43 protein-coding genes (1 of these 43 running past the window's edge) are annotated in these 46,113 nt (G+C 67.3%); 24 read left to right on the forward strand and 19 right to left on the reverse strand.

Translation table 11 applies throughout. The features are described 5' to 3' along the window. A protein-coding gene (locus ACPCUW_RS29995; RefSeq protein WP_423428565.1) for an XdhC family protein crosses the window boundary here: on the forward strand, positions 1-164 show its final stretch. 964 nt of this gene lie to the left of the window's left edge; only the last 164 of its 1,128 coding nucleotides appear in the window; its start codon lies beyond the left edge, outside the window; the stop codon is at positions 162-164. Positions 165-185: 21 nt separating this feature from the next. On the opposite strand, the gene ACPCUW_RS30000 is transcribed toward ACPCUW_RS29995, so the two are convergent. From ACPCUW_RS30000 to ACPCUW_RS30020, 5 genes are read right to left on the reverse strand one after another with little or no spacing between them, the layout of a single operon-like run. After that, the gene (locus ACPCUW_RS30000) at positions 186-716 is read right to left on the reverse strand and encodes a nucleoside deaminase (protein ID WP_423428567.1); all 531 of its coding nucleotides are present in this window, start codon (positions 714-716) and stop codon (positions 186-188) included. Next, positions 686-1,765, reverse strand: a complete 1,080-nt coding sequence (locus ACPCUW_RS30005; RefSeq protein ID WP_063015755.1) for a hypothetical protein — start codon at positions 1,763-1,765, stop codon at positions 686-688. The genes ACPCUW_RS30000 and ACPCUW_RS30005 overlap by 31 nt, the downstream gene beginning before the upstream one ends. Before the next feature lie 35 nt (positions 1,766-1,800). Further along, the gene (locus ACPCUW_RS30010) at positions 1,801-2,769 is read right to left on the reverse strand and encodes an antibiotic biosynthesis monooxygenase (RefSeq protein ID WP_423428568.1); all 969 of its coding nucleotides are present in this window, start codon (positions 2,767-2,769) and stop codon (positions 1,801-1,803) included. A 14-nt stretch (positions 2,770-2,783) separates the two neighbouring features. Then, complete coding sequence (locus ACPCUW_RS30015; RefSeq protein WP_423428570.1) at positions 2,784-5,504, reverse strand: molybdopterin-dependent oxidoreductase; 2,721 nt, start codon at positions 5,502-5,504, stop codon at positions 2,784-2,786. After that, on the reverse strand, positions 5,501-6,322 hold the full coding sequence (locus ACPCUW_RS30020; RefSeq protein ID WP_423428571.1) for an FAD binding domain-containing protein: 822 nt from the start codon (positions 6,320-6,322) through the stop codon (positions 5,501-5,503). The genes ACPCUW_RS30015 and ACPCUW_RS30020 overlap by 4 nt, the downstream gene beginning before the upstream one ends. Before the next feature lie 357 nt (positions 6,323-6,679). On the opposite strand from ACPCUW_RS30020, the gene ACPCUW_RS30025 reads away from it, so the two are divergent. Next, positions 6,680-7,108, forward strand: coding sequence for a hypothetical protein (locus tag ACPCUW_RS30025; RefSeq protein WP_082940929.1), 429 nt, complete (start codon positions 6,680-6,682; stop codon positions 7,106-7,108). A gap of 76 nt (positions 7,109-7,184) precedes the next feature. Here the strand turns inward: ACPCUW_RS30025 and ACPCUW_RS30030 are convergent, their stop codons facing one another. Both ACPCUW_RS30030 and ACPCUW_RS30035 read right to left on the reverse strand, forming a co-directional pair. Further along, positions 7,185-7,850, reverse strand: coding sequence for a maleylpyruvate isomerase family mycothiol-dependent enzyme (locus ACPCUW_RS30030; protein WP_064908680.1), 666 nt, complete (start codon positions 7,848-7,850; stop codon positions 7,185-7,187). A gap of 164 nt (positions 7,851-8,014) precedes the next feature. Beyond that, a complete protein-coding gene (locus tag ACPCUW_RS30035) occupies positions 8,015-8,182 on the reverse strand; it encodes a hypothetical protein (protein WP_167356756.1) in 168 nt (55 codons plus the stop codon). 525 nt (positions 8,183-8,707) lie between these two features. Between ACPCUW_RS30035 and ACPCUW_RS30040 the strand changes: the two genes are divergently transcribed. The 5 genes from ACPCUW_RS30040 to ACPCUW_RS30060 all read left to right on the forward strand — a co-directional run bounded on the left by ACPCUW_RS30040 (position 8,708) and on the right by ACPCUW_RS30060 (position 12,292). Next, positions 8,708-9,427 carry a hypothetical protein gene (locus tag ACPCUW_RS30040; protein WP_423428574.1) on the forward strand — a complete coding sequence of 240 codons (720 nt, stop codon included), beginning with the start codon at positions 8,708-8,710 and terminating at the stop codon, positions 9,425-9,427. A 270-nt stretch (positions 9,428-9,697) separates the two neighbouring features. Further along, positions 9,698-10,618, forward strand: coding sequence for an NADP-dependent oxidoreductase (locus tag ACPCUW_RS30045; protein WP_063028296.1), 921 nt, complete (start codon positions 9,698-9,700; stop codon positions 10,616-10,618). A gap of 110 nt (positions 10,619-10,728) precedes the next feature. Next, positions 10,729-11,004, forward strand: a complete 276-nt coding sequence (locus tag ACPCUW_RS30050; protein WP_064906929.1) for a hypothetical protein — start codon at positions 10,729-10,731, stop codon at positions 11,002-11,004. Positions 11,005-11,231: 227 nt separating this feature from the next. Continuing rightward, complete coding sequence (locus tag ACPCUW_RS30055; protein ID WP_423428577.1) at positions 11,232-11,966, forward strand: SDR family oxidoreductase; 735 nt, start codon at positions 11,232-11,234, stop codon at positions 11,964-11,966. Positions 11,967-12,010: 44 nt separating this feature from the next. Further along, complete coding sequence (locus tag ACPCUW_RS30060; RefSeq protein ID WP_423428579.1) at positions 12,011-12,292, forward strand: methyltransferase domain-containing protein; 282 nt, start codon at positions 12,011-12,013, stop codon at positions 12,290-12,292. Here the strand turns inward: ACPCUW_RS30060 and ACPCUW_RS30065 are convergent. Continuing rightward, on the reverse strand, positions 12,271-13,371 hold the full coding sequence (locus ACPCUW_RS30065; protein ID WP_423428581.1) for a TIGR03857 family LLM class F420-dependent oxidoreductase: 1,101 nt from the start codon (positions 13,369-13,371) through the stop codon (positions 12,271-12,273). The genes ACPCUW_RS30060 and ACPCUW_RS30065 overlap by 22 nt on opposite strands. 406 nt (positions 13,372-13,777) lie before the next feature. On the opposite strand from ACPCUW_RS30065, the gene ACPCUW_RS30070 reads away from it, so the two are divergent. Genes ACPCUW_RS30070 through ACPCUW_RS30085 form a run of 4 tightly spaced genes read left to right on the forward strand, consistent with a single transcriptional unit; the run spans position 13,778 to position 17,200 of the window. Further along, positions 13,778-14,962, forward strand: a complete 1,185-nt coding sequence (locus tag ACPCUW_RS30070; RefSeq protein ID WP_423428582.1) for an acyl-CoA dehydrogenase family protein — start codon at positions 13,778-13,780, stop codon at positions 14,960-14,962. A 48-nt stretch (positions 14,963-15,010) separates the two neighbouring features. Further along, positions 15,011-15,916: a VOC family protein gene (locus ACPCUW_RS30075; RefSeq protein WP_064906961.1), complete on the forward strand. Its 906-nt coding sequence runs from the start codon at positions 15,011-15,013 to the stop codon at positions 15,914-15,916. A 13-nt stretch (positions 15,917-15,929) separates the two neighbouring features. Further along, the gene (locus ACPCUW_RS30080; RefSeq protein ID WP_423428583.1) at positions 15,930-17,066 is read left to right on the forward strand and encodes a Rieske 2Fe-2S domain-containing protein; all 1,137 of its coding nucleotides are present in this window, start codon (positions 15,930-15,932) and stop codon (positions 17,064-17,066) included. After that, the gene (locus ACPCUW_RS30085) at positions 17,063-17,200 is read left to right on the forward strand and encodes a hypothetical protein (protein ID WP_156511404.1); all 138 of its coding nucleotides are present in this window, start codon (positions 17,063-17,065) and stop codon (positions 17,198-17,200) included. The genes ACPCUW_RS30080 and ACPCUW_RS30085 overlap by 4 nt, the downstream gene beginning before the upstream one ends. Before the next feature lie 124 nt (positions 17,201-17,324). Here ACPCUW_RS30085 and ACPCUW_RS30090 read toward each other — a convergent pair whose 3' ends face one another. Next, positions 17,325-18,107: an IclR family transcriptional regulator gene (locus ACPCUW_RS30090; protein WP_423428585.1), complete on the reverse strand. Its 783-nt coding sequence runs from the start codon at positions 18,105-18,107 to the stop codon at positions 17,325-17,327. A 107-nt stretch (positions 18,108-18,214) separates the two neighbouring features. Between ACPCUW_RS30090 and ACPCUW_RS30095 the strand changes: the two genes are divergently transcribed. Beyond that, positions 18,215-18,850 carry a TetR/AcrR family transcriptional regulator gene (locus ACPCUW_RS30095; protein ID WP_064906925.1) on the forward strand — a complete coding sequence of 212 codons (636 nt, stop codon included), beginning with the start codon at positions 18,215-18,217 and terminating at the stop codon, positions 18,848-18,850. 40 nt (positions 18,851-18,890) lie between these two features. On the opposite strand, the gene ACPCUW_RS30100 is transcribed toward ACPCUW_RS30095, so the two are convergent. Beyond that, positions 18,891-19,757 (reverse strand): alpha/beta fold hydrolase, encoded by an 867-nt coding sequence (locus ACPCUW_RS30100; RefSeq protein WP_063015740.1) that lies wholly within the window; start codon positions 19,755-19,757, stop codon positions 18,891-18,893. Between the two features lie 154 nt (positions 19,758-19,911). On the opposite strand from ACPCUW_RS30100, the gene ACPCUW_RS30105 reads away from it, so the two are divergent. Genes ACPCUW_RS30105 through ACPCUW_RS30115 form a run of 3 tightly spaced genes read left to right on the forward strand, consistent with a single transcriptional unit; the run spans position 19,912 to position 23,557 of the window. After that, positions 19,912-20,772 (forward strand): alpha/beta fold hydrolase, encoded by an 861-nt coding sequence (locus ACPCUW_RS30105; RefSeq protein ID WP_423428616.1) that lies wholly within the window; start codon positions 19,912-19,914, stop codon positions 20,770-20,772. Continuing rightward, positions 20,769-21,797, forward strand: a complete 1,029-nt coding sequence (locus ACPCUW_RS30110) for a VOC family protein (RefSeq protein ID WP_423428588.1) — start codon at positions 20,769-20,771, stop codon at positions 21,795-21,797. Before ACPCUW_RS30105 ends, ACPCUW_RS30110 begins: the two co-directional genes overlap by 4 nt. Continuing rightward, complete coding sequence (locus ACPCUW_RS30115) at positions 21,794-23,557, forward strand: bifunctional 3-(3-hydroxy-phenyl)propionate/3-hydroxycinnamic acid hydroxylase (RefSeq protein WP_423428590.1); 1,764 nt, start codon at positions 21,794-21,796, stop codon at positions 23,555-23,557. Before ACPCUW_RS30110 ends, ACPCUW_RS30115 begins: the two co-directional genes overlap by 4 nt. Here ACPCUW_RS30115 and ACPCUW_RS30120 read toward each other — a convergent pair. Then, positions 23,537-24,208 carry a TetR/AcrR family transcriptional regulator gene (locus ACPCUW_RS30120; RefSeq protein ID WP_423428591.1) on the reverse strand — a complete coding sequence of 224 codons (672 nt, stop codon included), beginning with the start codon at positions 24,206-24,208 and terminating at the stop codon, positions 23,537-23,539. The genes ACPCUW_RS30115 and ACPCUW_RS30120 overlap by 21 nt on opposite strands. A 135-nt stretch (positions 24,209-24,343) precedes the next feature. Between ACPCUW_RS30120 and ACPCUW_RS30125 the strand changes: the two genes are divergently transcribed. The 4 genes from ACPCUW_RS30125 (at position 24,344) to ACPCUW_RS30140 (ending at position 29,922) form a co-directional block, all read left to right on the forward strand. Then, positions 24,344-25,477, forward strand: a complete 1,134-nt coding sequence (locus ACPCUW_RS30125) for a VOC family protein (RefSeq protein ID WP_423428617.1) — start codon at positions 24,344-24,346, stop codon at positions 25,475-25,477. Further along, positions 25,474-26,412, forward strand: coding sequence for a fumarylacetoacetate hydrolase family protein (locus tag ACPCUW_RS30130; RefSeq protein ID WP_423428593.1), 939 nt, complete (start codon positions 25,474-25,476; stop codon positions 26,410-26,412). The genes ACPCUW_RS30125 and ACPCUW_RS30130 overlap by 4 nt, the downstream gene beginning before the upstream one ends. Continuing rightward, positions 26,409-28,325: an acyl-CoA synthetase gene (locus tag ACPCUW_RS30135; protein WP_423428595.1), complete on the forward strand. Its 1,917-nt coding sequence runs from the start codon at positions 26,409-26,411 to the stop codon at positions 28,323-28,325. The genes ACPCUW_RS30130 and ACPCUW_RS30135 overlap by 4 nt, the downstream gene beginning before the upstream one ends. A gap of 73 nt (positions 28,326-28,398) precedes the next feature. After that, a complete protein-coding gene (locus tag ACPCUW_RS30140) occupies positions 28,399-29,922 on the forward strand; it encodes a bifunctional 3-(3-hydroxy-phenyl)propionate/3-hydroxycinnamic acid hydroxylase (protein ID WP_423428596.1) in 1,524 nt (507 codons plus the stop codon). Positions 29,923-29,946: 24 nt separating this feature from the next. On the opposite strand, the gene ACPCUW_RS30145 is transcribed toward ACPCUW_RS30140, so the two are convergent. After that, positions 29,947-30,585 carry a TetR/AcrR family transcriptional regulator gene (locus ACPCUW_RS30145; RefSeq protein WP_181064160.1) on the reverse strand — a complete coding sequence of 213 codons (639 nt, stop codon included), beginning with the start codon at positions 30,583-30,585 and terminating at the stop codon, positions 29,947-29,949. A 106-nt stretch (positions 30,586-30,691) separates the two neighbouring features. After that, entirely contained in the window at positions 30,692-31,687 is a 996-nt protein-coding gene (locus ACPCUW_RS30150; RefSeq protein WP_423428597.1) for an alpha/beta fold hydrolase, read from the reverse strand. A 338-nt stretch (positions 31,688-32,025) separates the two neighbouring features. On the opposite strand from ACPCUW_RS30150, the gene ACPCUW_RS30155 reads away from it, so the two are divergent. After that, entirely contained in the window at positions 32,026-33,267 is a 1,242-nt protein-coding gene (locus ACPCUW_RS30155) for a cytochrome P450 (protein WP_423428598.1), read from the forward strand. 160 nt (positions 33,268-33,427) lie between these two features. Here ACPCUW_RS30155 and ACPCUW_RS30160 read toward each other — a convergent pair whose 3' ends face one another. The 4 genes from ACPCUW_RS30160 to ACPCUW_RS30175 form a co-directional block, all read right to left on the reverse strand. Then, positions 33,428-34,714 carry a diguanylate cyclase domain-containing protein gene (locus tag ACPCUW_RS30160; RefSeq protein ID WP_423428600.1) on the reverse strand — a complete coding sequence of 429 codons (1,287 nt, stop codon included), beginning with the start codon at positions 34,712-34,714 and terminating at the stop codon, positions 33,428-33,430. 135 nt (positions 34,715-34,849) lie between these two features. Further along, positions 34,850-35,938: a terpene synthase family protein gene (locus ACPCUW_RS30165; RefSeq protein WP_423428602.1), complete on the reverse strand. Its 1,089-nt coding sequence runs from the start codon at positions 35,936-35,938 to the stop codon at positions 34,850-34,852. A 167-nt stretch (positions 35,939-36,105) separates the two neighbouring features. After that, positions 36,106-37,053: a DUF1214 domain-containing protein gene (locus ACPCUW_RS30170; RefSeq protein ID WP_423428603.1), complete on the reverse strand. Its 948-nt coding sequence runs from the start codon at positions 37,051-37,053 to the stop codon at positions 36,106-36,108. 213 nt (positions 37,054-37,266) lie between these two features. Next, positions 37,267-38,676: an amidase gene (locus tag ACPCUW_RS30175; RefSeq protein ID WP_423428605.1), complete on the reverse strand. Its 1,410-nt coding sequence runs from the start codon at positions 38,674-38,676 to the stop codon at positions 37,267-37,269. Between the two features lie 81 nt (positions 38,677-38,757). Here ACPCUW_RS30175 and ACPCUW_RS30180 point away from each other — a divergent pair, with 81 nt between their 5' ends. Both ACPCUW_RS30180 and ACPCUW_RS30185 read left to right on the forward strand, forming a co-directional pair. Continuing rightward, positions 38,758-39,438, forward strand: coding sequence for a TetR/AcrR family transcriptional regulator (locus tag ACPCUW_RS30180; RefSeq protein WP_423428606.1), 681 nt, complete (start codon positions 38,758-38,760; stop codon positions 39,436-39,438). Between the two features lie 514 nt (positions 39,439-39,952). Then, complete coding sequence (locus tag ACPCUW_RS30185) at positions 39,953-40,477, forward strand: hypothetical protein (RefSeq protein ID WP_423428608.1); 525 nt, start codon at positions 39,953-39,955, stop codon at positions 40,475-40,477. A gap of 397 nt (positions 40,478-40,874) precedes the next feature. Here ACPCUW_RS30185 and ACPCUW_RS30190 read toward each other — a convergent pair whose 3' ends face one another. After that, entirely contained in the window at positions 40,875-41,012 is a 138-nt protein-coding gene (locus tag ACPCUW_RS30190; RefSeq protein WP_423428609.1) for a hypothetical protein, read from the reverse strand. Positions 41,013-41,487: 475 nt separating this feature from the next. Between ACPCUW_RS30190 and ACPCUW_RS30195 the strand changes: the two genes are divergently transcribed. Together ACPCUW_RS30195 and ACPCUW_RS30200 are read left to right on the forward strand one after the other, a co-directional pair. Next, complete coding sequence (locus ACPCUW_RS30195; protein ID WP_423428611.1) at positions 41,488-42,108, forward strand: DUF6461 domain-containing protein; 621 nt, start codon at positions 41,488-41,490, stop codon at positions 42,106-42,108. 127 nt (positions 42,109-42,235) lie between these two features. Further along, positions 42,236-43,159, forward strand: coding sequence for an alpha/beta hydrolase family esterase (locus ACPCUW_RS30200; RefSeq protein WP_423428612.1), 924 nt, complete (start codon positions 42,236-42,238; stop codon positions 43,157-43,159). Between the two features lie 42 nt (positions 43,160-43,201). On the opposite strand, the gene ACPCUW_RS30205 is transcribed toward ACPCUW_RS30200, so the two are convergent. Next, positions 43,202-45,379, reverse strand: a complete 2,178-nt coding sequence (locus ACPCUW_RS30205) for an acyltransferase family protein (protein WP_423428619.1) — start codon at positions 45,377-45,379, stop codon at positions 43,202-43,204. Between the last annotated feature and the right edge of the window lie 734 nt (positions 45,380-46,113).

Raw genomic sequence — 46,113 nt, forward strand, 5'->3', positions numbered from 1 at the left:
AACTGCGCCGTCTCGCCGGTCCCCTCGGCCTCGACCTCGGCGCCCGCACCCCACAGGAAACGGCGGTGTCGATCGCCGCGGAGATCATCATGCGCACCCGCGGCGGCGCCGGTGACCCGCTGACCGAACTCGCAGGACGAATCCACCACGACCACACGCCCTGACGGGTTGCGAATACCGTTCTGTCACAACGTCTCACCGCCGTTGCGCTCCCCGAACATCCGATAGACATCCACGGCATCGGCGCGCGGCAGATAGCGCATCGGCAGCCGCCGCTCATCCCAGGGTTTGGCAAACTCGGCGTAGAAGGTGCCGGGCTCGAAATACGTCTCGTTCCCGCCCGCCAGGTACGGCGCGCAATCCTCGCGCGTGGCCAGGAAGACGACCTCATCGGGCGCACAGTGGTACAGCGCCGCCAGGCACATCGGGCACGGGTGGGCGATGGCGTAGACCGTGCAGCCGGTCAGATATTCGGTGCCCAACGTCCGGCACGCCGCGCGGATGGCGCGAATCTCGGCATGGTCGGTCGGATCATGAGTGGTGCGAACACAATTGCTGCCCTCGGCGAGGATCGCGCCGTCCTTGACGACGACGGTCCCGAACGGCAGTCCGCCCGCGGCGACACTGGCGCGGGCGATGTCGACGGCACGCTGTGCGAAATCCGCGGGACTCGTCGTCTCCGGCATCAGCCGACCGGCTCCGGCCGGACCGGGCATCCGACGTCCTCCAGCCGGGCCGGGCCGGTTCCCTTGGCGGGATCGGTCTTCCACGGCCAGTCGTCGGAACGGAACGGCGCCAGGGACGGCAGCACCGCTTCCCGTCCCCGCGCGGCCATTTCGCGTGCGATGGCCGCGCGCCCGCCGCCACCGAGCAGTTCGGCGTCCATGAGGTAGTAGTCGCGGAAGAACACCATGCCCAGCGAGCGGTCGGCGACGATACGGCCGAGTACGTCGAGCAACTTCTCGGGTGTGGTCTCGAATTCCGTCGTCTCGACCAGCAGCAACCGGTCACCCATGGTCTCGGTGCCCATGAACTGGACGAGAACGCTGTAGAGGATGTTGTTCTGCCGCGCGACGTACAGCGAGTTGCTCACCGCGTAGGTGCGCTCCCAATCCTCGCCGAGGCTCGCCTTCCAGTCGTCGAGGACCGACATCCAGTGGCCGACCTGAGCTCCCGAGCCGATGCCGATGGACCGGGCCGAGTAGGGCTCGGTGTCGCGGATGTACGTCTCGACGTCGTCGTAGCGGTAACCGCCCCGGGCCAGGCATTCGTCCATGAAGGTCAGATTGCGCTGCAGGATCGCGTGCAGTATCGCGCGGTCCTCGTCGGAGATGTCCAGCGCGTCGAGGCTGTCGAACGCCGTGCGGTGCTGAGCCCGGTACATCTCCAACGGGGGACGCCACAGCTGATTGGCATACGCGTCGGAGAGGTACGGGGCGAGGATCTCGTAGATCGCCATGGTGCTGTGGCCCACCGACTTCGCCAACTGGTAGACGATCGGCACCGGCGGCGCCACTTCCGGTTCCCGGCCGGGGCGGTACAGGATCATCTGCCCGCCCGCGCCGGTGAACAGCGCCAGGATGATCGGCACCTGGTCGAGCATGTTCTGTTTGAATTTCTCCAGCGAGGTTTCGTACAGCTGCATCATGGACGCGTTCAGCGCCAGGACCGCCTGTTCGGCGACGGTGCGGGCGCTCGCGGGCGGTTCGTCGGCGATCACCGGGCGCATGAAGGCCGGGATCGCGCTGCCGTCGGTTTCGGTCATTGTCGTCACTTCTCCTTCTCGAATGTGGGCCGGTCTCACGGCAGATGCCAGAACACGGTGGTCACCAGCCAGAACAGCACCGTCCAGAACGTCATCACCGCGGCGATCAGCACGGTCCCGCGAATCTCGATCGCCTTCCGCGCCGAACCCGGGGCCGGCCGCAGCCAGCGTTCGAGCAACGGATTCACATAGCGCGGCATCATCACGAACGTCATGACGAAGCTGGACAACAGATTTCCGATCAGCATGCCCAGCCACAGCGGCAGCCCCGCCGGCGCCATGGCCAGCGAGAGCAGCACGACCGTCGGATACAACCCGACCCACACCGCGATCGACGTCTTCGTCTGCGAGGGTGGGTGTGCGGGGTCGCCGTCCTCGAAGGCGAACCAGCTGCCGAACGAGTTGTCGATCGTGCGTAAGTGGAAGTCGCTGAAGCGTTTTCCATCGTCGAGTAGTCGCTGTCGCTCGGTGGAGGTCAGCCAGCGGTCCAGGTCGGCGGCGCTGTCGTAGCGGTAGAGCATCGTCCACTCGTCCTGCACGCCCTCGATCGGCCGGAAGATCTCCGAGCCGCGGAATCCGGGAAACCTGTTCTCCGCGCAGCGAAGTCGTTCCTGCCAGGCCAGGAACTCGTCGATCTGGTCGGGAAGGACCCGATGGGTGACCACCGCGGTGACGAGGGTGTCGGGCGGGGCCGCCGCGCCGGTGACGATCTGCTGCGTGGGCGGGCCGTCGAGATAGCGCCGGCCCTCCGCGAGGCTGTCCTGGCGGGTGGCGCTGTTGATCCACGCGCGCAGATTCGGAATCGAGTCGAAGCGGTAGATCAGCGACCAGTGCGCCCGCGGATACGCGGGCGGATCGATCTCCGCGGCAATGAATCCCGGATACCGCGAGGCCATGCTGTTGAGTCCGTGCTGCCACGCCAGGAACGCCTCCTCGCAGCCGGGACGAACCTTCTCACCGATGATGACGGTGGCGGCGTGACCGGCCGGCGTTTCGCGGGGCATGGTGGTCTCCCGGCTCAGCCGGTCGGGGTCAGCCGGGTCGGTCGCAGGGCCCGGAAGATCCGGTCGGGCGTCAGCGGCAGTTCGCGATAGCGCACACCCGTCGCGTCGTACACGGCGTTGGCCAGTGCCGGTGCGACCGGATTGATACAGGATTCGGCGATGCCCTTGGAGCGCACCGGACCCGCCGAATCGGCCGACTCCACCAGGAGTACCTCGGTGCGCGGAGCATCGGCACAGGTGGGGATGCGGTAGTTGCGCAGCGTCGGATTGGTCATGACGCCGTTCTCGTCGACGAGATGGCGTTCGGTGAGGACGAAGCCGATGCCTTGGACCACGCCGCCTTCGATCTGTCCGCGCACCTGCGCGGGATTGATGACGACACCGGCGTCGGCGGCCTGCACGCTGTAGAGAATGCGGATCTCGCCGGTGACGCGGTGCACGGCCACCCGAAAGCCGTGCGCGTTGCAGGACAGGCTGCGGGGTGAGCCGTAGGCCTTGCGTGATTCGGTGAGCCGCACCCCGCGAGCCCGCGCGGTGGCCGCCAATTCGGTCAGCGGGATGCGGTGCTCGCCGCAGCGTACGGCGTCGTCGTCGAGTGCGCACGAGGTCAGGTCGACGCCGGAATCCGCGGCCGCGAAGCGCAGGATGCGTTCGCGCAGCGCGGCCGCCGTGCGCTGAACGGCGTTGCCCGCGACGAACAGTCCGGCGCTGGCGAAGGCTCCGGTGTCGAAACCGGTGCGGTCGGTATCGGATTGCACGAGCCGGATGCGGGCCGGGGTGGTGCCCAGTTCGGACGCGGCGATCTGAACGTGTGCTGTCGAGGTGCCCTCGCCGAATTCCACAGTGCCGATGGCGATGTCGTAGATCCCGTCGTCGCCGAGGGTGGCCAGCCCGACGGATATGTGTTCGGTCGGCGGGGCCGTCTCGTGTATCGAACCGGCTGCTCCGGTGCCGATCAGCCAATTCTCGTCGAGGGCCTGCCCGTCGGGATGGGCGCGCAGCGCGGCGTCGACCCGGTCGATACACGCGGACAGCGTGTCCTCGGTGAAGGCCACGTCGTCGGCCTCGTCGTGTATCGCCAGCAGCGCGTCACCGGGGCGAACGATGTTGCGGCGCCGCAATTCCAGCGGATCCATGCCGAGCGCGACGGCCAGTTCGTGCATCGCCGACTCCATCGCGAAGACCGGTTGCGTCATGCCGTAGCCGCGCAGCGCGCCGCTGGGCACGGTGTTGGTGTAGACCGAGTAGCCGTCGAATTTCTTGTTGGGGCAGCGGTACATCGCGACGGCGGAGCCGCCGGCGAACAGGGTTTCGCCGCCGTGGTTGCCGTACGCGCCGGTGTTGGAGACATTGCGGAACTGCAGCGCCGTCAGGGTGCCGTCGGAGCGGGCGCCGAGTTTGACCGTGATCTTCATCGGATGCCTGGGGGAGGCGGTGGTGAATTCCTCTTCCCGGGTGTACTCGAGGCAGGTCGGGCGGCCCGTGTCCAGCGTCGCCAGCGCCACGAGGTCTTCGCTGATCACTTCCTGCTTACCGCCGAAGCCGCCGCCGACCCGCTTGCAGAACACCCGGATCTGGTCGGGCCGCAGATCGAACAGGTGGGCCAGCTTGCCCTTCGCGATCCACGGCGACTGCGAGCTGGTGCGCACATGCAGCCGGTCCCGTTCCATCCAGGCGATCGACCCGTGCGTCTCCAGGTGCGCGTGCTGCACGCGCGGTGTGAGGTACGTGCCCTCGTGAATGACGTCGGCGGCGGCGAAACCCTGTGCCACATCGCCGATCTCGCCGTGCAGTTCGATCAGGACGTTGTGCGAGGGATCCTGTACGAACGGGTCGTCGGATCCGTGCAGCTGCGGCGCGCCGAACTGCATCGCCTGCTCGGGATCGAAGACCGCGGGCAGCACCTCGTACTCGACGACGATCCGGCGACAGCCCTCTTCCGCGGCGGCGACCGAATCGGCCAGCACCGCCGCCACCCGCTGCCCGGCGAAGCGCACCACATTGTCGAGGATGTAGGTGTCGTCGGGGTCGACGAGATGGTCGGTGTGGATCGCGGTGGTGAACAGTTTGCGTGGCACATCCTTCCAGGTGTAGACGCGATGCACCCCCGGCATTGCCAGCGCCGCGGATTTGTCGACGGAGACGATGCGCGCATGCGCGTGGGGCGAATGCAGCACCTTCAGATGCAGCATTCCTTCCGGGGCGGTGTCCATCGTGTATTCGGCGCGCCCGGTGACCACGTCAATCCCCGCGGGCGCGCCGACACTCGTGCCGACGGCCCGGCCGGGCGCCGCCGTGTCGACCGCGGCCACGCCGGCGATCGCATCCTCGATCGCCCGATAGCCGGTGCAGCGGCACAGATTTCCCTTCAACGCGTGCGGAAGGTCCTGTTTCTGCTCGTCGGTCAGCGCGGACGCCGTCATGATCATGCCGGGGGTGCAGAAGCCGCACTGGAATCCGGGGGCGTCGCGGAACTGCCGCTGCATCGGGTGCGGAGCTTCCGGCGAACCCAGGCCCTCGATCGTAGTCACCGCGTGCCCCTCGGCGCGGAATGCCGGGGTGATGCAGCTGTGCACGGGCCGGCCGTCGAGCCAGACCGTACACGCGCCGCAGTCCCCGGCGTCACACCCCTTCTTCACCCCGAACCAGCCCAGGTGGCGTAGAAACGTCCGCAGGCACTGACCGGGGTTCGGTTCCTGCGAGAACGTTTTGCCGTTGACCCTGTAGAAGGTCATCTCGTGCTCGCGAGTTCGGTCCGCAGTTGTTCGGCGTAGTGCTTCGCGAGATGTTCGCGATGCTCCGGAGTGCCGTTGGGGTCGGCGAACCATACGTGCGCCGGAATCGCCTCGACGTGGTCGTGCAGGGTGTGCGCGTCGGGTGCGGTATCGAAGTGCAGGACAAACGGATAGGAGGTTGCCGCGGTGAGTACCAGGGTCAGATCGGCGGCGTCCGGTGTCCGGGTGGCGACCATGTATATCGTGGAGCGCCCGAGTGCGGTCAGCGTGAATCGGCGCTGCGCGTGCGCTTTTCGCAACGCGTCGATCGGAATGTGGATACTTCGCAGAATTTCTCCCGGCCGCAGCACATTCCGGTGATTGCCGACGACGAAATCTTTCGCCGCGACGGTTCTTTCCGTTCCGTCCGCCGCCCACAATCGATACGTGGCCTCGAGGGCCACCGTCACGGTGACCATCGGGCCGGCGGGCAGCGACATGCAGATGTTGCCGCCCACCGTCGCGGCGTTCCATATCTTGAACGACGCCAGGAACGCCTCGCAGCCGGAACGCAGCAGGCCGGCGGCGGGCCAGTCGCCCGGCGGCTCGAACTCGTGCAACTCCCTGATCGTGCACGTCGCGCTGATTTCCAGGCCCTGGGCGGTAGGAACCAGGCTCGGCCAGCCGAGCGCCACGAGGTCGATCAACCGGCGGACCGCGGGCTGTGGTTCGGAGAACAACCATGTTCCTCCGGCCAGCCACGCGTCTCCGGCGCGCCAATCCGGACCCGGTGGGGTCGAGGGCCGGCGAATGACGTCCTCGACGGTGTTCAGATCCATACGAGCCTCCAAGACTCGCGACCGGCTCTGCTGGACATATCGACTGTAGGATTTTATGTCGATACCCGAGGAGTTTCGCAATATTTCGTATTTGCCGATGAATTGCTCGTGATTTTCTCGAATATTCGATCGGCTGTGTGTTGGCGATGGAGTGCCGGAAGAGGTCGCGCCGGCGTCCAGGAGTTCCACGGCGCGTAGGGGCGGAGACCTCGTCGGAAGGCGTTGGGCGGGATCGGTTCCGGAGGCCGGGACACCGCCGTGCATCCGAAGCGCTTGCCGAGACCGCTGTTTGACGATCCGGAAGCGGGTTATTTCCCAACTACACCAGTCCATCGATGTTGAGAATCGGTAGTAGCCATGATCGTATTCATCGGGTTGATCATTCTGTTCGCCGCGCTGGTCGTCGGAATCGCCGCAGCGTTGGCCAATTCCGGCGACACGCACGTGCTGGCGAGCGAATTCACCGTGTTCGGAGCCCATTTCACCCCTACTCAGAACGAACTCTTCGCCGCCGGTGCCGCGGTCGGTGCCGTCGGCATGCTCGGCCTGGGCATCGCCCTGAGCGGGGCGTTCTCCTCCGCGCGCCGGCATGCGGAGATACGCCGCGAACTGCGGCAGTCGCGCCGCGAAATGACCGCCACTCGTCAGGATCTCGCGAAGACACCGCCGGCGCAGCCGGCCGTCGCGAAGACCGCGCCCGCGGAATCGGCGGCCACGCCGAAGCCGCGGCTGCGCAATCCCTTCACCCGGCGCGGGATGTCGCGCAGCGCGCAACCTCAACCCTGATCGCCGCACCGCGCGCGTGAGGAGGCCCGGAATGCACTGAGCTACAGCGTATTCCGGGCCTCATCCCGGTCCGGACTCATGCGATGGTGTGATCGGTGGCTGTGCTCAGCCGATCGCGCAGAACGGCCGCTCCGGAACCGGAGAGGTCGTCGCAGTAGGTGATTCGGCCGGCCATCGCCATGGTCAGTGCGATCGTGCTGCCGGCGACCGGCGAACCGGTCCCGGCTGTGAAGGGGCCGTCGGTCGCCTCCAGCCGCAGCCCCTCGATCCTGCTGCGGCTGGACACGGTGAAATTGCGTCCGGCGTAGAAGCGGGCGACCACGGTGGCGGCGTCCACGGAGGGCGTGCCGGACAGTCCGAGGGGGCGGCGGATGTCCTGCGCGTGGACCACCACCTCACCGAGCCAGGCCGCGGTATGTCCCGACGGCGCGACCGTGCTGGTGGCGACGGCTCGAAACCGTGCCAGAGTTTCGGCGGGGGTCGCGCCCCGATGCTCGGCGAGTCGCCGATTGTTGTGCTCGTCGAAGTCGAACCTGGCGCCGAGCACACTCCGGAGCCAGCGAAACCGGCCGATGGTGGCCGTCGCGGTGAGGTGGGCGACGACCTCCTCCACCGTCCACTCCCCGCACAACGTCGGCCGGTCCCATTGCTGCTCGTCCAAGCCGGCGAGCTCTTCGGCCAGCGCTGCCCGTTCGGCTCGGACCATAGCCCAGATATCCGCGCGAGCGATCCTGTTCGACATCCACGACCTCCAGTCCGGGTGCCCGCGCCGCTGATCAACGGTGTCCCCGCAGGGCGGACGAGCGTTCCCACTACGGACGAAGGGGCGGAGGCGAATTCATCGGCTCGGCGGTTGCGATATCGGCGGTGTGCGCCCGAACCGTCGACCGTCTCGTTTCCGGCGCGTCACGAACGCTGCACGAACCTGAGGTAGAACGCGGCGAACACCAGCACGATCCCGATATTCACCAGCAGCCGCGCCCAGAAATGGTGTCTGAAGAACAGCACGTCCACGCCGACCACGACGGCCACCAGTGCGAGCACGTAGACAACAACGGTCGCCTGTCTTCCCATGACCTCGTTTCTACGCCGAGTAGCCGCCGTGGAAGAGGATTTCGAGCAAGGCGGCCCACGATCCGACCCGTCTACTCGGCCGCCGGTCCCGTGCTCGGGTCCTGAGCGTAGCCCGTCGCGGTGAACCCGCTCGCGATCGACGGCAGCTTGACAGCTAATCGGAAGCCTGCGTGGCGAAACCGGTCCCGGAGAGCGCGGAAGCGTTGCGGATCGCGTTCCGATCGGACTCTGCCACAAATTTGCCGATAATTCGTAGTCGACTGCGCCGCACGCTGGGATTCACGGTTTCGGGCGGCGAAATCGTCATTCGATCGACGCACGTGGATTCGCCGTTTCTCCACTGCCGGGTCCGGGTTGGAGCTTAAACTACCTCAGCCGCAACGTGCACAACCATGCGAGAGGGTCGGGAAAACTCGAAGATAAACACCCGGGAGGTGTGAAATGCCGGAGACTGGTCATCGGCGCATGTCACGTCCATTGTTGATTGCGAGCATGTTGCCGCTTGCGGTCTTTTTAGGCACGGGAGTGGCCACGGCGTCTCCCGGCGATCTCGTTCTCACCCCGGCCGACGCCGCGCAGGCACCCGCTGCGCCGCCGCTGGCAGTGGACTGGCAAACACTGGCGCACGATGTGCAGGGGTTGATTCCCTTCCCGGTGCCGCTGCCGCTGCCGCCCGCCGACGCTCCTGTCGTCCAGGGCAATTCGGCCGTCGCCCCGCAGAACGCACCCGGCGACGACGGATCGGCCCAGGCGGCGACAGCAGACGTGCCGTCCGTCGCCGCCGCGGCTGCTGCCGTCACGGCCCCGGCGCCCGTCGACACGACGGCCCCGATCGCGGATGCGCTGCCCGTCGAGGACCAGCATCCGATCGAGACGTTCTGTGAACAGGTTCCCGCCGATCCCGATCGCTGTGCCGCCACGGTGGTCGATGCCGGGGTCGGTGCGGCCATCGGTGCCGGCATCGGCGCGGCGGTGTCCGCGCCCCTCGCGATCCCCGCCGCGGCGCTCGGTGCGGCGGCCGGATTCGTCGTCGGTATCCCCTTCCTGCCCACCGGTCTGGTGGCCGGCCCGCTGATCGGCGCGGCCGTCGGCGCCGCGGTCGTCGCCGCACCCGCTGCCGCGCTCGGTGGGGCACTCGGTGCGGCGGTCGGCGCGATCGTCGGGATCACCGCGCCGCTCCCGCCGAAATCCACTCCCACCGATGCGCCTATCCCCGCCGATGCATCCACCCCCGCGGCGGCATAGCGCACGGTCACCGCGACGTCCCTACCCCCTCGCGGTCGTCGCGACTGCGAGGGAATGGGGATGTCGTCAGCCGGAAGGCCGGAGGTCATCGACGGACTCCGGAACCGGCCCGAAAGTATCGACGGCACAGTGAATTCCGATGTGCTCGCGCATTTCGCCCCCCCGGCTTCCGGCGTCCGACGGCGGTCGAGAGCGTTCTCGGCTCGCCCCGGCCGAGCCGGCCCGACTATCTGCCGCTGCCGACGGGGATGTCCCGGGAAGGACTCCAGCATGCGAGCGATGACCGTGCGCGACCGTGATTCCGGTATCGCCGGGCTCACCTCGACCGATATGCCCTACCCGCACGCCGCGGAGAACGACGTCGTCGTGCGGGTGCACGCCGCCGGCTTCACGCCCGGCGAACTCGACTGGCCGACAACGTGGTCCGATCGTGCCGGCCGCGACCGGACACCCACCATTCCTGGACACGAGCTGGCCGGTGTCGTCGTCGAACTCGGCTACGGAACCACCGGTCTCACCGTCGGCCAGCGGGTATTCGGGCCGACCGACTGGGCGCGCAACGGATCGCTGGCCGAATACACCGCGGTGGAGGCCCGCAACCTCGCCCCGCTCGCGGCCGATATCGACTACATCGTGGCCGCCGCGTTGCCCATTTCCGGCCTGACCGCATGGCAGGGGTTGTTCGACCACGCCCACCTGACAACCGGCCGGACGGTCCTGATTCACGGCGCCGCAGGCGGTGTGGGCTCGATCGCGGTGCAACTCGCGCGCGAGGTGGGCGCGCACGTGATCGGCACCGGCCGAGCCGGCGACCGTGACCTCGTCCTCGGACTCGGCGCACAGGCATTCCTCGATCTGGACAGCGACGACCTCCGGGACGCCGGTGCGGTGGATGTCGTCTTCGACGTCATCGGCGGCGCGATCCTCGAACGCTCGACCGAACTGGTCCGTCCCGGTGGCACTCTCGTCACCATCGCCATGCCGCCGACCACGCAGCCCAGGGACGGGCGCGCCGTCTTCTTCGTCGTCGAACCCGACCGCGCGCGGCTGGCCGATCTCGCCCAGCGGGTGCGGTCGGGGCGGCTCGAGCCCATCGTCGGCTCCGTGCGACCGCTCGCCGACACGGCGTCCGCATTCGCTCGCCGCCACCGCACACCGGGCCGGACGATCATCCGGGTCGCAGACGAGTAGCGGGACACGACCTCGACGCCGATGTCGATGATCTGCTGCGCGCGGCGATCCGGCGCGCGGCGCAGCTGCCCGCGACGCACGGTGCCGAGCTGCGCACGATCCGCCAGATCGTGCTGAATCTGGGCGCATTCGGCGGCGGTGCCGCCCTGCGCGACCGGGAGTACAGCGCCTTGTATGCCCGGCAAGCCGCACTCCTACGGCGCGGTCAGGACCATGGACAGCTGCGCGCGGACCTCGATCCGCAGCTGTTGGCGGTGACGTATCAGGGGATGGTCGACAGCATGCTCGACTATCTGGACACCAATCCGGATGTCGACCCCCTGACCTATGCCGACCATGTCGCCGATGTCCTCCTCGCCGGAATCACGCCGCCCGGAAAACGATGAGCCGTGACGGCCGCGTCCGCGTCGGATCACGAGATGGCAGCAACTCGGCGGCGGCGTCGAAACCCTCCCCTCGGAGGCCCCCGGCAGGCGACCGCGCGTCGATAGTATTGCCGCGCTCGATACGACGCCGCCACGGTGATCGCGCCCCGTCCACCGACGCCGGCAGCACGCGGAAAACCTGTCGCCCCGGGCAATCCGGGGCCTCCGAACCCAACCGTAGGAGCAGCATGAAAGTCTCCGTCATCGGCACCGGACTGATCGGCTCCCAGGTGATCCAGCGCCTCACGGCCGCAGGACACGAGGCATCCGGGCACGCCCGCTCGACCGGCCTCGACCTGCTCACCGGGCAGGGCCTCGACGACGCGCTGAGCGGCGCCGAGGTCGTCGTGAACGTGACCAATTCACCGACCTTCGACGATGCGTCCATCGACTTCTTCCGCACCACGGTGACCAATCTGCTGACCGCCGCGGAGGCGGCCGGTGTCGGGCATCTCGTGACGTTGTCCATCGTCGGTGTCGACCGTGTGCCGGCCCTGGCCTACTACCGGGCGAAAACCCTGCAGGAGAATCTGGTCGAGGCGGGGCCGATTCCGTACTCGATCGTGCGCGCCACCCAGTTCATGGAGTTCGTCGCACCGACGATGGACGCGACCACCGACGGCGACGCCGTGCGCCTGCCCGCCACCCCGATCCAGCCGATCAGCTCCGCGGAGGTCGCCGCCGAGGTCGCGGAGGTGGCCGCCGGCGCACCACTGCGGGGCATCCGCAATATCGCGGGTCCGGATGTCTTCGCTCTCGACGAACTCGGCCGCATCACACTGGAAGCCACCGGCGACCACCGCCACGTCGTCACCGACAACACCGCGGGCCTGTTCGCCGCGGTCGACGGCGATGAGCTGACAGCGCCCCCGGACGCCCACCTGGCCCGCACCCACTACCGCGACTGGCTGCGCTCGCACTGACCGGACGCGCCTGCCGGTTTGCGCAGGGCATCGGTACCTTCGACATGGTTAATGGCGGGCCTGGGGCGGACCTGCGTGGCTTCGCCGCGGCGACCGGTCCGGGCGGCCGGGTCATCGGCGTCGACAGCGACGCCGCCGCCCTCACCGAGGCACAGTCGGAGATCCGGGCGGGGGAACCGATCGAACTCGTCCACGGCGACATCCACGGTCTCGACCTTCCCGATGCCGTCGCCGACCGCACACACCGAGCGGGTGCTGCAAGGCGAAGGCCGGACCTAGGGTCGGTGCGGCGACCGGACTGCCCTCACGTCCGGCCGGTGCGGTAGGCGTCGAGGATCGGTGCCAGTTCGTCCGGGGTGGCGCCGTGCAGGATGACTCGGTCTGCGCCGTAGCCGAATTCGTCGCGGATGCGGCGGGCGCATTGCTCTGGGCTTCCGGTGGCGGCGGCTGCGAGCCACTCGTCCGGAATCAGGCCGGCGATGTGTTCGATCTGGGTGGCGCCGGCCTTGCTGTCGATTCCACCGGCGACCGATTGCACGATCGGGTCGGCACGAAAGCGTTGCAGCACAGCGGGATCCCAGTCATTTGTGCGAACCAGGAGGTCGCCGTAGCCCTGGAGATAGGTCGCGAGGCGTGCCACTGTCTTCTTCAGGCGCAGTTCCTCGGGCAGGTGGTCGCCGACGGTGGCCAGGCAGGACCACACTCGCACCGTGGCGGGGTCTCGTCCGGCTCGTTCGGCAGCCGTTTCGACCGTGGTGACACACCGCTGCAGGGTCTGTGGCGTGAAGTAGGTGTGCAGGATGACGTCGTCGAAGACGCGGCCACCGAGTTCGAGTGTGCGCGGTCCGAAGGCGACCAGTCCGAGCGGGATGTGTTCGCGAAAATCGCTGTCCAGGAACAGAACCGGGTATTTCCCGATCGGCCCGTCGTGGCCGATCACGGCCTCACCGCGCCACAGCCGTCTCATCACGCCGGCGAAATCCTCCAGTTGCGCGGTCGTCACCGCGGGAATGCCGAAGCCGGCATAGAGCGCGCCGATGCCGCGGCCGATGCCGAGGGTGAAGCGGCCTCCCGACAGGCGATGCATGGTGGTCGCCCACGAGCCGGTGATGAGCGGGTGGCGGGTGTTGTGATTGGTGGCCGCGGTGGCGATCCGCATGCGTGTGGTGACGGCGCATGCCGCACCGGTCAGCGAGGACGCTTCCTTGATATTCCATCGTTCCGAGATGAACGCGGTGCCCAGGCCGAGCTCCTCGCCTCGGCGGGCCTCCTGGACCAGCGCCGCGGGCCCCTCACCCCCCGCTCCCGCGAGAAGATAGTAGCCGAGTTCCGAAAGCTGTTCGGGCACAGACGAATCGGCGTCGAGCCGCTCTGGTCGGCCGCTGCCGTCGGAGGGGTCGGTCATCTGCGAGTCCTTTCTCGTTGCGGACCACTGCGCGGATGGTCGATCTCCTGCGGGTGAAGAACCTCGCGGCGTCCGTGATCGCCTCCTCGATCGGGCGTGGTGTCCCGCCGAGTTCGCGTTCGGCTTCGGTCACCGGCTCTCCGATCACAGGGCCTGTTCGCCACGCCGCGTCGGAACTGCGGCACCCGGGAAGGGATGTGGCTTGCGGACTCACCGAAAATAGACACGTGTCTTGCCAAGTGTCAACAGTCTGCGGTGGGTAAGGCGCGGACGCCGGCGCGCACATCCGCCCGGCGCCGCTACGCGAATCCGGTTGGGTCCGCGATCAGCTCGGGCGGTGATCCGGTGTTCCGATGAGTAGGAGACTCACGTCACAAATGCGGGTTCAGCGGCCAAGCTGAGCTGTATGTCCAACACAGTGATCGGCAATATCGACAGAATCGCCGAGGAGATCCGCAACGGGGCCGACGAGGGTGACTCGCTCGGCCGGCTTCCCGACGACATGGCCAAAGGGCTGAAGGACGCGGGCGTCATCCGGATGCTGCAGCGCAAGAAGTACAACGGCTACGAGGCGCATCCGCGCGAGTTCGCCGAGACGGTGATGAAGACCGCGAGCCTCTACGGTTCGGCGGGCTGGGTGGCCGGCATCGTCGGCGTGCACCCGTGGCAGCTCGCCTTCGCCGATCCCAAGGTGCAGGAGGAAGTTCTCGGCGCGGACACCGACACCTGGATGGCATCACCATATATGCCCGGTGGTGTCGCGGTTCCTGCCGACGGCGGATACGTCATGAGCGGGCGCTGGCAGTTCTCCTCCGGCACCGATCACTGTGACTGGATCTTCCTCGGCGCCTTGGTCGGCGACGCGGACGGCAAACCGATCATGCCGCCGCAGCCCCTGCATGTGATCCTGCCCCGCTCGGACTACGAGATCGTGGCGGACTCCTGGAATGTGGTGGGGCTGCGGGGCACCGGCAGCAAGGACATCGTGGTGCGAGACGCGTTCATCCCCGATTACCGGGTGATGGACCAGGGCAAGGTCATCGACGGCAGTGCCGCCGTGGAATACGGCGTCACCGAGACCCTGTACAAGATGCCGTGGTCGACCATGTTCCCGCTGGGCATCACGTCGGCGACGATCGGCATCTGTGAGGGCGTGCTGGCCGCCGGCATCGACTATCAGCGAAATCGGGTGGGGGCCACCGGAACTCTGGTCAAGGACGACCCCTACGTTCTGCACGCGCTCGGCGAATCCGCATCGGAGATCGATGCCGCCCGTCAGCAGCTGCTCGCCAACGTCGACCGCATCTGGGACCTGGTCGACGCGGGCAAGGAGATCGATTTCGCGATGCGCGCCGCAGTGCGCCGGGATCAGATCCGGTCGGCATGGCGGGCGGTCCGGGCCGCCGACGACATCTTCGACCGCGCCGGAGGCAACGCGCTGCGCATGGACAATGCGCTACAACGGTTCTGGCGCGACGCTCACGCGGGGTTGCACCACGCCATCCACGTCACCAGCACGACCTATCACGCGTCGGCCATGGCCTCGCTGGGTGTGGAAGTACCGCAGGGTCCCCTGCGCGTGATGATCTGACCGAGCGAACCGAATGCGAGTTGTCTTCATGAGTGAAAGCGGTTGTCCATGAGTGAAATCAAGGGGCTCGGCTACATCCGGGTGCTCGCCACGGATGTGGATCGCTGGCGGGAGCTGGGCTTCGATGTGCTCGGCTTCGCACCGGGATTCGGGGACGAAAAGGACGCGCTGCATTTCCGGATGGACGAGCGCCCGTCGCGGATCACCGTCGAACGTTCCGATGTCGACCGGGTGAGCGCGGTCGGCTGGGAATTGCGGGACGGGCCGGCGCTGCGTCGGCTGGAAGCGACATTGCGGGACGCCGGATACGAATACACCGCCATGTCACAGGAATTGGCCGACCGCCGCAAGGTCGAAGCCGGTATCTGCATGACCGACCCCGGTGGGACGCCGCTGGAGTTCTTCCACGGTCCGGTACTCGAGCACAGTCCGGTGGTCACCAAATACGCGCAGCGATTCGTCACCGGCGCACAGGGACTCGGGCACGTGGTGATGCCGACCGCCAACTTCGAGGAGTCCTACACCTTCTACACCGAGACGCTGGGCTTCCTGTCGCGCGGGGCGTTCCGGATGCCCTCACCTCCCGGTGCCGGACCGCTGCGGATCAGGTTCCTGGGAGTGAATCAGCGCCACCACAGCCTGGCGATCATGCCCGCGCTGGAAGGCCGTGATCCCGGGTTGATTCACGTGATGGTCGAGGTCGATTCGCTCGATGCCGTCGGGCAGGCGCTCGACCAGGTGATGGCACGGGATTTCCCGGTGTCGTCGACACTCGGCCGCCACACCAACGACAAAATGGTGTCCTTCTACGTCGGGGTGCCCGGCGGCTGGGATATCGAATACGGCACCGCGGGCGAATTGGTCGACGAGTCCTATTACACCGCCGAGGAGATCACCGCCGACAGCTATTGGGGACATGAATGGCTGTGGGCCAAGCAGATGAAACAGGCGTGAAAGGACGGTGGACATGACAACGACGCATGACGAGGTACGCCGGATCGAGGCAGGGGCAGTGCCCACGCGATTCGCCCGCGGCTGGCATTGTCTCGGGCTGATCAGAGATTTCGCCGACGGACGGCCGCATTCGATCCGGGCCTTCGGCACCAAGCTGGTGGTCTTCCGCGCTGAGGACGGCCGGGTCAACGTGCTCGACGCGTTCTGCCGGCATATGGGCGGCGACCTGTCCGACGGCGAGGTCAAGGGCAACGAGATCGCCTGCCCCTTCCACGACTGGCGCTGGGGCGGCAACGGGCGCTGCAAGCAGATCCCGTACGCCCGCCGGGTGCCGCCACTGGCGCGCACCAGGGCCTGGACGACGCTCGAGCAAGACGGCATGTTGTTCGTCTGGAACGATCCGGAGGGCAATCCGCCGCCGGAGGACGTCACCATCCCGCGGATCGCGGGTGCTGGCGCCGACAACTGGACCGATTGGCACTGGTACACCACGGTGGTCGACACGAACTGCCGCGAAATCATCGACAACGTCGTGGATATGGCGCATTTCTTTTACATCCACGGCTCCCTGCCGACCTTCTTCAAGAATGTCTTCGAGGGACCGGTGGCGACCCAGTACTTCGAAAGCGGCGCTCGCGCCGACCTACCCGGACCGGTGGGCCAGCCGCAACTGCGCGGCACCTCGTCGGTGGCCTCCTACTATGGGCCGTCGTTCATGATCGACGACCTCGTCTATCACTACGAACACGGCGACTACAAAACCGTGTTGCTCAACTGCCACTATCCGATCGACGAGAATTCGTTCGTCCTGCAATACGGCATCATCGTCGAGAAGTCCGAGACGCTGCCCGAGGAGCAGGCGATGGCCACTGCCGTCGCGCTCGGCGACTGGGTCAAGCTCGGCTTCGAGCAGGACGTCGCGATCTGGAAGAGCAAGGCGCGCATCGACAATCCGCTGCTCTGCGAGGAAGACGGCCCGGTATATCAGCTGCGCCGCTGGTATCAGCAGTTCTACGTCGATGTCGCCGATGTCGCTCCCGAGATGGTCGACAGGTTCGAATTCGAACTCGACACCACGCGACCGCTGGCCGGCTGGGAGGAGCAGGTCCGCGAGAACATCGCCCGCAAAGCGGCGGAGACGACTTCGTGACGCCGATCGACGAACGCGTTCGGGAGGTGCCGATGGCGCCGGTCGAGTGCCGGCAGTGCTCGCAACTTCGCGAATCCATCCGGGCTGCCGCGGAATCCGGGGAACTGCGCGTACTCGACAGCGCGGTGAGCTGAGCGCGGAGGCAACGGGCCCCTGCCGTCATCGGACGGCAGGGGCCCGTTCTGCTGCGCGTGTCCGAAGGTGCGATGCTCTGCCATCCCCGCGGGAGGACGCATCGCTGCATCGGCGCAGCGACCGTCAGACGCGCACCGCCCGCGGCTCGATCCGGCGCGAGGCCGAGGCCGCGCGCCGGATCTCGTTCGCCGCGAGGCGCACTTCCGATACGACCGCCGTGGTTTTGATCGAGCGCGTCGGACCGCACAGGGATACCGCCATGCGACCGCGGTCCACGTCGATGTCGAGCGCGGCCGCTACCACCGTGACTCCCAGTGCGCAGCCCTGCGAGTCCACGGCGACCCCGCTGCGAGCGCGGACCTTCTCCAACTCGCGTTCCAGTTGCCGGCGAGTCCGCACGCTGTAGCGGGTGGGGGCGACGGTGAACGGCAGCTCGGGCCACTGCTCCGGATCCATCGCCGCGAGCAGCGCATGACCGGCCGCGGTGAGTTCGACGGGCTGGCGTGCGCCGACCGCCCACTGCCGCCCCGGCATCGGCCAGGCTCCGACTCGATGGAGATGCAGGATTTCCGCGCCGGACAGCAGGCTCAGATGCGCGGTCAGACCCGTGCGCCGGTGCAATCCGGTCATGACGGCCGTCGCCACGTCGTTGAGGCTGCGCTGGCGCACCACCTGCGATCCGAACTCGAACATCCTTATGCCCAGGACATATTCGAAGCCGTGGCGTTCCACCCAGCCGAGTTCCACGAGCCGCTGCAGGATTCGATGCGCGGACGAGCGAGGCAGTTGGGACCGCCGTGTGATGTCGGCCAGCGTCATGGGCCGCTGCCCGACGAATGCTTCCAGCAGCGACGCCACGCGATCGATCATCGCGTTGGGGGTCTGTTCGAGCTGCACCGTTGCCATCTGTTGCCTCCAACCGCCACACAACGGCAGAATGTGACTATATGTCAGATTCTGACAGTCTTGAGTGTAAGCGTTACCGTGGACTGCGATCAAGGAGGACAGAGGTCGTGAGCAAGTCGTCCAGGCCGACGCTGACCGAACGCCGCGCGGAGGAACTGCGTCTGGCCATCGCGAACACCGCGCGCGATATGTTCGTCGCCGACGGTGACACCTCCGCGACCGTGGAGCGCATCTGCGAGACGGTCGGTATCGCGCCGAGGACTTTCCATCGCCACTTCCCGGTGAAGGAAGACGTCATGGGGCCGCTGTTCCGGCGCAGCCAGGCGATCATCATCGACTTCCTGAAGAATGCGCCGGCCGACGCCGACGTCGCCGAAACGCTGGCGCGCGCGTTCACCACCGAGGTCTACAAGCGCCGGACGCCCGAGTCCGACCGCACATTCATGACGTTGATGATCCATACGCCGCAGTACCGTTTGCGCTGGCTGGAATGGGGCGAGCAGCTCTGCGGGCCGATCACGGAATTCCTTTCGGCGAGAGTCGAACTCGGCGACGATCCGTTTCTGCGCCGACTTCCGGCGGAACTGATCGTGCACACCAGCCGCCAGGCCTACATCCAGTGGGTCGACCAGGAGGTCGGCGGCGATTTCTCCGAGGTGGAGGCTTTGCAGCTGCGCGGCATGAAGATGCTGCTCGTCGGTCTGCGAGCGGTGATGGGGCAGCCCTCGGCGCCGGTCCCGTAGCCGCACAACAGGTGCGGCGGAACCGGCGCCGGCACTGTGGCTAGCGGGCGAGGAACGCCGAGACGGTCGCCTCCCACGCCTGCTTCTGCTCGATCATCACCCAGTGCCCGCAGTTCGGGAAGATGTGCACCTCGCCGTGCGGCAGGGTCCGCATCGCGATCAACGACATGTCGACCGGGCTCACCCGGTCGTCACGCCCCCACGTGATCAGCGTCGGAACGGAGATCCGGCGCAAGTTCGCCCAGCCCGGTGTGACATCGGCGGCACGCGCCGCCTCCGCCATCCGCGCCAGCGCCGCACGTCCGTACATCCGCCGCGAATTCTCCAGGACGCCGGGTTCGGTGGCCTGCTGCCAGCGCTGTTCGATCAGCTCCTCGGTGAGCATGTTCTGGTCGTAGACCATCGAGCGCAGCCAGGCGACCAAGCTGTCGCGGGTCGGATTCTCGACGAACTCACTGAGCCGGATGATTCCCTCGCCGGGCTGCGGACCGAAGATCGTGGTGCCGATGCCGCCGATGGTCACCAGGCGCTCGACTCGCTGCGGCGCGGCGAGAGCGAATTCCGTTGCCACGAAACCGCCCATCGAGTTCCCGATGATCCGGACGGTCTCGAGTCCGAGCCCGTCGAGGAACGCGGTGACCGCCTGCTGCGCCGACATCATCGGATGTGCCGCGCCGAAGTCGTCGCTGACCCCGAATCCGGGGAACTCGAGAACGAGCGTGCGGTACTGCTGTGCGAACGTCGGCACGTTACCGCTGAAGTTGCGCCAGCCGGTGACACCGGGTCCGGATCCGTGCAGCATCAGCAGCGGCGGGCCCTCGCCGGTGTCGCGGTAGCGCAGGACGCCGTGTTCGGTGGGCAATTCCAGCAGTTCGGGGACGGCGTGGGCGTCGACGGAGGTACTCATATGCCGAGCCTGCCATCGCCGAGGCGCGGCACCGGCGATATTTCCCGTTCAGCGGTCGGCTAATTCTGACATTTTCATCAGAAAAGCTTGACGCGGCCGTGCTCCACAGTTGATGATTTCATCAACAAAGAAGTGTGGAGGTGTCGTGACTAGCATCGACGAGGGCGTCGGAACCGGGCGGACCGTGCGGGTCGGCGATCGGGAGATCTTCTTCAGTGAGGTCGGATCCGGCCCGGCTGTGGTTCTGTTGCACGGTGGTGGCGCCGGCGCGACCGGGTTGTCGAATTACTCCCGCAACATCGACGCGCTGGCGCGAAAGTTTCGTGTGATCGTGCCGGACATGCCGGGCTACGGCCGGTCGTCCAAGCGGGTGAACCATTCCGATCCGTTCGGTGACCTCGCCGGGGCGATCGGCCGGCTGCTGGACGAACTGGGCATCGCGTCCGCGCACCTGATCGGCAATTCCTACGGTGGCGCGGCAGCCTTGCGGCTGGCGATGGATCGGCCCGAGAAGGTCGACAGGCTGATCCTGATGGGGCCCGGTGGCGTGGGCACCACGCGGGCGCTGCCCACGGCGGGGCTGCGGGAATTGTTGAGCTATTACACCGGCTCCGGACCCAGCCGGGAGAAGCTCTCGACGTTCATTCGCGAGTATCTGGTCTACGACGGCAGTGCGGTGCCGGACGAGCTCATCGAGGCCCGCTACCGGGCCAGCCTCGACCCGGAAGTGATAGCGGACCCGCCGCTGCGCCGGCCCTCGGGACCGCTGGCGTTGCGCACGCTGTGGAGAATGGACTTCACGCGTGACTCGCGCCTGCGCAAGGTCGCTCATCCGACGCTGGTCGTGTGGGGGGCCGACGACAAGGTCAATCGGCCCGCCGGTGGGCGCATGCTGGCCGACGCCATGCCCGACTGTGATCTGTACCTGGCGGCGAATGCCGGCCACTGGGTGCAGTGGGAACGTGCGGACCTGTTCAACACCCTGGCCACCGCCTTTCTCGAGGCGGACCGATGAGCGAGTTCCTCCGCCCGCGCACCGATGCTTCGGTGTTCGGTGCGGTGCACCTGGGATACGTTGTCGTGCAATCGAATCGGCTGACCGACTGGCGGCGCTTCGGTGCCGGTGCGATCGGGCTGCACGTCGACGATCTCGACAGCGATACCGTGCGTTTTCGCCTCGACGATCGCTCCTGCCGGTTCCTGATCCGGCGGGGCTCGGCCGAGGACGTCATCGCGTTGGGCTGGCAGGTCGACGATCATGAAACCTTCGACCGCATCGTCGCGCGGGTCACCGAGCGCGGGGTCCCGATCGTCGAGGCGACACCCGAGGACGCGGTACTGCGAGGAGTGGAGCGGTTGTGGCGCTTCGCCGGCCCGAAAGGCATCGCCCAGGAAATCTTCACGACACCGGTCACCACCCCGGAGCCGCTGCGAATGATCAGCTCCGGCTGGGTGACGGGTGAGGCCGGACTCGGACATGTGGCGATGATCTCGCGCGAACCGGAGGCGATGCGCGGCTACTACCAGACCGTCTTCGATTCCCGGTTGTCGGACTACATCGACGAGACCGTGTCCGGGCTGAAGATGAAGATCCGATTCCTGCGGGTCAACGAGCGACACCACTCGATCGCCATCGCCAACGTGCGCGGTGTGAAGCTCGATCCGATTCGAACCTCGGTGCAGCACATCAACATTCAATCCGCGACGCTGGACGATATGCTCGCCGCTTTCGGGCGGGTCACCGCGCTCGGATTCCGGATGCAATGGTCGGTCGGTCAGCACACCAACGACAGGGAGTTGTCGTTCTACTGCGTGACCCCCTCCGGTTTCGAGCTGGAGGTCGGCTGGAACCCGATCGTGGTCGGCCCGGAACTCGAATCCACCTGGGAGCCGAGGACCTATCAGGGCATCAGCATCTGGGGCCACACCCCGGTGGGAGAGACCGTCCTGGGCAAATTCGCCCAGTTCCGGCAGGCGCTGCAGACGATCGGAACGCCGGAGATCACCGTTCCCGAGCTCGCAGAAGGATTGTCACGATGAGTACCACCGACTACGACGTCGTGGTCGTCGGCCTGGGCCCGACCGGCCTGACCCTGGCCAATCTGCTCGGCCGTCGCGGGATCAGCGTGCTGGTGCTCGAACGCGAACCGGAATTCTACGGCTTGGCCCGAGCGGTCTACACCGACGACGAATGTATGCGGATCTTCCAAACCGCCGGTACCGCAGACGAACTCGCCGCGGACATGAACACCGACTCCGCCGTCCAATGGGTGCGCCGCGACGGACGTGTGCTGGTGCAGTTCAAACAGGTCCAGCGCCCGCTGGGCTGGCCGGTGGTCAACTTCCTGTACCAGCCCTATCTGGAGAACGGTCTCGAACGCGCCCTCGGCAGATACCCGCATGTGACGGTGCGCCGGGGCCGTGAGGTTGTCGATGTCGACCAGGGCCCCGACGGTGTCGTCGTCGAGCACGTCGGATGCGGTGGCACCGGCTACGGTCAGCGCGAATCGGAAACCGATCCGAGCACCACCGAGCGAGTGCGGGCCGAGTTCCTGGTCGGCTGCGACGGCGGGCGCAGTGTCGTGCGCACGAAGCTCGGAATCGACATGACCGGTACCAGTTTTCCGGAACGGTGGCTGGTGGTGGACCTGAAGGCGAAAGACGGAGTGGACGCCTTCCGGCACCTGCCGTACTTCGATTTCGTGTGTGACCCGGATCTGCCGATCGTGTCGTGTCCCCAGCCGGACGGGCATCACCGGTTCGAGTTCATGCTCACCGAATCACAGACGAAACAGGAGATGGAGGACCCGGAAACGGTCCGCCGGCATATCGCCCGTTTCGTGAACCCGGACGAGGTGCAGGTGCTGCGCAAGCTCGTCTACACGTTCAACGCCGTGGTCGCCGATCGCTGGCGCGTCGGGCGCATCCTGCTCGCCGGCGACGCCGCGCACATGACACCGCAGTTCGTCGGGCAGGGGATGGGCTCGGGCGTGCGCGATGCGGACAACCTGGCCTGGAAGCTCACCGCGATCCTGAAACACGGTGCCGGCCAAGACATTCTGAACAGCTACGAAACCGAACGCCGCCCGCACGCCGAGGCGATGATCGACTTCTCGGTCTTCAACAAATCGCTGGTGTCGGTCGACAACCCACTGATCGCGGCGGCCCGCGACATCGCGATGACGGCCTCGCTGCGCACTCCCGGTCTCGGTGGCTGGATCCGTGCCGCCAAGATGAAGCCGCGTCCGCGGTTCCGCCGCAACGCATACCTCGGACTGCCCCGCCGGCGATTCGGGTTGCGCGGCGTGGAAGGGGCGTTGTCCCCGCAACCGGAGGTCCGCACCTACGACGGCCGTCACCAGCGTCTCGACGATGTACTCGGCCTGGGTTTCTCGGTGCTCGGTTACGGCGTCGACCCCCGTGCCGTGCTCGATGCGGACGATGTGGCCGCGTTGCAAGCGCTGGGAACACGCTTCGTCACCGTCTATCCCTTCGGCGGGCGGCCCCAGGGTGCCCCTGGCGACGGGCGCACGACGGGTGACGACCATGCCGATGTCGAAGACCACACCGGCGCGTTGATCCGATGGTTCGCCAGGGCCGGCGTCGGTTCCGGCGGGATAGTGCTGCTCCGTCCGGACCGCTTCGTCTTCGGCACCGCGCCGGCCGGGCACGGAGGCGAATTGGTCGCCGAACTCACCGGGCAGCTCGACGTCGACGTCAGGCGATCACCTGTTTCCGCTGTCTCCCTTGCGCATTCGACGTCTGCTGCGAGCGGCAGGCTAGGCGAGGCCGGCCGCTGACGTATCGCGCGGGGACGTATCGAGCGCCGGCAGCGGACGCTGGACTATCTCGCGAGCGTCCCCGCGCGAGAGGCCCAACATGTGCAACAGATCTTCGGTCACCGAATCGGTGGCCTCGCCGTCGTCGCGGTCGGGCTGGTCGTGCAGCAGTCGCCCGAGGCAGATCGTGGCGCCCGCGACGATCGTCATGGCCAGTTCCGGATCCCGCACGTCGAATCGGCCTGCCTCGACCGCGGATTCGATATCGCGGCGAGCGCGGGGAGCCAGCCCCTTCGTCGAGCCGGCCAGCTCGAGCCCGTTGTTGATCAGAACCTTGCTCAGGGTCGGGTTGCGCCGGTGCATACGGCCCGTCAGCCGAAAGCTCTGAGCGAACACCTGCGCCGGGTCGTCGAGGTCTTCGCAGAGCAGGTCGAGCAGTGCGCCGTGCCGGTCGAGCGCCTCCTCGACCGCTGCCCGGAACAGTTCCTCCCGGCTCTGGAAATGGTTGTAGAACGAGCCCATGCCGACGTCGGCGGCTTGGGTGATCTCGACGATCGGGACGTTCACTTTCCCGTCCGCCAGCAGCGATTGCGCGGCCGTCACGAGCGCGGCGCGGGTGCGTGCCTTGCGGCGCTCGAGCCGGTTCGGCCGGGCCCCGGTCTGTGCGGTCATCGCTGCATCACCTCGTCTCGCCTCCGTGCCCGTCATAGTAGCCGCTCTTGTCAATACTGACGAAATTCTCATCAACTCTTGACTGTGGATATCTTCGTGAGTGACGATATCGTCAGTTACGGGAAGGAGCGGCCGATGAGCGGCCATCACGATGTGCACAGCGGCCTGCACAGCGAGCGCGGCGCGTTGCCGGGAGAACACCCGGGGCGCTCACGCAACCCGGTCGTCAAGGTGCTCGACCTCGCGTGGCTCGAGTTCGACAAGCCCGATCTCGACAAGGCGGAGACCTTCGCTCACGCTTTCGGCTTCACGACCGCGATGCGGACGCCCGATCAGCTGCACCTGCGGGGCACGGACCCGGGCGCGCCGTGTGTCCTGATCCGGCGTGGCGCCCGATCCCGATTCGTCGGCCCGTCCTTCCGCGCCGCCGATTCCGCAGACCTGCTGCGCCTGTCCGAGGCGTGCGGCGCTCGGGTCGTGCCGTTGGCGGAGTCACTCGGGGGAGCGGCCGTCGATCTTGCCGATCCGAGTGGGCTCCGGGTGCGGGTCGTCGCCGGCGCGCATGAACTCGTTGCTCTCGCCCCGCAGCAACCGCACCTGCTGAACACCGGGCACGACGTTGTCCGGGTCAACGCCACCCAGCGACCGGCCAGAGTCCCGGCGCGGGTGCAGCGGCTGGGACACGTCGTCGTGCAAACCACGAGATACCGGGAGACCCTCGACTGGTACCTGGACAATCTCGGACTGATCGTCAGCGACTTCCTCTATTACCCCGGCCAGCGGGAGCGCGGGCCGGTCATGAGTTTCATCCGTTGCGATCGAGCGGGCACTCCGGCCGACCATCACACGCTCGCGCTGACCCTGGGCCCGTCGAACCGGTACGTGCATTCGGCGTATCAGGTGGCGGACCTCGACGCGCTCGCCGCGGGTGGCGAGTATCTGCGCGAGCAGGGTTATCGCCGATCCTGGGGCATCGGCCGGCATATCCAGGGCAGTCAGATCTTCGACTATTGGCGTGACCCCGACGGGTTCATGGTCGAACACTTCAGCGACGGAGACATGTTCGATGCCACCGTCGAGCCGGGCTGGGCTCCGATGAGCGCGTCCGGTTTGGCCCAGTGGGGGCCGCCCGCGACGAAGGACTTCCTCGGCATCAAGCCGGGAGCCGAGTCGTTGCGTGAGGCACGCGCGATCGTCGCCGCGCTGCGCGAGGACAACGAATTCGATTTCCGCCGCCTGCGCGGCCTGTTGAAAGTAGCCAACTCATGACCATCTCCGTACTGCGCACCGTCGACGGCTGGTGGGTGCGCACACCAGCGGGCGCCGCCCGGATCGACACCGCCGCGACCACCACCCGGGAACTGCTGGCGGATCGAGGCGCCGTCCTCGCGGCATCCGGAAGCTCCGATACCGTTGCGGTGGAGACCCTTTCGCTGATATCTCCGGTGACCGCGCCGTGCCGCGTGGTCGCGCAGATGACGAACTTCGCGTCCCACGTGAAGGACTCCGGCGGTGACCCCGAGACCGTGCCGCTGACGTTCTTCCGCAAGGCATCGGGTTCGATCAGTGGCCCGTACGACGATGTGATCCGGCCCGCCCATGTGTCCCTGCTGGATTACGAGGTGGAGATCGGGCTCGTCTTCGGCCGGGAGATGCCGGTCGGCTCGGAGGTCACCGCCGAGAATCTCGCCGACTACGTCGCGGGGCTGGTCGTCGCGAATGACGTCTCCGCTCGCGACGTCCAGTTGCCGAAAACGCAGTTCTACGAGGCGAAGTCGTACCCGACCTTCACCCCGGTCGGGCCGGCGCTGGTGCTGCTGGACGCCGACGAGCTGAAGCGGTTCACCGACCTCCGGCTGCGGCTGTGGGTCAACGGCGGACTACGGCAGGACATGACGGTTGCCGACATGATCTACCGGCCGGTCGACGCGCTGCGGGAACTGACCCGCTTCCAGCGGATGGACCCCGGTGACCTCCTGCTGACCGGAACGCCGGTCGGCACCGCGATCAGTGCCCCGCCCAAGCCGGTGGAGATCATCGGCTCCCTGCTGCCGCCGAAGGTGAAGTGGAAGCTGTTCTTCTCCCGCCAGGCCCGGAATCCGAAGTATCTGCGGGACGGCGACGTGGTGGAGGCCGCGATCGGCACCGACGACGGCGTGCTCGACCTCGGCCGCCAGCGCACGGTCGTGAGGTACGCCCGATGACCGACACCGCGTCCCTGGTCGGCGCGTCCGAGGAACTGTTGTGGCCGCGCTACGAGAGCCCGGCGGACCTCGAGGTGATCGAGTCGATTCCACTCGAGGCGCGTGGCTTGCCGGAATCGACGTACGCGCTGCTCGTCCGTGCCGCGACGCGATGGCCGCAGCGACGGGCGCTCTCTGTGCTGCCCGATGCGTCTCGCTGGCGAGAACCTTTGCAGCGCAGTTACTCCGAGCTGCTCGCCGACGTCCATCGCTACGCGAATCTGCTGCACGAGCTGGGTGTGGGCCGCTCCGATGCGGTCGCGCTCATCGCCCCGAACTGTGCCGAGCTGATTCCGGCGACGTTGGCCGCACAGCTGGCGGGCATCGCCGCTCCCATCAACGGAGGGCTGTCCGGCGATCACATCGCGGAACTGTTGCGCCGTTCCGGCGCCAGGACACTGATCGCCGCGGGTCCGGAGCTGGCGCCCGATACCTGGGACACCGCGCGTGAGCTGGCCGAGCGAGGTCTGCTGGACGCGCTGCTCGTCATGCGTCCGACGGCTACCGGGCAGCCTCGGCCGGCACTGCCGGTCATCGACGGCGTCGTGGTCGGCTACCTCGAGCTGCTTGCCGCAGAACAGGTTTCGACCGAATTCGCCGGGCAGCCGCCTACGGGATCGGATCTGGCGGCGCTGTTCCATACCGGCGGAACGACCGGTGTGCCGAAGCTGGCCGCTCATCGTCATTCCGGTGAGGTCGCCAACGCGTGGATGATCGCCGCCAACTCGCTGCTCGACGACGAAGCGGTGGGGTTCGCGGCACTGCCGTTGTTTCACGTCAACGCGCTCGTCGTCACCTTGCTCGCGCCGCTGTTCCGCGGCCAGTCGGTCGTGTGGGCGGGTCCGCTGGGATACCGCGATCTCGCCCTGTACGCGGAGTTCTGGAACATCGTGGCGCACTACAGGATTGCGGCGATGAGCGCCGTGCCGACCGTCTACGCGGTGCTGGCCCGGTGCCCGGTCCAGGCGGATATCTCCAGCTTGCGTTACGCGATGGTCGGAGCCTCGCCGCTGCCGGCGGCAGTGCGCGAGGATTTTCAGAAACATACCGGCGTGACCCTCGTCGAGGGGTACGGCCTCACCGAGGCCACGTGCGCTACCGCGCGCAGCTTTCCGGACGTTCCCCGACCCGGCGCGGTCGGCCAGCGCATGCCCTACCAGCGCGTCGCGGTCGTCCGCGCGGCCGACAACGGGGCATGGGAAGACCTGCCTGCCGGGGAAATCGGCGTGCTGGTCGTCGATGGACCCACTGTCTTCGCGGGCTATGTCACCGGCCGTACCGACGCCGGCCACCGCCTCGACGGACTCGGCACGGTGATCGACGGCTGGCTGAACACCGGCGACCTGGCGCACATCGACGCCGAGGGCTTCATCCATTTGCACGGTCGCGCAAAGGATCTCATCATTCGCGGCGGTCACAATATCGATCCCGCGACCATCGAGGACGTCCTGCTGTCCCACCCCCGGGTCGGCGCGGCGGGAGCCGTCGGCCGCCCGGACGTGCACTCCGGTGAGGTGCCGGTCGCCTACGTCGCGCTCACCGGGGACGCGAACGTCACCGAGGACGAACTGGTGCGCTGGGCCGCCGAGCGTATGCACGAACGCGCGGCCGTACCGAAGACCGTGACGATCCTCGACGCGCTGCCGGTCACCGACGTCGGCAAACCGTACAAGTTGGGCCTGCGCGCCGATGCGACACGGCGCGAACTGGTCGACGCGCTGGCGAATGCGGCCGGTGTGGCCGACATCGTCGCGGCGGTCGAGGACGGCGCCGTCGTCGCGACCGTGGTGCTCGACTCCACCGCCGACCGCGCCGCGGTCGAAGCTGTTCTGGCCCGCTACGCCGTCACCTGGAGAGTGGAGAGGCGTCGATGACGATCGGACCCACCGCGGTCGGCGGCGGTCCCGCTGCCATCGCGTCCGTCGCCGCGGCGCGGGGTGTGTCGTCGTGACCTCGCCGGTGGTGCAGGTCGTGATCGTCGGCGCGGGCCCGACCGGGTTGACGGCGGCCACGCTGCTCGCCCAGTACGGGATCGAATCGCTGGTACTCGAGCGGTGGGAGGGTGTCTACCCGCAGCCGCGTGCCGTCCACCTCGACGGCGAAATCCGCCGGATCCTCGAACGACTGGGTGTCGGTGCGGAATTCGACGCCGTCTCCCGTCCGGCGCTGGGTTTGCGATTGGCGGATCCGGATCACCGCGTGCTGGCACAGTTCGATCGGGATACGACGGGCGGTCGCAACGGACATCCGGAGGCGAACCTGTTCGACCAACCGGAGTTGGAAGCGATTCTTCGTCGCAACCTGGCTCGATACCCGCAGGTGACAATGCGCGGCAATGCGGACGTCACCGCCGTAGTCCGGGAGAACGACTGCGTGCGCGTGGAATTCACCGATCGATCAGGCGGGCAGACCGAGGCCGTACGAGCGGAATATGTCTTGGGCTGCGACGGGGCGAACAGCCTGGTGCGCAATCGAATCGGCGCACATATGCGAGACCTGCGATTCCAGCAGCGATGGCTTGTGGTCGATATCGCCGCCACGACCGAGCTGCAGCACTGGGAAGGTGTCCACCAAGTCTGCGATCCCGATCGCGCGGCTACCTATATGCGCATCGGGAAGACGCGGTACCGATGGGAATTTCGGCTGCATCCGGGTGAAAACGCCGACGATTACCGGGATTCGGCTGCCCTCCGTCCGCTCCTGGGCCCGTGGCTCGGCGAGACCGAGTACGAGCAGATGGAAGTGGTGCGCGTCGCCGAATACACCTTCCGCGCGCAACTCGCGGATCGGTGGCGACAGGGGCGCGTGTTCCTGCTCGGGGATGCGGCCCATTTGACCCCGCCGTTCATCGGGCAGGGGATGGGCGCGGGTATCCGCGATGCCGCGAACCTCGGTTGGAAGCTGGCCGGAGTGCTGCGCGCCGAGTTGCCGGCCGCTGTGCTCGACACCTACGAAAGGGAAAGGAAACCCCACGCGCGCAAGATGATTCGGCTGGCGAAGCTCACCGGGCTGACCATGACCGAAGGCGGCGAACTGGGCAACCGGTTGCGTGGCCTGATCGCGCCGTACCTGCAGCACATCCCGGGATTCGCCCGGATGGTCACCAGCGGTGAATCCCCACCACTGCGCGACTCCTCACCGGCGACGGCGAGGTGGATACACGGTCTTCTCGCCGGTCGTTTGATTCCGAACGATCGAATGCCGGACGGGCAGTGCGTCGACGACGTCATCGGCGGCCGATACGCCGTCATCACCCTGGAAGATCCGACGGCATGGGACCGCGCTGTGGTCCGCCGACGCGGCGGTGTCCTCGTGTGCCCGGCACCGAACTCGGAGCTGTCTCGGTGGATGCGCCGCGGTCACGCGTCGACGCTTGTCGTGCGGCCCGACGGCACCGTGCAGGACGGTCGCGGCAGCTTGTCCGCGCTGTGTGCCTCGCTTCCGGACTTCGCGCCGAGCGTTCGGCGGTGATGCGCCGGCGTCGGCCGGCGGTGTTCAGAGCTGGGGCTGTGGTGGCAGTGGGCTGGTGGCGAGCTTGTGCGCCGATCGCTTGTTCATGCCGAACATGCGCAAGACGTGGAACGCCATGTCGTCGGTCCGCGTTTCGACGTCGGCGCCGGGTTGCGCGTCGAGCAGTTGCAGGAGACCCAGTAGGGCCCCACCCGCGGCCATCACCGCCATATCCGGGTCCATCGGGTCGAAGCGGCCCGCCTCCTGCGCGGCGATGATGTCGTGACGGGCGCGTGGGGCCAGACCTTCTTCGCGCAGCAATACCGACATCCCGGAGTTCAGGATCACCCGGACCATCTCGGGCACCTGCCGCTGCAAACGTCCGGTCATGCGGAAACTCACCGCGAACACTTCTGCCGGGTCGTCGTAGAGCGCGACGATGGCGTCGCGCATCTCGCTGTAGACCTGCAACGCCGAGCGCACCGCCGCGTCGAAGAGTTGTTCCTTCGACTCGAAATGGTTGTAGAAGGAGCCGAATCCGACGTCGGCGGCGTCGGTGATCTCCTGAATGCTCACCGCGGTTCGCCCCTCGGACAGGAACTTCCGGGCAGCACCGAGCAGGGCGTTGCGGGTGCGCTCGCGGCGCCGATCGACACGGTTGCGCGTGACGGATTCGGTGGTCATCGGGCCCTCCTGCGTCGGAATCGTCACCGAAATCATATCTGAGGAAAACATCAGACCGGTGCCGCCCGAAGCTCTAGGGCGGCGTGCCCTTCGCCGGTGCCGATCGCTACTGTGCCGTCGGCCGGGTGTCGGGCTCGAAGCCGGAATCCGGTTCCCGGACGACGTTGGTGATGATTTCCCCGAAGGCGTGCGGGTCGTCGAGGAGCCAGCCGTGCCCGCCGGGCACGGTGATCGTGCGGGGGTCGCCCAGGGCGGTCCGCAGCGACATCGACGTGGATTCCGGGATGATCGTGTCTCGCTTGCTCCACACCACGAAGACGGGCAGTCGGCGCTCGGCGAGTTCGTTGAGCTCGGAGGTGAGGTTGGCGGTCCGGGCCAGGTGCGCGACTTCCCACACCGCTGTCGGGTTACGCAGGACGTTGGGCACCGCATCACGCATGATCACCGGCAGGACCCGGGTCAGTTGGCGACCGGGCAGCAGGTCTGCCGGCAAGTGCAGGCCCCAGTCCCACAGCGGACGTTCACGGAGTGCGCGTGCCACACCGCGACCGTCGGTCCATGCCGAGCCGCCGATGGAGTTCACGAGCACGAGCCGCTCGGCGAGCTCCGGTAGATCGTGCGCGGCCTGGATCGCCACGCCGCCCCCGAAGGAGTGCCCGACCACGGTGACCGGCAGCGGCAGGTCGATCGCCTCGATGAAATCTCCGACCCACCGGGCGTAGCCGGCGAGAGACCGATCCTCGATCGGCAACCCGGCCGTGCCCCCGAAGCCGGGAAGCGCGGGGGCGAAGACATGCACTCCCATTCGAACGAGTTCCTCGAGCGGGCGGGTATAGGCGTATCTCCCCAATCCCCAGCCGTGCAGGAAGAGCACGCGGGGACCGTGTCCGCCGGCCGAATAGCGGGCGATACGGCCCTCGACGACAACCGATCGTGATCGCAGCCGCGCAGAGCGGTGATGTTGTCGTGGCGCCGACCCGGTCGGCGGCGCCGATGCGGCGGGGGCGTCGGCGATTCGATCGAGAGTCGCATCGGCAACCGCCGGGGTGAGAGCATCCTCGGTCGGACGGTCGGGTCGCAGCGGGCCTCGCCAGTGGGGCATCGGAACTCCTGACGTCGTCTCGGCGGCCTCGCCGTCGGTGCTGCGCAACCCGGTCACCCATCGTCGCGGGATGCGGCAAACCCTCGGACGAAAAAGAAGCCGCGTCGGATCCAGACTCGTCGAGAGCGCTGTTCGGGTGGAAGGGTGCAACGTCCGGCATGGTCGGGTCACTGGTCTACGGCCGGGAGGACTTTCGGCCGCCGGATGCCCCGGATTCCACCGTCGCGGCCGGTTGCCACGACCATCGAGGTCGCTGGAGACGGGTATGAGCGGCCGCTGATTGTGCTTGAATACCTCTAGAACCTGTTTCAGTCAGCGATGACGGCCCGGTGGTTGATATGCGTGCGACGCGTCCCGATATTCCGCGAGATTTCGATGTCACGGATCCGGATATGTGGGCCCGGCGGGTGCCGGTCGAAGAGCTGGCGGAACTGCGCCGTGCGGCTCCGATCTGGTGGAATGCCAAGTCGCCCGGTTCCGACGGTTTTCCGGACGACGGATTCTGGGTCGTGACCAAACACGCCGACGTCAAGGAGGTGTCGCGGCGCAGCGACGTGTTCTCCAATGCCGAGAACACCGCGCTGCCGCGATACGGCGTCGAACTCACCCCCGAGCGGATGGAGATGCAGCGGCTGGTTCTGCTCAATCAGGATGCGCCGCAACACACCAGGATGCGCAAGCTGATCGCGAAAGGGTTCACGCCGCGGGCGGTCAACGGGCTGCGCGCGGAGTTGTCCGCCCGCGCCGAGGCCATCGTCACCGCGGCCGCCGAGGCGGGCGCGGGTGACTTCGTCACGCAGGTGGCGTGCGAATTGCCGTTGCAGGCGATCGCGGAATTGATCGGCGTGCCGCAGGAGGACCGGATGAAGATCTTCCGGTGGTCCAACGAGATGATCGGCTACGACGACCCGGAGTACGCCGGCGTCGACCCGCTGGCCGCCTCCGCCGAACTCCTGGCCTACGCCTGGCAGATGGCTGAGGCGCGAAAGTCGCAGCCGGCCGACGACATCGTGACCGAACTGGTCCACGCCGACGTCGACGGGGAAGCACTGACCTCCGAGGAGTTCGGCTTCTTCGTCATCCTCCTGGCCGTCGCGGGCAACGAGACCACCCGTAACGCGATCACGCACGGCATGATCGCTTTCCTCGAAAACCCGGATCAATGGGAGCTTTTCAAGTCGCAGCGGCCCAAGACCACCGTCGACGAGATCGTCCGCTGGGCAACGCCGGTGAGTACGTTCCAGCGCACCGCGCTGGAGGACACCGAACTCGGTGGCGTACCGATCCGGAAGGGTCAGCGGGTCCTGATCGTCTACCGATCCGCGAATTTCGACGAAGAGGTTTTCGACGCTCCGTTCACCTTCGACATCACTCGTGATCCCAACCCGCACTTGGCATTCGGCGGTACGGGCGCGCACTTCTGCATCGGCGCCAACCTGGCCCGACTGGAGATAGACCTGATCTTCAACGCCGTCGCCGACCACCTTCCCGACATTCGCAAACTGGGGGACCCACGCCGATTGCGGTCGGGCTGGTTGAACGGGATCAAGGAATTCCAGGTGCGCTACCGGGGCGAGTGAAGCACCGTCTCCACCGGCAGCGGCATGCGCCTGACCGATTCGCTGAATCCGCAGACCGATCTGGCATTCGAGAGTTCGCGGCCGTTGGACGGTGGCGGTGTGGAGATCGTCTATCGAGTGTTGCCGACCCGCGCATAGCGGCCGTCGAAACCGTTGCGCCTCAAGCGTTTCCGCATCGGGCGGAGCTGTCGTCGGCACCCTCGGCCGCATGGACGGTGTGCAGGATCCAGTTGCCGCGGGCGCCGGATTTGGCGTCGTACAGCGAGGTGTCGGCCGCGTCGAGCAGCCATTCCGGGTCCTTGCCGGCGACCGGTGTGACGACGGCTCCGATGCTGGCGGAGATGTGGAGCCGGTGGCCGCCGACGATGAGAGGATGCGAGAGGGCGCCGCGCAGGCGGTCCGCGACCGCCGCGACTCTGCGGGTGTCGGCCGGGGGCGGGATGAGGGTGACGAATTCGTCGCCGCCGATTCGCGCGACCAGGCATCCGTCGTCTTGCAGGCTGTCGTGCAGGCGCCGGGCGACGGTGGCCAGCACCTGGTCGCCGACGCCGTGACCGTATCGGTCGTTGACCTCTTTGAAGTGGTCCAGGTCGGTGAAGCACAGTCCCATCAGATCGTCCTCGCCGGCCGCGGAGATCACCGATTTGAGGGTGTCGAGGAGATGGCGGCGGTTGGGCAGCTCGGTGAGCGCGTCGTGGCGCGCCTGATAGTGGAGCTGCTCCTGCAGTTGGTGGCGTTCGGTGACGTCTTCGCCGATGGCGAGCAGATAGTCAGGCCCGAAGGCGCTCCGGACATAGGTGATCGCGAATGTGGCCCATCCGGTGCTGCCGTCCGCGCGCTGCAGGCGCCGTTCGATCTTCGCCGTGCCCGCCCTGGCCGGTACGAGGTCGTCGTAGACCATCGCGCGGATCGCGGCCTGATCGTCGGGGTGGGCGAAGTCGTAGACGCTGATGCCGCGCAGCGACTCGACCGGTACCCCGATCATGTCGGCCAGATGGGGGTTGGCTTCCAGCAGAACACCATTCGTGTCGCCGATCGCGATGGCGATGGACGCGTGATCGAACACGAGCCGGAACCGGCGCTGGCCTTCCTCGACGTCGTCGGCCCTGATCGCTTCGGCGAGGAAGTGGTGTCCGTGGCCGAACGCGACGAGCAGGGCGGCCATGCGCGGGCCGGTCTCGGGGTGATCGCTGAATTCGGTGAGTCGATGCAATACCGGCGCGGATACGACCGGCACCGCGGGATCGGTGAACCGGGCACCCGCCAGCGCCGCTCCCGCTCGGGAGCCGGCGGCCGCGTCGAAGGTCTCCGCGGTGAGACTGGCGTGGAGTTCTTCCAGAAGATCGCGCAGAAACGAAATTTCTACGGTGGCGTAGGAAGGGTGAGCGGTAATCGTCGCCAGCGCGCGCTCCCATTGCTGGGCGAGTGCCGTGCTCAGATCGTCCACTCCAACTCCCCATGTCCGATGCGCTTCTGCTGCTACTTCGGTGCCCGGCGATACTTCTCCCGGCTGGTACTGCTGATCGTGACGCTGCAGACAAAGGTACTGCATGCCCGATTCGTCACGTCATCGGTGGACTGCTCACCGGTGGTGAGCCTCGGCGAATATCGACCGGCCCTTGTAGCGGGAGGTGGCGCATTGCCACACCCAGCTCGCTTGGACGCATTGATCGAGGTCGTCGGCGTAGGCGGTGACGGCGGCGGCCAGTGGTGGGCTGAGTGCGGGGCAGCGGTCGAGCAGATCCTGCCGCAGCCCGCGGAAGTCGGTGAATCGCTCGCGTACGATCTGCGCGGCGCCGAGAACAGCGTCGGCCAGCGTCGCGCCGGGCGTATTGAGCAGCAGAATCGAGATGAGGTTGAAATCCGAGCGGTCCACGATGACCTCCTTCTCGAAGGAGAAGACATCGTTCATCAGCGCTCCGACTTCGGCGGTGAGACGTTCCAGCGTGCGCAGATCCTCGGCGAGGCCCGCGGCCGCGAGCCGGTCCCAGGGCAGGGTGGTGTCGCGCGCGAACTCGCACAGCTGGATCGCGGGGTACATCCCCGAGACCTCGTTACGCAGGGCGATGTAGTCGTCGACGCTGAGCAGGTCACCGCGCGCGCCGATATTCTGATCGCGGATCGCCGAGCGCAAATGGTCGATCGTCGATGCGCGGAATCGCTCCAGCCACACCGGCTCGGCTTGATCGGTGAGGGTCGTCAAGAATTCGACGGTCGCCTCGACAATGGGCGTGGAGTTGTCCGGCCGGATCCGGCCGGACTCGAATAATCGACACAGCCGGTCGACCTCGAGTTGTGCCTGCGCTCGCTCGGCCTCGGACAGGTGGCTGAACTTCTCGCGGCCCACGGTGTCGTTGAGCGCGAACAGGATTGCGTTGTAGATACCGATCGTCGTCATCCGCGCGAGGCTGATCGTGCGCGGATGCAGGTAGGGCGTCATCGAGTTGTAGGCGGCACCACCCCTTTCCAGCCAGATCCGGTGCCTGCGGCAGAAGGCCTCGACCTCAGCGCAGGCTTCGGCGCCGAACCGGTTGGGTCTGAAACTGCCGCAATATTGCGCGATATCGCAGTCGTCGGTACTGAACAGAACGCGCAGTGACCATCGATTCTCATGAAGAAGTTCCTGGTACTGGGTGTGCATTGCGGCGATATCCGATGCGATCTGGGGCATGTACTGCACAAACGTCTCCCAATCCGTGAGCGGCATCCGCCGGCTCGAAACTGTCGCCGGCAGTTGGTGATACCGGGTACCAGTATTTCACCGGGGCAGCTGTGGGGAGTGGGTATGCGAAGCGAACGCATTTCGGAAACCGGCACGAACTGCCGGTCGTGGAGCGGTCACTCGCGCGCCGGCACCAGCTCCGGCAGCGCCCATGCGCCGGTGAGGATCTCGGGGCGGGGCCGGTACAACCGGACCACGACGTTCCAGCCCTCGGGGGTGGGGATCGCGTTGGGAACGCTGTCGGGGAAGTCGCCGAACCGGACCGTGACCGATCCGTCCGCGTTCGGCACTCCGGTGATGTTGTTGACGCTGTAGCTGTTTCGCGGATTCTTCTCGAAATAGCCGGCCGCGTTGTAGACCGAGACCGACCAGAACCCGTCGACGGGCACCTCGCGCAGGGTGAACTCGTAGTTGCCGGGCGGTAGGTCGGGAGCCACGCCGACGTAGGAGGCTTCCTCGCTGGGCAGCCCGCCCCAGCCGGCCGCCGTACCGATCAGATGACGCACCGGGTCGACCTGATCGCGGCGGCCGAACGTCGCGTCGAAACCGTTCATGCCCGCGGCCAGGGTCAGCAGCGCCGTGCGGGTGGCGTCCAGCCCGCCGGTGTCGTAGTGGGGTGGGACGAACTCGCGCGCCGAGCCGGCGGTGAGCGAGAGTCCGTCTTGCAGGGCCGCAACCGCCGCGAGGTCCTCGGCGGAATTCGGGTCGGCGAGGATCCGTACCGCCACCAGGGCGTAGTCGGTGCCGCAGTCGTCGGACCGCAGTTCATAGGACCCGGCATCGTGAAAGACCTTTTCGACGTAGTGGTCCTCGCTGACCACCATGGCCGACAGGTATCGGTCGCCGTGTTCGGGCAGCGTCACGGTCGCGCCCGCGGCGAGGTCGACGACGGCGAAGCTGTAGAGGGTGTCGCGGTTGAGGCGGATCACGGTCTGACGATCGATCGAGGCCGGTTCCCGATTGTGCAGAAAGGTGTTGATCCCGCCGGCGTCGCGCTGCAGATCGGCGAACATCCGATCCGTCTCGGCCCGCACGAAATTGTCGACATTGACATGCACCGCCATCGCTGTACTCCTCGCTGTTGCCGACAAGCCCGATACGGTCCCTATTGTGGTCCACGCGGTCCGTTCCGGGCCGCTTCGACGCGGGCGGGCGCGAGTTCGAACAGATCCGGCCAGAGAAGGTAGGCGGCGGCGGAGGGGTCGTGCAGGGCTGCGGCTCGGGGTGTTGCGGGGTCGCTCATGGGCAGGTAGAAGCCCTGTCGCCGCACCGTGGTGTCAGGGGTTCGAGTGCTCCTGGATGCGGGGGAAGGGTTGTTCGGCTTCGAGGAGGTAGGCCAGTTCGATCAGGGTGCGTTCGTCACCGTGGGCGGCCGATAGTTGCACGCCGACCGGCAGGCCTTCGGTGGTGCGGCCCATCGGCAGGGAGATCGCCGGGGTGCCGGCGATGTTGTTCAGTGGCGTGTAGCTGACGTAGCGGGTGAGCCGGTCGATCAGTTCCGGGAAGGCGACGGTCGGGGCGATGTGGCCCAGCGGCGGTGTGGTGTGTGAGAGTACCGGCGACACAACGACTTCCAGCCGGGCGAACATTCGCGCATATGCGGCCGGGATGCGCCGCAGCCGGCGCAGCGCCGCCGGCGTGCGGTGGAGATTGCGGCGGTGATGGGCGCGCAGTCCGCGGGTGAGTCCGTCGGTGGCGGCCACGTCGAACGACCGGTCCAGGATGAGCTTGCCCGTGCTCACTGCGAGATCGGCCAGTAGCGCCCAGTATTGGACGAAATCCACCGCGAACTGCTCGGTGACCGGGAGGGCGATCGGTTCGACGACGTGCCCGGCCTTCTCCAGCAGTGTGGCCGTGTGCTCGACCGCGGCGCGGGTGGGCGCGTCGACCTCGGCTCCGGTGACGCTGTGCATGAGCAGCCCGACGCGCAGCCGTCGTTGTGCCGGGCCGCGGACCTCGCCGATGGGAGCGAGTTTCGGGTTGCGCCAGACGTTTTCGGCAGCGGCGACGAAGGCCGCGGTGTCGCGCACGGTGCGGGTGAGCACGCCCTCGGAGATCATGTGGATCGGCACATGCCGCGCCTGTTCGCCGTCGATGTGGCGGCCTCGGCTCGGCTTGAGCCCGACGAGCCCGCCGCATGCGGCCGGGATGCGGATGGATCCGCCGCCGTCGTTGGCGTGGGCGATCGGGACCACGCCCGCGGCGACGAGTGCGGCCGAACCGCCCGACGAGGCGCCGATCGAGCGATCCAGATCCCACGGGTTGCGGGTCGGAGGTTCGGTCATGAATTCGGTGGTGGCATTGAAGCCGAACTCCGGCAGTCGCGATTTGCCGAGCACCGTGAGTCCGGTGCCGAGGAACTGCTCGGCGTAGGCGCCGTTCTTCGCGGCCGGCCGCGCCCGGAACGCCTCGCTGCCGTGGTTGGTCGGCAGTCCCGCCAGGTGGGTGTTGTCCTTGACGAACGTCGGCACGCCGTAGAGGGCGGAATCGGACTTCGAGTGATAGCGCGGGGCGTCGTAGATCGCGCAGGCGACGGCGTCCAGTTGCGGGTCGACCGCACGTGCTCGCTCGATGGCGGCGGCGGCGAGTTCCTGCGGGCTCACCGAACCGTTGCGGACCAGTTCGGCGAGGGCGACCGCGTCGTGCTCGGCGAGCGCATCGTCGCGAAATGCGTGAAGGGACGTCATGGCGGCTGAGTCTAGAAGAATGTACAGACTCTGCCCAGAGGAAAACTGTAAGAAGTTACAGAGATGGCCTAGGGTTGCATCGTGACCGCGCGCCGCCACCGTCCCAGTGCCCTGGCCCGACGCGAAGCCCTGCTCGCGGCCGCTGTCGAGGTCGCCGCGACCGTGGGCGTGGCCGGGGTGACTCATCGCGCGGTCACCGAAAGAGCCGGACTGCCGCTGACCACGGTCGGCTACTTCTTCGACTCGATCGACGCGCTGACCGAGGAAGCGCTGCGGGTCTATACAGACGCCGACGCCGATACCCAGGTCGCGCTCGCCGAGGCGTTGGCCGAGGCGCACAGCACACCCGACGAGATCGCCGCCGCGCTGTCGTCGGCCGCGGCCCCGCGCTCACCGGAGACGCCGGCGTTGTTCGAGGCCTACCTGCACGCCGCGCGGCACCCGGAGTTCCGCGATGCCGCCGCGCGGGCGCTCGATGCCGCACGCCGGGCGGCCGCCGCTGGTGTGCGCGCGGCCGGAGCCCCGGAACCCGATGCGGCCGCACCGGCGTTCACGGCCCTGGCGCACGGGTTGGCACTGCACGAACTGGCGGTGCCGGGCACGCTGCCGCCGGATTCGGTGCATGCGGCGTTTCGCGCGCTGTTTCTGGGATTCCTGCTCGACAACGGTCATGTGGAGCTGGCTCTGCGACTGCGGCGCCATGCCGCGGCGGACGATCAGGTATCCGAGGGCGATCCGTCGCCCGCCGAATCCGATGCGTGACAACGTCATTCGCGTCGCGTGTGTGCCTGCTGGACACGAATCCCGATGTGCGCACCCCTGCGGCGGTGCCGGGCGGACTGGTTGTAGGCGCGGTCCAGGTGCTCACCCCGGTCCGCACACCAAAGGCGCAGCTACCGGGTGGAACTCGGTCGAGTAGGTCCGCGGCGGCGTAGTGCCCGCGTCGGCATGACAGCCGCAACTCGGAATCGACGGCGATCGAGTGCGCGTCGATGAGCCCCACTTGCACGCATCCGCGTGCCCGCTGTGATCAGGATCGTTGCCGAGGCGCCGACGTGCGTGCACTATCGAAGTCGGCCGATCAAGGATGCTCGTGCGGGGGCCGATCGAGCCCGAGCTGCCAAATCCGTGAAATCCCTCGAGGACTGGGCACTCTCTCCTTCGTGAACGGCGCGTGCCGGCCCCGGCACGGCGCGGCCGGTGGTCCAGGCCGGTCTCCGGTACGCCTTGGCGGCGATAGCAGCAACGGAATTCGTCGCGGAGAGGAGCGAATGAGATGACAGACACCCTGACCGATTTTCCCACCGCACCCCTTCGGCTCGCACGCCCGGTCCCGGTGGCGCGGGCGACGCCGCGAAACCGGGTTCCGGCGACCGGGGTCGCGCGGGAGTGGCAGCAAGCCAAGACGGTGCTCGTCACCCGGGTCGCCGGGCCGAAGCAGTTGGTGACCGTGCCACGGCTGGTCGTCCCTATCGGGCTCGGCCAGTTGGCATTTCGCATCTCCTCCCGAGCTCCGGAAGCCGACGATCTGCTGCGCGACGGCCGTGTGCTCGTCCAGGCCGGCGATTGGCACGGACATCCGGCGCTGGGGTCCCACCAGCGCCAGGGACACGCACAGGTGGTGACCGCAGGTACGTTGGTGTCATTCGTTCAGGCCGAGATCGAGGCCAAGTACCGGTGGCAGATCCCCCTGGCGAAGTTCGGCCACCGACTGGCACGGGGAAGCGCCCCCTACGGCGACGTCGTCGTTCTCGTCACGGTTCACGAGCCCCCGTCCCCGATGCTGCCGCCGACGCCCTGACCACGGCCGACTTTCGGCGACCCAGCCTGTTTGTCGGCGAACATGGCCGTCTCACCGAACGTAGCGATGCCGCCGGGGTGGCGATCGGCCCGGCGGCACCGCAACGACTTCGCATGACCCGTCATGCCTGCCGGCTCATGCGCAGGCCGACGCCGGGCAGGACGCCGGCCTTACTGTTCCGTTACCCACTCCGCGATCGCTAGCAAACCTTCAGCGCCCGTGTATTGAGCGGAAATTGCCTGCTGAGCGAAGTATTCAATCGGCGTTTCCCTCCACGTCACCGTCAGGCAATGGCAGGCTACCTCGGTCGAGGGCGGTCGCGAAGACTCGGTCGAGGGTGACGATGCCGGCTTCGTGGGCACGGCTTCGAGTGCGCCGCCGACGATCCGGGCACGCTTTACAGTCGAATCCTGCTCTTGCGGACCTGACCGCGGTGGATCCGTCCACGCAGGAAGCGAACGTATCGATTGTGGTGGTTCCGGGGCGCCGATCCGGGAACCAGTGTGGTCTCGGCGAGGTCGATCGAGTCCGTCATCAGTGCATCGTGCAGCGGGCGCCACACGAGAGGCCAAGTGAGTCAAAACCCACGCACACCCTGGACTCGCTGCTGGACGCCGCTGCCGACCTGGCGGCCTCCCACGGCCCCGCCGCGGCGCACGCAATCCCGGCGCCGATCCGACCGACACCGCCGAGGCCGTCGACCGGATCGTCCGTGACGCACTCGGCGAAACCGGCGGTGTGACAGCACATTTCGAGCGCCGGAGCTGAGCGGTTCGGCGTCTCCTCGGACGCACGAAGAACAGGTCGAATCAGGCCGGTGGGTGCGGTTCGCGAGCGAGGTCGTCGCCGAAATGTCGGTGCTTCATGACACTATCTGCCGCTATGACTGCTTCAGCTGCTACGGCGCCTGGCATTCCGATCACGGTGTCCGATGATTTCGCGAGGCGTACCTGTCTCGCGGTGGCCGAGAATGCCGCACCAGCAGGGTTTCTCGGGAAGCTCAGGGCATCATGAGTGCCCAGACCGGTGGGTTGGGGTGGATGTACGGGCGCGATCTGCCTCTGCTCGGCCTCACCTTCGCACGCGACATGACGGCCCGGCAGTTGTTGGAGCGGATGGATGTCGATCAGGACACGGTGGCGGTGCGTGCGCAGGATGATTTCTTCGCGGAGTTCGGTGACCTCCTCTACGTGAACGGCGCGTATGTGGTGAGCGCAGGACAGTACGGCCGGTGGGCATGGGCCTGGGAACACGGCAGCTGGAAGTGTGCCGAGGATCGCGACCTCGTCCGTCGGGCGTCCGCCGGAACCGCTGCTCTCGTACTGCTTTACAACGAGAACCCCATGGTGGAGTTCCTGTACGCCGAGAACGGCGAGCTCGTCACCGGCCTCAACACGCTGCTGAGTATGAACCTCGCTCCACAAGACAGGGCCGGCAGCGACCCGCACCGCTTCGACGACCAGATGCACGCACTCGGCGCCCGGCTCGACGGCGACGAGTGCGAATACGGCCCCCTGGGATTCCGCGGCCTGTTCTACAAACTGGCCGAGAACTTCGGCGTGGGCATCCCTCAGGAAGACCTCATCCAACGCCCCGTCCTCAGCGGCCGGCTGCGGCCGCCGACCGCGTAGCCGCCGCTACTCGCAGCCGCACGTTGCCGGCACGACCGCGCATCGGTACCGATTCGGCCGTTTACCACTGGTGAGAATCGCAGCCGCAGTAGGCTACTGCCCGTCGCCGGCTCGATGATGGGAAAGTATGCGCGCTATCGCAATTCGACTCGCCGCGGCCGTGGCCGCCATCGCAGCAGTCGTCACGTCGTTGCAGGTTGGGCATGTGGCACACGGTGATCGGAGCGGAATTCGACTCGCCGCGGCGCAGTGCAGCCTGGCACCGACAGCCGGCACCGTTGTACGGACGATCGGTACCAGGATCTATCGGCTCGCCGTTCCTGCCGGCCTGACCGGCCCCTCGGTGCCGCTGCTACTCGCCGAGCATGGAAATGCCAGCAATGCGGCAGATTTCGAGCAGGTCTCGGGCTGGACTCCTTATGCGGCCGCGCATCACTTCATCGTCGCCTACCCGCAGGGCAACGCGAACAATCTGCCGCTGGATCCCGGTAACGGTCTGGTGGGCAACGATTGGGAGTTTCAGCAGGGCTCGATCGATGTCCAGTTCCTGCGCTCGGTCGTCGCCGACATCGAGGCGACGTGGTGCGTCGACACCGCACGCGTCTACAGCAGCGGGTGGTCCGACGGCGGCATCATGTCGCAGCGGATGGCGTGCGACGCCCCCGACGTCTTCGCGGACGTAACCTCTTGGGAGGGCGGGGATCCCACCCTCCCGAACCCAACCCTGCTGATTCCCAGTCCCGGATCGCCCTGCAAACCCGCTCGGCCGATCTCCGTCGGCATCGCCCAGGGGCAGATCGATCCGATCTCCGATCCGCTGGCCGGTGTGGCCAACGTCGACGCATGGGTAGATCGCGATGGCTGCCCCGTCCCGCCTGCCAAGTCCAGCGACGCATTCGGCACGACGGCAGGCTACGGACCGTGCCGGAGCGGGACCTCCGTGCAGTACCGGGTGGAAAACGGGCAATTGCATCAGTGGCCGTCCGGCGCGGCCGGCGAGGACCTGCGAGATCGACTGTGGAACTTCATGTCCGCCACCACCCTCCCGTAGGAGCCGAGCGGGCAGTGCGTCGTTCCCGGCATCCGATGCGCGTCATTCATGGGCGAAGGCGCGGTCGGTGAGGGCGCCGATCGCGGGTTCGAGGGTCTGGGCGTAGCTGACCGTCAGGTGGTTGTCGTCGCGGAACACCAAGGTATTGCCGACGATGACGGGGCAGCGGGTGGCGGTGCAGAACAACGGGGTGAGATCGGCGTACTGGCCGCCGCCTGCCGTCGTTGCTGCCTGCTCGGCCGCGACGCCGGCGTCGTTCACCCCGGCCGGGCGTCCGGGTGCGCATGCGGTGGCATCGTCGAGGTGTTCGGACAGGCACGTCGGCACCGTGGTGTGGGGATCGGGGATCGGCCCGAGAACGAGAACGGCCGAACCGATCGCGCGGAGTTGGGCAACCAGGCGGCCCAGGCTCTCGACCCAGGCTCGATCGTAGGAGACGAAACCGAAATCGCCCCCGTAGCGCCGGGACATGTCCAGGACGATCAACCGCGGGTGTTCGTTTCGCAGCCGATTCAGCACCTGGCCGCGCCATTGCTCGCATTCGGTGTACTCCCGGTCCAGGTACGGGCTGGTGATGGGCAGGTCCAGCAGCGGGCAGGTGACCTTGGCCATCGTTTCCAGCCGCCAGTGCCGCGCCTCGGCGATCGGCTCCAGCGCCGGATTCCACATCGCCGCATGGGAATCGCCCACCAAAGCCACCGTGGTGGGCGAGTCCGGATCACCCGAGGCGCACTCGGCCTGGCCGACCTCGCGCCACGACCGGACACAGCCATTGGTGAACACATCGGCCTTGTCGCCGGGTGCGCTGTCCAGCGAGGGGGTGAGATTCGATGGGACAGCACGGATTTCGGCCGAGGCGGCGACCGCGGTTTGCGCCTGTGCCATCAGCTGCCGGACCGCCTCATCGCGGGGGTCTGCGGCGGGCGCGGCCGAGTCCCGGGGCGTGGTGAGTACGAGGGACGGTGCCGCCACACCGTGCCCGACCGGGGCAGGGACGAGCACGAGCAGCGCGAGTGCCACAGTCGCGGCGAGCGCGGTGCAGGCGCCCCCGCAGGCGAGACTGCGCACGGCAGAGTTCCGCAACGGCGCCGCGAAGCGAACCGGATTCTCGATCGTCCACTGGGTGAGCATGGCAAGCCCGCCGGCCATCACGAGCGCACCGAGTGCGCCGACTCGCCCGAGCGGGTGGCCCAGCATATGCGGCGCCAGCAGCAACACCGGCCAATGCCACAGGTACCAGGCGTAGGACAAGCCGCCGATCGCCCGTATCGGACCGCGGGTCAGCAGCGAGCCGACCCCGAAACGTGCTCCGGCACAGCCGGATACGATCATCAGAGTGGTGCCCGCGACGGGCAGCAGGGCCGCGCTGCCGGGATACGGTGTCCTGCCGTTCAACTGGGTGCAGGCCACCACGACCAGAACCAGGCCGATCCATCCGGCCGGTGCGGCCACCGAGTGCGGCAACCGGGACCACACGGCAACCGAGAGCGCGATCAGGCCGCCGGCGGCCAATTCCCACGCCCTGGCGGGCAGCGAAAAGAACGCCCAGGGCGGCAGCGTGCCGGTCCAGATCAGTGAGATCGCGAACGAGAGCGCGGCGACCGCCGCCAGAATGATCAGGTAGGGGAGTGCGGTGGCCGATCCGGTGCGGCGGCGCCGCACGAGCCACGCCGCCGCGACGATGAGCAGCGGCCACACCAGATAGAACTGTTCCTCCACGCCGAGTGACCAGAAGTGCTCGAACGGCGAAGGGGGCTCGCTCGCCGCGAGGTAGTCGGTGCCGCGCAGGGCGAGCCGATTGTTCCCGACATACAACGCACTGGCGATCCCGTCGCCGAGGACCTGACGCGCCTGCAGCGGCGGCAGCAGCACCACCGCGCCGATCGCGGTGGCGACCACCACGATGCCCGCCGCGGGCAGCAGCCGGCGAGCACGTGCGCCGTAGAAACGGGCCAGCGCGACGGTGCCGCCGGCCCTCACCTCCCGGCACAGTATTCCGGTGATCAGAAATCCGGAGATCACGAAAAAGACGTCCACACCGACAAATCCACCGCTGATCCCCGGAATTCCGGCATGGAACAACACAACCGCCACGACCGCGACTGCTCGCAACCCCTCGATATCGGGCCGAAATCCCTCCCGGGGCTGCGATGCCTGGTGAACCCGGTCTGCCTGCCGATTTGCCAACCCGCTTACGGCCGTGTCCGTCATGTGCAGCATTGTGGTGGATCGACCCGGTCGTGACGTGACGACGTGCCGGTTTCGTGGCCTGAAGAAATTCGCGCTGCCCGGTGTGCCACTTATGGTCGAATTAAGCGGTTTTCGCGTCGCTGAATTGTACGAATCCGGGATCGGAATGTAACCGCTTGTGTCCGAACCGGCCCGGCCGCTATCTGGCCTCGAAGTCACCGCCGGCGCCTTCACGCCCGAGCGCGACGAGGGCCCCGGCGGCTCGGTCCGCCGGGGCCCTCGACCTCACCGTAGAAGACGGTGAGCGGTCGCGCGAGCGAAACAGGCAGCGGAGCTGTCGATTTCGTGTCTGCGAAGTTGCCGGATGCGGGTTTGCTCGTCCGGGGGGATGCGCTAGGTTGTGAAGCGCCACAACATCACACGCTGTCGGGGCGGCGCTTTCGCCGATGTTTTGGTGTGTGCCACGGGTTTCCGCGGGCCGGTTTGCCCAAGCCGGCTTGTTGTGCCCTCGACTTCCTCATTGAGCCGGGGAATCGAGGGACCGGAAGGCCCGGTGCCGGCGAGGGAGCCCTGCCACTGGTCATCTCACGCCGGCACCGTGTCCAGCCGGGAAATCGCAGGCCACGCTACCACTTCGAGTGTGTTCCTTGCTGATGCTGTGCGCACTCGCCGACGCTCAACCGCGAAGGCTGGCGGGACCGCTCGCGGGCCTGAACGGATGAAACAGGGGTCTTCCGGTGTGGGCCGCGGTGCGGCGCGCAGTC

Origin of the sequence: Nocardia sp. AB354, from assembly GCF_049538315.1 — a bacterium.
Lineage (GTDB): Bacteria > Actinomycetota > Actinomycetes > Mycobacteriales > Mycobacteriaceae > Nocardia > Nocardia nova.

What these genes read in the sequence shown, in the direction of transcription:
- ACPCUW_RS30020 (WP_423428571.1), bottom strand. Translation starts at nt 6,322, where the DNA reads ATGGATCTGAACACCGTCGAGGACGTCATTCGCCGGCCCTCGACCCCA.
- ACPCUW_RS30145 (WP_181064160.1), bottom strand. Translation starts at nt 30,585, where the DNA reads ATGACCACCGAATCCGTCACGCGCAACCGTGTCGATCGGCGCCGCGAG.
- ACPCUW_RS30200 (WP_423428612.1), top strand. Translation starts at nt 42,236, where the DNA reads ATGCGCGCTATCGCAATTCGACTCGCCGCGGCCGTGGCCGCCATCGCA.
- ACPCUW_RS30170 (WP_423428603.1), bottom strand. Translation starts at nt 37,053, where the DNA reads ATGGCGGTGCATGTCAATGTCGACAATTTCGTGCGGGCCGAGACGGAT.
- ACPCUW_RS30025 (WP_082940929.1), top strand. Translation starts at nt 6,680, where the DNA reads ATGATCGTATTCATCGGGTTGATCATTCTGTTCGCCGCGCTGGTCGTC.
- ACPCUW_RS30060 (WP_423428579.1), top strand. Translation starts at nt 12,011, where the DNA reads ATGGTTAATGGCGGGCCTGGGGCGGACCTGCGTGGCTTCGCCGCGGCG.
- ACPCUW_RS30080 (WP_423428583.1), top strand. Translation starts at nt 15,930, where the DNA reads ATGACAACGACGCATGACGAGGTACGCCGGATCGAGGCAGGGGCAGTG.
- ACPCUW_RS30190 (WP_423428609.1), bottom strand. Translation starts at nt 41,012, where the DNA reads ATGACGGACTCGATCGACCTCGCCGAGACCACACTGGTTCCCGGATCG.
- ACPCUW_RS30135 (WP_423428595.1), top strand. Translation starts at nt 26,409, where the DNA reads ATGACCGACACCGCGTCCCTGGTCGGCGCGTCCGAGGAACTGTTGTGG.
- ACPCUW_RS30120 (WP_423428591.1), bottom strand. Translation starts at nt 24,208, where the DNA reads ATGACCGCACAGACCGGGGCCCGGCCGAACCGGCTCGAGCGCCGCAAG.
- ACPCUW_RS30055 (WP_423428577.1), top strand. Translation starts at nt 11,232, where the DNA reads ATGAAAGTCTCCGTCATCGGCACCGGACTGATCGGCTCCCAGGTGATC.
- ACPCUW_RS30165 (WP_423428602.1), bottom strand. Translation starts at nt 35,938, where the DNA reads ATGCCCCAGATCGCATCGGATATCGCCGCAATGCACACCCAGTACCAG.
- ACPCUW_RS30065 (WP_423428581.1), bottom strand. Translation starts at nt 13,371, where the DNA reads ATGACCGACCCCTCCGACGGCAGCGGCCGACCAGAGCGGCTCGACGCC.
- ACPCUW_RS30070 (WP_423428582.1), top strand. Translation starts at nt 13,778, where the DNA reads ATGTCCAACACAGTGATCGGCAATATCGACAGAATCGCCGAGGAGATC.
- ACPCUW_RS30000 (WP_423428567.1), bottom strand. Translation starts at nt 716, where the DNA reads ATGCCCGGTCCGGCCGGAGCCGGTCGGCTGATGCCGGAGACGACGAGT.
- ACPCUW_RS30090 (WP_423428585.1), bottom strand. Translation starts at nt 18,107, where the DNA reads ATGGCAACGGTGCAGCTCGAACAGACCCCCAACGCGATGATCGATCGC.
- ACPCUW_RS30125 (WP_423428617.1), top strand. Translation starts at nt 24,344, where the DNA reads ATGAGCGGCCATCACGATGTGCACAGCGGCCTGCACAGCGAGCGCGGC.
- ACPCUW_RS30195 (WP_423428611.1), top strand. Translation starts at nt 41,488, where the DNA reads ATGAGTGCCCAGACCGGTGGGTTGGGGTGGATGTACGGGCGCGATCTG.
- ACPCUW_RS30010 (WP_423428568.1), bottom strand. Translation starts at nt 2,769, where the DNA reads ATGCCCCGCGAAACGCCGGCCGGTCACGCCGCCACCGTCATCATCGGT.
- ACPCUW_RS30035 (WP_167356756.1), bottom strand. Translation starts at nt 8,182, where the DNA reads ATGGGAAGACAGGCGACCGTTGTTGTCTACGTGCTCGCACTGGTGGCC.
- ACPCUW_RS30075 (WP_064906961.1), top strand. Translation starts at nt 15,011, where the DNA reads ATGAGTGAAATCAAGGGGCTCGGCTACATCCGGGTGCTCGCCACGGAT.
- ACPCUW_RS30185 (WP_423428608.1), top strand. Translation starts at nt 39,953, where the DNA reads ATGACAGACACCCTGACCGATTTTCCCACCGCACCCCTTCGGCTCGCA.
- ACPCUW_RS30005 (WP_063015755.1), bottom strand. Translation starts at nt 1,765, where the DNA reads ATGACCGAAACCGACGGCAGCGCGATCCCGGCCTTCATGCGCCCGGTG.
- ACPCUW_RS30110 (WP_423428588.1), top strand. Translation starts at nt 20,769, where the DNA reads ATGAGCGAGTTCCTCCGCCCGCGCACCGATGCTTCGGTGTTCGGTGCG.
- ACPCUW_RS30155 (WP_423428598.1), top strand. Translation starts at nt 32,026, where the DNA reads ATGCGTGCGACGCGTCCCGATATTCCGCGAGATTTCGATGTCACGGAT.
- ACPCUW_RS30175 (WP_423428605.1), bottom strand. Translation starts at nt 38,676, where the DNA reads ATGACGTCCCTTCACGCATTTCGCGACGATGCGCTCGCCGAGCACGAC.
- ACPCUW_RS30150 (WP_423428597.1), bottom strand. Translation starts at nt 31,687, where the DNA reads ATGCCCCACTGGCGAGGCCCGCTGCGACCCGACCGTCCGACCGAGGAT.
- ACPCUW_RS30030 (WP_064908680.1), bottom strand. Translation starts at nt 7,850, where the DNA reads ATGTCGAACAGGATCGCTCGCGCGGATATCTGGGCTATGGTCCGAGCC.
- ACPCUW_RS30115 (WP_423428590.1), top strand. Translation starts at nt 21,794, where the DNA reads ATGAGTACCACCGACTACGACGTCGTGGTCGTCGGCCTGGGCCCGACC.
- ACPCUW_RS30130 (WP_423428593.1), top strand. Translation starts at nt 25,474, where the DNA reads ATGACCATCTCCGTACTGCGCACCGTCGACGGCTGGTGGGTGCGCACA.
- ACPCUW_RS30045 (WP_063028296.1), top strand. Translation starts at nt 9,698, where the DNA reads ATGCGAGCGATGACCGTGCGCGACCGTGATTCCGGTATCGCCGGGCTC.
- ACPCUW_RS30100 (WP_063015740.1), bottom strand. Translation starts at nt 19,757, where the DNA reads ATGAGTACCTCCGTCGACGCCCACGCCGTCCCCGAACTGCTGGAATTG.
- ACPCUW_RS30015 (WP_423428570.1), bottom strand. Translation starts at nt 5,504, where the DNA reads ATGACCTTCTACAGGGTCAACGGCAAAACGTTCTCGCAGGAACCGAAC.
- ACPCUW_RS30205 (WP_423428619.1), bottom strand. Translation starts at nt 45,379, where the DNA reads ATGCTGCACATGACGGACACGGCCGTAAGCGGGTTGGCAAATCGGCAG.